The organism is Gorillibacterium sp. CAU 1737 (assembly GCF_039888655.1).
GTDB lineage: Bacteria > Bacillota > Bacilli > Paenibacillales > NBRC-103111 > Gorillibacterium.
Genome location: NZ_JBDQQO010000002.1, coordinates 244,724 through 301,320, shown reverse-complemented (window position 1 = coordinate 301,320; position 56,597 = coordinate 244,724). Strand labels below are relative to the sequence as shown.

Annotated in this window: 61 protein-coding genes, 1 pseudogene and 1 riboswitch (1 of these 63 cut by a window edge); of the genes and pseudogenes, 50 read left to right on the top strand and 12 right to left on the bottom strand. The window is 53.5% G+C overall.

Annotation, left to right across the window (positions count from 1 at the left end):
- The 20 genes from lipA to AAFN83_RS05725 form a co-directional block, all read left to right on the top strand.
- Nucleotides 1–727: the 3' portion of a lipoyl synthase gene (gene lipA / locus AAFN83_RS05820; protein WP_347767821.1), read on the top strand. The gene continues 167 nt to the left of window position 1, outside the view; only the last 727 of its 894 coding nucleotides appear in the window; its start codon lies beyond the left edge, outside the window; it ends in the stop codon at nt 725–727.
- A 229-nt stretch (nt 728–956) separates the two neighbouring features.
- Nucleotides 957–2,456: a spore germination protein gene (locus tag AAFN83_RS05815; protein ID WP_347767820.1), complete on the top strand. Its 1,500-nt coding sequence runs from the start codon at nt 957–959 to the stop codon at nt 2,454–2,456.
- A complete protein-coding gene (locus tag AAFN83_RS05810) occupies nt 2,443–3,603 on the top strand; it encodes a Ger(x)C family spore germination protein (protein WP_347767818.1) in 1,161 nt (386 codons plus the stop codon). The genes AAFN83_RS05815 and AAFN83_RS05810 overlap by 14 nt, the downstream gene beginning before the upstream one ends.
- 6 nt (nt 3,604–3,609) lie before the next feature.
- Nucleotides 3,610–3,819: a hypothetical protein gene (locus AAFN83_RS05805; RefSeq protein ID WP_347767816.1), complete on the top strand. Its 210-nt coding sequence runs from the start codon at nt 3,610–3,612 to the stop codon at nt 3,817–3,819.
- Between the two features lie 15 nt (nt 3,820–3,834).
- Nucleotides 3,835–4,923 (top strand): GerAB/ArcD/ProY family transporter, encoded by a 1,089-nt coding sequence (locus AAFN83_RS05800; RefSeq protein WP_347767814.1) that lies wholly within the window; start codon nt 3,835–3,837, stop codon nt 4,921–4,923.
- Between the two features lie 135 nt (nt 4,924–5,058).
- On the top strand, nt 5,059–5,613 hold the full coding sequence (locus AAFN83_RS05795) for an RNA polymerase sigma factor (RefSeq protein WP_347767813.1): 555 nt from the start codon (nt 5,059–5,061) through the stop codon (nt 5,611–5,613).
- The gene (locus AAFN83_RS05790) at nt 5,606–6,778 is read left to right on the top strand and encodes a hypothetical protein (RefSeq protein WP_347767811.1); all 1,173 of its coding nucleotides are present in this window, start codon (nt 5,606–5,608) and stop codon (nt 6,776–6,778) included. Before AAFN83_RS05795 ends, AAFN83_RS05790 begins: the two co-directional genes overlap by 8 nt.
- 131 nt (nt 6,779–6,909) lie before the next feature.
- Complete coding sequence (locus AAFN83_RS05785; protein ID WP_347767810.1) at nt 6,910–7,356, top strand: Fur family transcriptional regulator; 447 nt, start codon at nt 6,910–6,912, stop codon at nt 7,354–7,356.
- Between the two features lie 6 nt (nt 7,357–7,362).
- Complete coding sequence (locus tag AAFN83_RS05780; RefSeq protein ID WP_347767808.1) at nt 7,363–7,584, top strand: ABC-2 transporter permease; 222 nt, start codon at nt 7,363–7,365, stop codon at nt 7,582–7,584.
- Nucleotides 7,566–7,742 carry a hypothetical protein gene (locus AAFN83_RS05775; RefSeq protein WP_347767807.1) on the top strand — a complete coding sequence of 59 codons (177 nt, stop codon included), beginning with the start codon at nt 7,566–7,568 and terminating at the stop codon, nt 7,740–7,742. The genes AAFN83_RS05780 and AAFN83_RS05775 overlap by 19 nt, the downstream gene beginning before the upstream one ends.
- Complete coding sequence (locus tag AAFN83_RS05770; RefSeq protein ID WP_481810479.1) at nt 7,739–8,572, top strand: undecaprenyl-diphosphate phosphatase; 834 nt, start codon at nt 7,739–7,741, stop codon at nt 8,570–8,572. The genes AAFN83_RS05775 and AAFN83_RS05770 overlap by 4 nt, the downstream gene beginning before the upstream one ends.
- A 409-nt stretch (nt 8,573–8,981) precedes the next feature.
- Entirely contained in the window at nt 8,982–11,021 is a 2,040-nt protein-coding gene (locus AAFN83_RS05765; protein ID WP_347767806.1) for an acyltransferase family protein, read from the top strand.
- Between the two features lie 201 nt (nt 11,022–11,222).
- Nucleotides 11,223–12,095, top strand: coding sequence for a radical SAM/SPASM domain-containing protein (locus AAFN83_RS05760; protein ID WP_481810478.1), 873 nt, complete (start codon nt 11,223–11,225; stop codon nt 12,093–12,095).
- A gap of 253 nt (nt 12,096–12,348) precedes the next feature.
- Nucleotides 12,349–15,381, top strand: a complete 3,033-nt coding sequence (locus tag AAFN83_RS05755; RefSeq protein WP_347767805.1) for an efflux RND transporter permease subunit — start codon at nt 12,349–12,351, stop codon at nt 15,379–15,381.
- A gap of 95 nt (nt 15,382–15,476) precedes the next feature.
- On the top strand, nt 15,477–15,704 hold the full coding sequence (locus AAFN83_RS05750; protein WP_347767803.1) for a hypothetical protein: 228 nt from the start codon (nt 15,477–15,479) through the stop codon (nt 15,702–15,704).
- Between the two features lie 156 nt (nt 15,705–15,860).
- Nucleotides 15,861–16,430: a GNAT family N-acetyltransferase gene (locus AAFN83_RS05745; RefSeq protein ID WP_347767802.1), complete on the top strand. Its 570-nt coding sequence runs from the start codon at nt 15,861–15,863 to the stop codon at nt 16,428–16,430.
- Nucleotides 16,431–16,616: 186 nt separating this feature from the next.
- Nucleotides 16,617–17,897 (top strand): SPL family radical SAM protein, encoded by a 1,281-nt coding sequence (locus AAFN83_RS05740; protein ID WP_347767800.1) that lies wholly within the window; start codon nt 16,617–16,619, stop codon nt 17,895–17,897.
- 35 nt (nt 17,898–17,932) lie between these two features.
- Nucleotides 17,933–19,423 carry a UDP-N-acetylmuramoyl-L-alanyl-D-glutamate--2,6-diaminopimelate ligase gene (locus AAFN83_RS05735; protein ID WP_347767799.1) on the top strand — a complete coding sequence of 497 codons (1,491 nt, stop codon included), beginning with the start codon at nt 17,933–17,935 and terminating at the stop codon, nt 19,421–19,423.
- Nucleotides 19,424–19,449: 26 nt separating this feature from the next.
- Nucleotides 19,450–20,457, top strand: coding sequence for a hypothetical protein (locus tag AAFN83_RS05730; protein WP_347767797.1), 1,008 nt, complete (start codon nt 19,450–19,452; stop codon nt 20,455–20,457).
- Between the two features lie 220 nt (nt 20,458–20,677).
- Nucleotides 20,678–21,103, top strand: a complete 426-nt coding sequence (locus AAFN83_RS05725; protein ID WP_481810477.1) for a YjdF family protein — start codon at nt 20,678–20,680, stop codon at nt 21,101–21,103.
- Nucleotides 21,104–21,192: 89 nt separating this feature from the next.
- Here the strand turns inward: AAFN83_RS05725 and AAFN83_RS05720 are convergent, their stop codons facing one another.
- Complete coding sequence (locus AAFN83_RS05720; RefSeq protein ID WP_347767796.1) at nt 21,193–21,684, bottom strand: SMI1/KNR4 family protein; 492 nt, start codon at nt 21,682–21,684, stop codon at nt 21,193–21,195.
- Nucleotides 21,685–21,775: 91 nt separating this feature from the next.
- Here AAFN83_RS05720 and AAFN83_RS05715 point away from each other — a divergent pair, with 91 nt between their 5' ends.
- A complete protein-coding gene (locus AAFN83_RS05715; protein WP_347768255.1) occupies nt 21,776–22,309 on the top strand; it encodes a GrpB family protein in 534 nt (177 codons plus the stop codon).
- 77 nt (nt 22,310–22,386) lie between these two features.
- On the opposite strand, the gene AAFN83_RS05710 is transcribed toward AAFN83_RS05715, so the two are convergent.
- On the bottom strand, nt 22,387–22,758 hold the full coding sequence (locus AAFN83_RS05710; protein WP_347767794.1) for an ArsR/SmtB family transcription factor: 372 nt from the start codon (nt 22,756–22,758) through the stop codon (nt 22,387–22,389).
- Nucleotides 22,759–22,921: 163 nt separating this feature from the next.
- On the opposite strand from AAFN83_RS05710, the gene AAFN83_RS05705 reads away from it, so the two are divergent.
- Nucleotides 22,922–25,159, top strand: coding sequence for a heavy metal translocating P-type ATPase (locus AAFN83_RS05705; protein WP_347767793.1), 2,238 nt, complete (start codon nt 22,922–22,924; stop codon nt 25,157–25,159).
- Between the two features lie 92 nt (nt 25,160–25,251).
- On the opposite strand, the gene AAFN83_RS05700 is transcribed toward AAFN83_RS05705, so the two are convergent.
- Nucleotides 25,252–25,347: a YjcZ family sporulation protein gene (locus AAFN83_RS05700; RefSeq protein WP_347767792.1), complete on the bottom strand. Its 96-nt coding sequence runs from the start codon at nt 25,345–25,347 to the stop codon at nt 25,252–25,254.
- Nucleotides 25,348–25,561: 214 nt separating this feature from the next.
- Here AAFN83_RS05700 and AAFN83_RS05695 point away from each other — a divergent pair, with 214 nt between their 5' ends.
- Entirely contained in the window at nt 25,562–26,527 is a 966-nt protein-coding gene (locus AAFN83_RS05695) for a phosphotransferase family protein (RefSeq protein ID WP_347767791.1), read from the top strand.
- Nucleotides 26,528–26,651: 124 nt separating this feature from the next.
- Entirely contained in the window at nt 26,652–27,857 is a 1,206-nt protein-coding gene (locus AAFN83_RS05690; protein ID WP_347767789.1) for an AI-2E family transporter, read from the top strand.
- Nucleotides 27,858–28,013: 156 nt separating this feature from the next.
- Here AAFN83_RS05690 and AAFN83_RS05685 read toward each other — a convergent pair whose 3' ends face one another.
- Entirely contained in the window at nt 28,014–29,096 is a 1,083-nt protein-coding gene (locus AAFN83_RS05685; RefSeq protein ID WP_347767788.1) for an AI-2E family transporter, read from the bottom strand.
- Nucleotides 29,097–29,366: 270 nt separating this feature from the next.
- On the opposite strand from AAFN83_RS05685, the gene AAFN83_RS05680 reads away from it, so the two are divergent.
- Nucleotides 29,367–30,596, top strand: coding sequence for an aminopeptidase (locus AAFN83_RS05680; RefSeq protein ID WP_347767787.1), 1,230 nt, complete (start codon nt 29,367–29,369; stop codon nt 30,594–30,596).
- A gap of 243 nt (nt 30,597–30,839) precedes the next feature.
- Here AAFN83_RS05680 and AAFN83_RS05675 read toward each other — a convergent pair whose 3' ends face one another.
- Nucleotides 30,840–31,871, bottom strand: a complete 1,032-nt coding sequence (locus AAFN83_RS05675) for a CobW family GTP-binding protein (RefSeq protein WP_347767786.1) — start codon at nt 31,869–31,871, stop codon at nt 30,840–30,842.
- A gap of 185 nt (nt 31,872–32,056) precedes the next feature.
- Here AAFN83_RS05675 and AAFN83_RS05670 point away from each other — a divergent pair, with 185 nt between their 5' ends.
- The 22 genes from AAFN83_RS05670 (at nt 32,057) to AAFN83_RS05565 (ending at nt 48,156) form a co-directional block, all read left to right on the top strand.
- Nucleotides 32,057–33,088: a permease gene (locus tag AAFN83_RS05670; protein WP_347767784.1), complete on the top strand. Its 1,032-nt coding sequence runs from the start codon at nt 32,057–32,059 to the stop codon at nt 33,086–33,088.
- A gap of 36 nt (nt 33,089–33,124) precedes the next feature.
- Nucleotides 33,125–33,541, top strand: a complete 417-nt coding sequence (locus AAFN83_RS05665; RefSeq protein ID WP_347767783.1) for a DUF1980 domain-containing protein — start codon at nt 33,125–33,127, stop codon at nt 33,539–33,541.
- Between the two features lie 141 nt (nt 33,542–33,682).
- Nucleotides 33,683–34,816 carry a stalk domain-containing protein gene (locus AAFN83_RS05660; RefSeq protein ID WP_347767782.1) on the top strand — a complete coding sequence of 378 codons (1,134 nt, stop codon included), beginning with the start codon at nt 33,683–33,685 and terminating at the stop codon, nt 34,814–34,816.
- A 168-nt stretch (nt 34,817–34,984) separates the two neighbouring features.
- Nucleotides 34,985–36,112 carry a stalk domain-containing protein gene (locus AAFN83_RS05655; protein WP_347767781.1) on the top strand — a complete coding sequence of 376 codons (1,128 nt, stop codon included), beginning with the start codon at nt 34,985–34,987 and terminating at the stop codon, nt 36,110–36,112.
- Between the two features lie 164 nt (nt 36,113–36,276).
- A riboswitch (FMN riboswitch) is annotated at nt 36,277–36,417 on the top strand.
- A 117-nt stretch (nt 36,418–36,534) separates the two neighbouring features.
- The gene (locus AAFN83_RS05650) at nt 36,535–37,533 is read left to right on the top strand and encodes a DMT family transporter (protein ID WP_347767779.1); all 999 of its coding nucleotides are present in this window, start codon (nt 36,535–36,537) and stop codon (nt 37,531–37,533) included.
- A gap of 136 nt (nt 37,534–37,669) precedes the next feature.
- On the top strand, nt 37,670–38,620 hold the full coding sequence (locus tag AAFN83_RS05645; protein WP_347767777.1) for an acetylxylan esterase: 951 nt from the start codon (nt 37,670–37,672) through the stop codon (nt 38,618–38,620).
- 33 nt (nt 38,621–38,653) lie between these two features.
- A complete protein-coding gene (locus tag AAFN83_RS05640; RefSeq protein WP_347767775.1) occupies nt 38,654–39,208 on the top strand; it encodes a GNAT family N-acetyltransferase in 555 nt (184 codons plus the stop codon).
- 45 nt (nt 39,209–39,253) lie between these two features.
- Entirely contained in the window at nt 39,254–39,727 is a 474-nt protein-coding gene (locus AAFN83_RS05635) for a hypothetical protein (protein ID WP_347767774.1), read from the top strand.
- A 192-nt stretch (nt 39,728–39,919) separates the two neighbouring features.
- On the top strand, nt 39,920–40,153 hold the full coding sequence (locus AAFN83_RS05630; RefSeq protein WP_347767773.1) for a spore germination protein: 234 nt from the start codon (nt 39,920–39,922) through the stop codon (nt 40,151–40,153).
- A 320-nt stretch (nt 40,154–40,473) separates the two neighbouring features.
- Complete coding sequence (locus AAFN83_RS05625; RefSeq protein WP_347767771.1) at nt 40,474–40,677, top strand: hypothetical protein; 204 nt, start codon at nt 40,474–40,476, stop codon at nt 40,675–40,677.
- A 189-nt stretch (nt 40,678–40,866) separates the two neighbouring features.
- Nucleotides 40,867–41,559, top strand: coding sequence for a TetR/AcrR family transcriptional regulator (locus AAFN83_RS05620; protein ID WP_347767770.1), 693 nt, complete (start codon nt 40,867–40,869; stop codon nt 41,557–41,559).
- 17 nt (nt 41,560–41,576) lie between these two features.
- A complete protein-coding gene (locus AAFN83_RS05615) occupies nt 41,577–42,281 on the top strand; it encodes an NAD-dependent epimerase/dehydratase family protein (protein ID WP_347767768.1) in 705 nt (234 codons plus the stop codon).
- Between the two features lie 86 nt (nt 42,282–42,367).
- Complete coding sequence (locus tag AAFN83_RS05610; RefSeq protein WP_347767766.1) at nt 42,368–43,093, top strand: NAD-dependent epimerase/dehydratase family protein; 726 nt, start codon at nt 42,368–42,370, stop codon at nt 43,091–43,093.
- Nucleotides 43,094–43,109: 16 nt separating this feature from the next.
- Entirely contained in the window at nt 43,110–43,244 is a 135-nt protein-coding gene (locus tag AAFN83_RS05605; protein WP_347767764.1) for a hypothetical protein, read from the top strand.
- Nucleotides 43,245–43,536: 292 nt separating this feature from the next.
- Nucleotides 43,537–44,058 (top strand): cupin domain-containing protein, encoded by a 522-nt coding sequence (locus AAFN83_RS05600; RefSeq protein WP_347767762.1) that lies wholly within the window; start codon nt 43,537–43,539, stop codon nt 44,056–44,058.
- Nucleotides 44,059–44,060: 2 nt separating this feature from the next.
- The gene (locus AAFN83_RS05595; protein WP_347767760.1) at nt 44,061–44,258 is read left to right on the top strand and encodes a DUF4177 domain-containing protein; all 198 of its coding nucleotides are present in this window, start codon (nt 44,061–44,063) and stop codon (nt 44,256–44,258) included.
- Nucleotides 44,259–44,494: 236 nt separating this feature from the next.
- On the top strand, nt 44,495–44,920 hold the full coding sequence (locus AAFN83_RS05590; RefSeq protein WP_347767758.1) for a DMT family transporter: 426 nt from the start codon (nt 44,495–44,497) through the stop codon (nt 44,918–44,920).
- A 24-nt stretch (nt 44,921–44,944) separates the two neighbouring features.
- Complete coding sequence (locus tag AAFN83_RS05585) at nt 44,945–45,640, top strand: Crp/Fnr family transcriptional regulator (RefSeq protein WP_347767757.1); 696 nt, start codon at nt 44,945–44,947, stop codon at nt 45,638–45,640.
- Nucleotides 45,641–45,685: 45 nt separating this feature from the next.
- The gene (locus AAFN83_RS05580; protein ID WP_347767756.1) at nt 45,686–46,195 is read left to right on the top strand and encodes a DMT family transporter; all 510 of its coding nucleotides are present in this window, start codon (nt 45,686–45,688) and stop codon (nt 46,193–46,195) included.
- Nucleotides 46,196–46,212: 17 nt separating this feature from the next.
- Nucleotides 46,213–47,118: a hypothetical protein gene (locus AAFN83_RS05575; protein WP_347767755.1), complete on the top strand. Its 906-nt coding sequence runs from the start codon at nt 46,213–46,215 to the stop codon at nt 47,116–47,118.
- A 31-nt stretch (nt 47,119–47,149) separates the two neighbouring features.
- Entirely contained in the window at nt 47,150–47,548 is a 399-nt protein-coding gene (locus AAFN83_RS05570) for an NUDIX hydrolase (protein WP_347767753.1), read from the top strand.
- A 155-nt stretch (nt 47,549–47,703) separates the two neighbouring features.
- A complete protein-coding gene (locus tag AAFN83_RS05565; protein ID WP_347767751.1) occupies nt 47,704–48,156 on the top strand; it encodes a MarR family winged helix-turn-helix transcriptional regulator in 453 nt (150 codons plus the stop codon).
- Nucleotides 48,157–48,189: 33 nt separating this feature from the next.
- On the opposite strand, the gene AAFN83_RS05560 is transcribed toward AAFN83_RS05565, so the two are convergent.
- The 4 genes from AAFN83_RS05560 to AAFN83_RS05545 form a co-directional block, all read right to left on the bottom strand.
- On the bottom strand, nt 48,190–48,792 hold the full coding sequence (locus tag AAFN83_RS05560) for an acetylglutamate kinase (protein ID WP_347767750.1): 603 nt from the start codon (nt 48,790–48,792) through the stop codon (nt 48,190–48,192).
- Nucleotides 48,793–48,880: 88 nt separating this feature from the next.
- Nucleotides 48,881–49,162 (bottom strand): transporter, encoded by a 282-nt coding sequence (locus AAFN83_RS05555; RefSeq protein WP_347768254.1) that lies wholly within the window; start codon nt 49,160–49,162, stop codon nt 48,881–48,883.
- Between the two features lie 54 nt (nt 49,163–49,216).
- Nucleotides 49,217–49,519, bottom strand: a complete 303-nt coding sequence (locus AAFN83_RS05550; protein WP_347767749.1) for a hypothetical protein — start codon at nt 49,517–49,519, stop codon at nt 49,217–49,219.
- 158 nt (nt 49,520–49,677) lie between these two features.
- On the bottom strand, nt 49,678–49,833 hold the full coding sequence (locus AAFN83_RS05545) for a hypothetical protein (RefSeq protein ID WP_347767747.1): 156 nt from the start codon (nt 49,831–49,833) through the stop codon (nt 49,678–49,680).
- Nucleotides 49,834–50,027: 194 nt separating this feature from the next.
- On the opposite strand from AAFN83_RS05545, the gene AAFN83_RS05540 reads away from it, so the two are divergent.
- Nucleotides 50,028–52,856, top strand: coding sequence for a glycoside hydrolase family 2 TIM barrel-domain containing protein (locus AAFN83_RS05540; protein ID WP_347767746.1), 2,829 nt, complete (start codon nt 50,028–50,030; stop codon nt 52,854–52,856).
- A gap of 117 nt (nt 52,857–52,973) precedes the next feature.
- Here AAFN83_RS05540 and AAFN83_RS05535 read toward each other — a convergent pair whose 3' ends face one another.
- The 3 genes from AAFN83_RS05535 to AAFN83_RS05525 are packed head-to-tail and all read right to left on the bottom strand — an operon-like array spanning nt 52,974 to nt 55,452.
- The gene (locus AAFN83_RS05535) at nt 52,974–53,993 is read right to left on the bottom strand and encodes an alpha/beta hydrolase family protein (RefSeq protein ID WP_347767745.1); all 1,020 of its coding nucleotides are present in this window, start codon (nt 53,991–53,993) and stop codon (nt 52,974–52,976) included.
- A gap of 8 nt (nt 53,994–54,001) precedes the next feature.
- Entirely contained in the window at nt 54,002–54,664 is a 663-nt protein-coding gene (locus tag AAFN83_RS05530; RefSeq protein WP_347767744.1) for a GNAT family N-acetyltransferase, read from the bottom strand.
- Complete coding sequence (locus AAFN83_RS05525) at nt 54,661–55,452, bottom strand: helix-turn-helix domain-containing protein (RefSeq protein WP_347767742.1); 792 nt, start codon at nt 55,450–55,452, stop codon at nt 54,661–54,663. The genes AAFN83_RS05530 and AAFN83_RS05525 overlap by 4 nt, the downstream gene beginning before the upstream one ends.
- A 514-nt stretch (nt 55,453–55,966) precedes the next feature.
- Here AAFN83_RS05525 and AAFN83_RS22105 point away from each other — a divergent pair.
- Both AAFN83_RS22105 and AAFN83_RS05520 read left to right on the top strand, forming a co-directional pair.
- The gene (locus AAFN83_RS22105; protein WP_481810476.1) at nt 55,967–56,113 is read left to right on the top strand and encodes a hypothetical protein; all 147 of its coding nucleotides are present in this window, start codon (nt 55,967–55,969) and stop codon (nt 56,111–56,113) included.
- Nucleotides 56,092–56,597: pseudogene (locus AAFN83_RS05520) on the top strand (collagen-like protein); the annotation flags it as partial. The gene AAFN83_RS22105 and the pseudogene AAFN83_RS05520, both read left to right, overlap by 22 nt.

Here is a 56,597-nt window from a genome sequence, read left to right as displayed (position 1 = left end):
GATCCTCGGGAGCATCTGCACCCGAGCATGCCGCTTCTGTGCCGTAAACACGGGGCTCCCTACGGAATACGACCTGGAAGAGCCGGAGCGCGTTGCCGATACGGCCGCGCAGATGGGCTTGCGTCACTGCGTCATCACCTCGGTAGCCCGCGACGATCTGGCTGACGGCGGAGCCTCGATCTTCGCCGCCTCGATTCGAGCGGTTCGCAAGCGGCTGCCTCTCTGTTCCGTTGAGGTGCTGATTCCCGACTTTATGGGCAATGAAGCCGCCTTGCAGACCGTCATGGATGCGAAGCCGGACATTCTCAACCACAACATCGAGACGGTCGAGCGGATGTCGGATCGTGTACGCGCCAAGGCGAAGTACCCGCGCTCCCTCGAGCTGCTGAAAAGAGCGAAGGAGATGGCTCCCGAGATCCCGACGAAATCGAGCATCATGCTCGGCGTTGGAGAGGAGTGGGAGGAGATTCTGCAGGCGATGGACGATCTTCGAGCGGTAGGCTGCACGATTCTGACGCTCGGGCAATATTTGCAGCCGTCCGATAAACACCTGCAGGTGCTTCGCTACTACCATCCGGATGAATTCGCCAAGCTGAAGGAGGAAGGACTCGCGAGAGGCTTCCACCATGTCGAATCCGGCCCAATGGTCCGCAGCTCCTACCACGCCCATGAGCAAGTGCAATCCGCTCGAAGCAGTGCTCCGCAATCAGTAGCCGCTTCCGAATAACCTGCTTCCACAATCATCTACCTTTCAATCGTTTAATCGCTCGAATCAAGAGACTTTGATCATCAGGCAATCCGCCTGATTGGTCAAAGTCTCTTTGCTAGTTGAGGCAAACTCGCTGGAAGCTGATAAGGATGATCGCAGGATGTTCGCATGAAAGGAAGGGGATGCGGGAATAATTCCCAATGCAAATGCCATCAAGTGTACCATGATCGAAAGGGGAGATGACGGCATGGAGCCGTTTCAGCTCAGTCCATCGCTGGATGAGAATCTTCGTCTCGTGAAGGAGCGGTTTTCCGGCGACAAAGCGCTTCACCAGCGAATCCTGATCCTGCCTTTCGAACCTCCGGTTCCGGCGGCTCTCCTTTACCTGGACGGGCTCACGAACATTGAACAGATCAACCGATTTGTCGTGGAGCCGCTCCTTCAGGGAGAACTGGCCGAGATTGGGACAGAGAAGAGAATGCAGCAGCTCCTCGGCAAGATCATCGTTCACGGACAAGCGAAGTGCGAAACCCAATCAAGCTCCCTGATCCTATCCTTGCTGTCAGGGGATACGCTCCTCCTAGTGGATGGAGAAACCGACGCGCTCGTGATGGAAGCCGCCAGTCCGCTCACACGCCCCATACAGGAGCCGGATGCGGATCGGCTCGTGCGCGGACCGCGGGAGGGCTTCACAGAGTCGCTCAGCATAAACCTCGCCTTACTCCGCAAGCGAATCAAGCAGCCGGAGCTCAAGTTCCGGTACATGGAGATCGGAGAGAGGACACATACCAAGGTCTGTATATCCTATCTGGAAGATGTCGTATCCGAGAAAATCCTGCAGGAGGTATTTCGAAGGCTGGAAGCGATTGAGATCGACGGCATTTTGGACTCCGGCTATCTTCAAGAGTTAATCAAGGACGCACCCCTTTCCCCGTTCGAGACGATCGGCTACTCGGAACGACCGGATGCGATCGCGGGGAAGCTGCTGGAGGGGCGCATTGCGATATTCGTGGACGGCAGTCCGGCTGTCCTGACCGTTCCTCACCTCTTCGTGGAATATTTCCAAGTGTCCGGCGATTATTACGCCAACTATTTCACGGCCTCCTTCAACCGCTTCCTGCGCTTTTTGGGCGGCTTGCTGTCAATCAGCGTTCCCGCGATCTATGTAGCGCTCGTCACCTATAATCAAGAGATGATTCCTACCCCGCTCTTGCTCAGCATCTCGGCATCGCGGATGGGGATCCCCTTCCCAACCGTGCTGGAAGCGGTGCTGATGATTGTCATCTTCGAGATTCTTCGCGAAGCCGGGAAGCGCATCCCTGCGCCGATTGGGCAAACGGTCAGCATAGTCGGAGCGTTGGTTCTCGGCCAAGCCGCGGTGAACGCTCGCATAGTCAGTGCCCCGATGGTCATCGTCGTCGCCTTAACGGGGATAAGCGGCCTGCTGACGGTTCGTCTGCAAGGGCCGGTCTTTTTGTTTCGTTTTCTCTTTCTCGGCTTGGGCGCGTTCATGGGCCTCTACGGCTACCTGTTCGGTCTCATTGGTCTGCTGCTCCATCTCATGAGCATTCGCTCCTTCGGGGTCATCTACATGGAGCCGCTCCATTCCATTGGCCCTGAATCGATTGGCGATACGATCATTCGTGCACCTTGGTGGGACATGACCGTTCGCATGAAGAGAATCGCCTATCGCAACCGCATTCGGCAGAATCCCGGCAAAGGAGGCTCCCGTCATGGGCCGCATTAGCCGAAGAGGACTTCCGCTTGCGATTGCTCTTGTTCTCCTGACGCTCCTCACCCAGTCGGGGTGCTGGAGCTATCGGGAGATCGACAACCTGATGATCGTAAGCGGCCTCAGCGTCGATGCCGGACCGAAGGATGACGATCTCGAGCTGACCGTTGAGGTCATTGACATCGACAGCGGCCAGGGCAATGTAAACCGTACCAAGACGATCTCTCTAACGGGAAAGTCGATGTTCCAGTTGGTTCGAAACCTGATTGCAGTCACTGGCCGTAAGCTGTATTGGAGTCATGCCAAAGTGATCGTCATCAGCGAGGAGATTGCGAAGCGCGGAGTCGGCCCCTATTTGGAATACATCTGTCGGGATACCGAAACACGAGCAGATATGTATATCGCCATGGCCAAAGGCAGCACGGCCAAGGCGGTTCTGAATGCGAAACCGGTGGGGGATCGAGTCATATCCTTTGAGATCAGCGACATGCTGCGCAATCAGAAACACCTGGGGGTTGTGCCGGTTCTGGAAATATGGGATTTGGTCGATCGCATGGAGCGGCAGGGGAGGACGCCCTTGATCCCGGTAATCGAATTAATTCCTTATGGTGAGGGGCATGCCGTCAAGATGAACGGTTCCGCGATCCTGATCAAAGGGAAATATGAAGGTTATTTGAGCGGGCAGCAAACGTTTTACTGTCGTTTCGTCAAGAACGAAATCGATGGCGGGGTCCTGTTGATCAACGGGAAGCAAAAGCCCGATGCGATCAGTTTGGAAATTCTGGAGAGCAAGACCAAGAGGCAGCTGATCGTCAAAAACAATCGTCCGACCTTTCACATCAAGGTAGAGACCGATGTCTCGCTGATCGAAGTGCTGGACGATGAACCCATCTTCGCGGAAAAGGACCGGACGCGGCTGGAGCAGCGTGCTTCTCAAACCCTGAAGCAACGCATATCCGAGCATATCGAGCTGGTCCAGAACACGTACCGAACGGATTTGTTTGGCTTTGGAACCTATGTTCATGAACACAACCCGGCATTGTGGAGGAACTATCGCGACCGATGGAATACGTATTTTCCGCAGATGGAAATATCCGTGGAAGCGAAGGTGAACATTCGGAATACCGCGAAAACCTTGAAACCGATTGAAGAGAAGGAGTAGGGGACGATGATCATTCTCGTGATTCTGCTCTATGGACTCCTCGCCCTGGAGCCGATCCACTTGTACCGAAGAGGCTGGAAGAGAGATTTCGGAGTGAATGTTGTCCTGTACGGGATTGGACTGATTGTGGTCAGCCTGCTGATCGCTGGAGTGGCCATCCCCAGCCCGACGCTTGGCATTAAGCTGGTGGTCGATTGGGTATTGGGAAGAAGCTGAGGGAGGGACCTCGTAGTGAATCGAATTTCGAATATGCAGGCCGTTTCGGTTTGCGTGCTCTTTCTCATCGGTTCTTCCTTGTTCATGCAAAATCCGGGTAATCAAGGTGCAGATGATTGGCTGTCCGTTCTGGTTGCCTGGATTGCCTACCTGCCGCTCTTGCTCCTCTGCGGTCGGCTTATGAAGCTGTGCCCCGCCCAGGATCTCATCGGCATTCTGCTCAAGGTGATGGGTCCTTGGCTGGGGAGATTCGTGGGAATGCTATATGTATTCTATGCCTTCCTGATCGGCTCGATGGTGCTTCGGAACTTCGGGGATTTTTGCCAGGCCGTGTCCTACACGGACACCCCGCTGCTTGTGCCCATTCTTATGCTCGGTGTTCTTGCCATTTGGGCGGCTTACGCCGGTGTGGAAGTGCTCGCTCGAACATCGGCCGTCTTGTTCGTGGGTGTAATGCTCATGTTTGTGGTGGTTTCGCTGCTCGGGCTTTCAGCCGTTAAGCCTCATAATCTCCTGCCGATCCTCGAACATGGGATGCTGCCGGTGCTGAAGGGCGGGTTCACCAGCTTCTCCCTGCCGTTTGGAGAAACCATACTCCTGATCACGGTATTTTCTTGTATTTCGAACATTCAAAGGGGAAGCCGCCCGCTTCTTCTTGGAGTTGGAATTGCGGGCTTCTTGAGCGTGTATACCTCGCTTCGCAACACATCCATTCTGGGGTCGGATATTGCCTCAAGTCTGTATTTCCCCTCCTACGTCGCCATCAGCCGCATTCATGTGGGGGAATTCATCCAGCGGATCGAAGGGTCTTCCGCTACGGTGTTTCTTTGCGCTTTGTTCATCAAGGTGGCGGTTTGCCTCTTGTTAGTCAGCAAGGGGACGGCCCAAATCTTCAACCTGAAGAGCTATCGTTCTCTTGTCCTGCAGCTCGGGCTCCTCATGATCTATCTCTCCACATTCGTTTTCTCCAGCCTGATGCAGATGATAGAGGCGGCCGGAAAGTATTACCCTTATTTTGCCTTTCCCTTTGTGGCGATCCTGCCCCTCGTGACGTGGATAGTGGCGGAGTTCCGGTTCGGACGAGGAAAAAGGAAGAAAGCGTAATGGAATGGGCGAGGCCTGCTTGCTCGAACTGGAAAATGAAAACAATCGAGCCTTTTCGCATGAAATATGATACAACTGATAGATGAGCAAACTTTTTTGTACCCTGCATCGTCTTTACCTGTGGGGGGTTAGGGGATGAGCATCCAGGTGGAATGGGATTACCTGAAATCCATAACAGACAGCGACGACCGCAAGACGATTCTCGCCGATCTGATGAATTCATACGGCAATGATGTCTGGAATTATGCGTACAGCCTTACACGCAAGCGCGACCTGGCGGACGATATTACCCAGGATGTCTTCATGAAAGCCTACAAGAACCTTTTTTCCTTGCGGAAGGAAGGCTCCTTGAAGTCTTGGCTTTTGACGATTACGCGCAACACCGCTTACGATTATCGCCGATCGGCCTTCTTCCGCAAGGTGGTGCTGTTTGACACCATCGAGGAGACCGCGGCGGCAAGCTCAGCGGAGGACGCGGTTATGGGTAACCAAGCCGTGTCTGACATTTGGGAGCTTGTTTTGAAGCTTCCGGTTAAATACAGGGAGGTTCTGATTCTGTACGGCCATCATCAATTATCCATGAAGGAAATCGCCTGTATGCTTTCGATTACGGAAGGGGCCGTGAAGTCCAGATTGTTCCACGCCCGTTCCAAAATCATCAAGATGAAGGAGGACCAGTCTCATGAATAACGAACACGATGATTGGTTCAAAGGACTTGAACAGGATCCGTTTCCTGCGCGAGGGTTTCAACCGGAGCTAAAACGCCGAATCATGAGAGAGCTCGACAAAAAACCGATCAAGCCGAAGCCGCATTTCCGTTTCGGGGTCATGGCCGGGGTGTGCTCCCTCGTCATCTGCTTATTGATTATCCTGAAAGTGGAGCTGTTTCCCGCCGAAAATCCAATTGCGAATGAGCTGGCTACGTCGGCCAGCCTTCCCGTGGCCGAGCTGATGGCCAAGAAGGACGTTCAGTCCGTCTTGCTGGTTGGACTCCGACAGGACGGCACCGATGAGCAGGACCGATACCGCAGCCTCATGTTTGCCAATCAGGACGGACGGGTTCGCGCGGTTGCCACCGGAAGCGGGGTTTTGATTCCGTACGGCCAAGTATTCTGGAAGCTGGATCAATCCGAGGACCCGCAAACCGAAGGCAAGACGCTTCATATCGAGCAAATGGGGACCAAAACCACGAAAACCGTGGTTGATCCGAAAACGGAGAAGTCTACCGAGGGAGTCACCGCTGACGCTCAGCCGGAGGCAGTGCGGAGCGAGAAGCTGCTCTATGCCGGCAACAAATACTTGTCGCTGGAGGTTCAAGATCAACGTTCGAATTCCAAGCTCTGGAATGTCGACCTGAAGGACTACGCGACTGGCATTCAGCCCACTGATTCCTCGCTCAACCTGGATGAGTTTACGGACGGGCGATATTTTGCCGACATGTGGACCGTCGTTCGGCAGAACGGGAATTGGGCGCCGGCTTACCAAAGCTCGCTGGATCTGCAGAGCTCAACCGGCAAGACGACCCGAACGCCGTATGGCATTACGCTCACGATCGGCAACCCTCCGCTGTCGGATTCGCTCGTGAATCATGACACGCTGGATCGCCCGTGGGGAGAAATTTTGAAGATTGAACCTGCTGCGACTGATTCCGTTACGTCACCGGACCACGACCTGTTGGCTATCTTCACGGATTCCGCCATCAAGCTGTATGAATACACTGCGAAGCCGGGGGATGAGCCGCTGCTAACCGTTTCCCGCAACAAGGGAGAGCAGCTGGTGCTGGTTCAGTGGGCATTGGAAAAATACGCCTCCAAATGGATTCAAGCCGGGCAGTTGGCCTTGAATGAGGAGTAAGGCGTAAGGTGACGGCTGGATTCTTCTGCACGGCTCCTATCGGTAGCCTAGAGTGGCCTGTCGCTTGCGCTTGACATGCTGCAAGCGTGTGGGTCACAATGGGCATAGCATAATGAAAGAAGGGAGCGCGTATGGTTCAGAAGCAGCAGGAGCAAGACATGATTCGCGCCATGACGCATCACGGACTGCGAATCACGGACCAACGCCGTACGCTGGCGAAGATTTTTACGGAGACAGAAGGCTACCTTTCTCCGAAGGATGTCTACGAGCAGATGAGAATCCCCTATCCGGGGGTCAGCTTCGATACCGTATACCGCAATCTCCGGATGCTGAGCGAGCTTGGCGTACTGGAACAGATTTATTTTCAAGACGGGGGACTGAAATTCAAGTCCACTTGCCTGCATCATCATCACCATCACCTCATCTGCGTCAACTGTGAGAAGACGCTCACGTTTGACTACTGCCCGATGGATGGGATGTTGAATTTGCCGGGAAACTTCAAGATTATCAATCATCGCTTTGAGATTTACGGCTTGTGTGAGGAATGCCGCCTCGAAGGGGCATCCTCGGAGTCCTAACTCATTTTGACTTCGGGCCTGACGCATTCCGTTGGGCCCTTTTTTTGTGATGGAGTCCGCTTCTATTACTCCAAACCGGGGGAAGTCATCCGGCTGGAGCAATTCTACTCCAGCTTCTCGCTCTACACCTTGCTCTTGTTTGGGCTGATCGTATACTCTGTCATAGCGGCATATCTATTCAGCCGAGAGCATACGGAAGCGACGCTGCGTTGTCCAATGAGCCGCTAGGCGCTCTGTTCCCTTGGACGACTACATATTTGCTGGCTAGCGGCAAGCTGGACCAAACCGGTTATTCAAGCGCGCTGTCCATCAGCCTCATTGCGGCGGTGGGGCTCATTGGATTCCTCGCAAGCTTACTCTACTTTCAAAAGGAAGATGTGAAATGATCGCTATCGATTTGTTGGATTTGCTGAAAGCCATATTTCTAGGCATTGTGGAAGGCGTCACGGAATGGCTGCCCATCAGCAGCACCGGGCATATGATTTTGGTGGACGAGTTTCTGCCGCTGAACATGAGCGCGGCCTACAAGGAAATGTTCTTTGTCGTCATTCAGCTGGGGGCGATCCTGGCCGTTATCGTCAACTATTGGAATCAGCTGATCCCCTTCACGGTAAAAGGCGGGTTGTCCTGGAAGAAGGATACCCTCTCGATGTGGTACAAAATCGTGTTCGCCTGCATTCCGGCCGGAATCTATGCGGTTACGCTGGATGAAAAAGTGAACACGATGTTTTACAGCTACCAGATGGTGTCGGTCATGCTGATTCTGGTCGGGATCGTCTTCCTTGTCATCGAAGGAATAAACAAAGGGAAGACGCCAACGATCACGAAGATCTCGGAGCTGACCTATCGAACGGCGTTTATTATCGGGATCTTCCAATTGATTGCCGGTGTCTTTCCGGGAACGTCCCGTTCGGGCGCAACCATTATCGGAGCTTTGCTCATTGGCGTATCCCGGGTAACCGCCGCCGAGTTTACGTTCTTCCTGGCGATCCCGACCATGTTGGGCGCGAGTCTGCTGAAACTGGTGAAATTCGGATTCGACTTTACCAGTGATGAATTGATAACCCTGGTCGTGGGCATGGCTGTCGCATTCGTCGTTTCGCTTGCCGCGATCCGCTTCCTGATGAGCTATGTGAAGAAGCACGATTTCAAATTCTTCGGCTGGTATCGGATCGTTTTGGGTGTTCTCGTCCTGCTCATCTTCGCTCTTCGCTAACCGAATAAGTAGGCATATCTGAACCGTAATAGACCGCAGACCCTGAGATCGGCAACGATCCCATGGCTGCGGTTTTTTTGCGGGTGAAATGAAACTTTGCAGGACAGAGCGACGTCAATTATAATGAATCGGCTGGATCGTTTGGTCGTATGCAAAAAAAGAGAAAGGAGGACCTTGCGATGAAGGGAATCACCTGATCCACACACTCAAAACTCCATCCCCCCCAATGACTGGAAACTCGTTTTTATCTACTTTGTTTTTGTCGAATTATGTCGAATATAATCCATCCCTTTGAAAAAGAGAGAATAGAAGGAGATCGTCCGTTCATCATGAGCACCCCAAGAGCGTGTTATCCCATCGGATTTCCAGTCCGCAGCAAGCATCACCCGATTATCGGGGGTGAACCCGCATGAAAAAAGCAGCAGCTCCTTCTCTCCGATACATGAGTGGGCTTGATGGCCTGCGTGCGATTGCGGTTATGTTGGTTATTCTTTATCACTTGAACACCGGATGGGCCCCAGGCGGTCTGCTTGGCGTTGGGATCTTCTTCGTCCTGTCCGGCTATTTGATCACGGACATTCTCATCTCCGGGTGGAAGAAGACGGGTTCTCTCGATCTCGCCACCTTTTGGATTCGCCGCTTCCGGAGGCTTCTCCCGGGCATGCTGACGGTGCTGCTCGCCGTACTGGTATGGTGCAAGCTGGCCAATCTCTCTCTTCCGACGTTGCAAGGCGATGCGCTCGCGTCCTTGTTTTATGTCAACAATTGGTGGCTCATCTTTCATAAAGTCTCCTATTTTGACAGCTTCGGCATGCCTTCTCCGCTCGGGCATTTCTGGTCCCTCGCGGTGGAAGAGCAGTTTTACTTACTCTGGCCGCTGGTTCTTCTCGCCGCTCTCAAGCTATTTCCGAAGCGGGGAAGGCTGCTCGGCCTGACGCTCACCGGAGCGGTGCTGTCCGCGCTCCTGATGAAGCTGTTGTTCGTTCCGGGCACAGACCCGAGCCGGGTCTACTACGGAACCGATACCCGCGCCTTCGGCATGCTGATCGGGGCTTCGCTCGCCATGATCTGGCCGAGCGCACGCCTGTCAGCCGAAGCAATCAAGCCGCTTGGCCGGCTCGCTCTCGATGGCATCGGGGCACTCTCGCTTGCCGCTATCCTGTACCTGGCCTGGAACACCGACCAGTACAGCGAATCGCTTTATCCCGGCGGCTTGCTCCTCTTGTCCCTATTGTCCGCCGTGTTGATCGCCGTTCTGGCTCATCCGGCAAGCTTGCTTGGCCGTGTGATCGGTTCTTCGCCGCTCCGATGGTTGGGCAAACGCTCGTACGGCATTTATCTATGGCATTATCCCGTTATTGTTCTTACTTCTCCTGTTGTCAACACGGAAGGGCCTTCCGTTCTGCGAGCTGTCGTGCAGACGGCGGTAACCCTGCTGCTCGCAGCCCTGTCCTACGCATATATCGAAGATCCCATTCGGCAAGGAGGCTTTGGCCGTATCGTTCGCTGCCTGACCCAGGCAGCCAGCCGAAAGGTAGTGCTCAAACGCACGGCGTATCTCTCCCTTGGCTTTATTTTGCTCTTCGGCGGCGTTCATCAGCTGTTCCCGAATGCAATGGCAAGCGGCAGCTCCCCGTTAAGTCCGGGGCAGGAAACTTCTGCCGGAACAGGCAACGGGAATGGAACGGGGAACCTTCCTTCGCCGTCGGTTGTCCCCAGTGTAACGGAATCGGCATCGCCTTCGCCTTCCGCGACCCCTGTTACCAGTAGCCGTCCATCGGCAACGCCTAAACATTCGGCGGCAGGAAGCGGTAAGGGGGAGGGGGGAGGCGCTTCGACCTCCGCCCCGGTCAAACCGACGCCGACGCCCACTCCTTCCGAGCCGTCGCCTACACCGACAGCGGACTCCACGGCGACGGTACCGCCTTCGGTCTCGCCTTCTCCGACTGTTGCGCCAACGCCTGGGCACACGAAGAAGCCGGATTCGAAGACGGAAGTCGTTGCGATCGGGGACTCGGTCTTGCTCGATGCTGAGCCTTACCTGATGGAGCTCATCTCAGGATTAACCGTCGACGGTAAAGTAGGCCGGCAGATGTGGGATGCCCAGGAGATCGTGAACGGACGGATCGAGTCCGGCTCGATCGGCAACCGGGTGATCTTAAACCTTGGCACGAACGGGGCCTTCACCAAGAAGCAGCTCGGGAATCTGCTGGAATCGCTGAAGGGGCTGGATCAAGTGATCCTGGTTAACGTTCGCGTCCCTCGCCCCTGGGAATCAAACGTCAACGAAATGCTTGCCAACGTGGCTCGCGGCTATGACAATGCAACGGTTATCGACTGGCATAGCGCCAGTGCGGGGCATGACGAGTATTTCGCCAAGGACGGCGTTCATTTGAACATCGCCGGATCGAAAGCCTACGCGAAGCTGGTCGCCTCGCACATGCAATAACACAGAACCGGTTCAAGCGCCTTTGGCTTGAGCCGGTTTTTTTGTGAGCATCGACAAAAAGTGAGTTCGCAAAATACGCTCGAAGCAGGGGAAGGAGATGAAAAAGGCGCGCGAATCCGGTAAGCTGGTTACAGACAAATGGAATCCTGCCCAAGAGGATACGTTCGCCCTCTTTGAATTGATAAAGGAGAGTACCTTTCTGTGAAGAAGCCCATGCATAAGGTCTACCTCGAAATCACCAGCATCTGCAACCTGTCTTGCTCCTTCTGTCCGCCGACTGAGCGGAAGGCGGAGTTTATCCAGCCGGAGGAATTCCGCCGCCGACTGCGGGAAGTGAAGCCTTATACCTCATTGGTCGCCCTTCATGTGAAGGGAGAACCCCTGATGCACCCCAAGCTGGACCTGCTTCTGGATGCCTGTGAGGAAGAGGGACTTCAAGCGGTCATCACGACGAACGGAACCCTGCTTCCGACAAAAGGCTACAAGCTGCTAGGAAAGCCGGCGCTCAGGCAAGTCAATCTGTCTCTTCACAGCTTTGAAGAAGGAGATCAAGAAGAGCTTGATCGGTACTTAATGCCATTAATAGAATTTGCGCGAGAGGCTGCTTCCTCAGGTGTATTTGTCTCGTTTCGGCTGTGGAATGGACAAGAGACCGACGAGCAGCCTTCCGCCTGGGCTCATAACGAACGGCTGCTCGCTCGACTGGCGCAGCAGTTTCCCGACAGCGGAGATCTCTCTCGTCCCCTGCCGCCCGGAAGCGGCATTCGCCTCGCGGATCGCCTCTATCTAAACCGGGACCTTCAATTCGACTGGCCGAGCATGTCCGCACCCGAGGATGATGGTCACGGCTTTTGCCATGGGCTCCGCACTCAAGCTGCCATTTTGGCAAACGGAACCGTGGTCCCCTGCTGCCTGGATGGAGAAGGGGTAATTGGGCTTGGAGACGTGAAGGAACGGCCCTTCGGCGAAATCCTGGAGACGGAGAGAGCACTGCGCCTGAAAGAAGGCTTCTCTCGTCGGGTGGCGGTGGAGGAGCTGTGCCGCAAATGCGGATACCGCAAAAAGTTCGGTTAAAAAGTAGAACGAAAGCTTCCCGCAATGCACTCTTCGAAATTCAAACGTTCCACTTATAGGGTTGACATCCAGAAGAGAGCTTAGGTCTAGGGTTAGGCTGGACCTAAGTCTTGGAAAGAACCTCATCGCGAGATGGAAGACGCTGGCAGCCTTTCCCTATATTCTGATCAAGGAAGTTACATAGAAGGCCGTGGCCTTCATGAGCGTGTTAGCAAACACGCTCCAGATCAGAAGATGGAGAGGAGCCGTACTTATGAACCGCATCACCCGCTGGTCATTTCGCAACAAATCGGCAATCGGGCTTCTGATTGTCATGGTCCTGACGATCGGATTCGCCAGCTACTTCAAGCTCCCGATGGAGCTGCTGCCTTCTGCGGATGACAGCATGCTGACGGTCACCGTCATTGGGCCCGGCTATGACGCCAAGTCCATGGAGCAGGAGGTTACCATTCCGCTGGAACAGGCGTTAAGCGGCGTGAAGGGGAAGACCAACCTGTTCTCCACATCCGGAGACGGCTATTCCAAGCTGGACGTCTACTTTGAATCCGGCACCTCGCTCAAGGCTGCCAAGCAGGAGGCACGAGAAGCGTTCGACCTCATCCAACTCCCTGCCCAGGTATCGAAGCCTTACATCATGCAGTACAACACGAGCATGATCCCGGTTTCCCAGCTGTCCATCGCATTTGCGGACGGAGTCTCCGCCAAGGAGCAGGAGCAGCTGCAGAAGGACATCGTAAACGAGCTCATGAAAGTGAAAGGCGCGGCCAATGTTACGGTGGACGGCAAGAATGCACCGGTAGTCTCGGTGAAGGCCGATCTCGCCAAGATGGCGCAGTATAACGTGTCCTTCCCGAGTCTGTATACCCTGCTTCAAGGGAAAAACAGCTCGACTTTGGCAGGAGAACGAACCCTCGATGGCCAAAGCGGCAATCTGCTGGTTACCTCTTCTCTCGACGGCCTGGAGGCGTTGAAGGCCATTCCGGTTGCTCCTGGGGTTCCGTTGGAGAAGATCGCCTCGGTGGATACCAAAAAGGTGAGTGAAAGCATCTCTCGCCTGAACGGTCAGGATGCCCTTTTTGCTGCTGTGACGAAGGAATCGAACGCGAACGCGGTTTCCCTCAGCAAGGCGATTCACAAGACGGTCGAACGCCTGAACGAGGAGCACGAAGGGAAGTTCAAGATCGAGGTCTTCTTCGACACATCAGACTTCGTCGTTGATTCCGTCAACAGCATGATGCGGGAAGTCTTGGTCGGCGCGTTGTTCGCCACGATCATCATCCTGCTCTTCCTGCGGAACATTCGCATTACGCTCATCACCATCATTTCCATCCCGTTGTCCTTGGCCCTGACGCTATACTTGCTCAGCCTATCCGGTGTAACGCTCAACATCATCACCTTAGGTGGTGTTGCGGTAGCCGTAGGGCGCTTGGTGGATGACAGTATCGTCGTCATCGAGAACATCTACCGGCGTCTGCAAAAGGAATCCTTCTCCGTAAAGATGATTATCGAGGCAACCGGAGAGGTGGCGACCGCCATCACGGCCTCCACAATCACGACGGTTGCGGTGTTCCTGCCCATGAGCCTGCTGAAGGGGGCTTTGCAGCAAATGCTCCTGCCGTTTGCTTTAACGGTTACGTACTCGCTGCTTGCCTCGCTATTGGTGGCTTTGACGGTTGTGCCTCTGCTCAGCTCCAAGCTCATGAAGAGAACCAAGCACAAGGAGCATCGCGAGCCGAAACGCTTCATTCGGTTCCTTGAATGGAACCTGGGGCACAAAATCATTCCGCTTACTCTCGTGATCCTCTTGTTCTTCGGCTCCATTGCCGCTTACATCATGCTTCCGAAGGGAGCCATGAGCTCCCAGGATTCCTCGTTCATGAGTGTGACGCTCCAATATCCGAGTGATACCCCGCATGACAAGGTTGTGGAGGAAGGCATCCGACTGGAAGGCTTTCTGGACGCCCAGCCCGAGATCAAGTACGTTCTGATGCAAAATGGCAACAGCGCGGAAAGTGCCCGCTGGGGCAGTGTATCCTCCCCAACGCTGGTCACCCTTTCTCTCGTCTTGAATGACGGAAAGGATGCCGAAGCGCTGGAAGCGAGAATTAACGGGATTAAGGATCAATACAAAGACGCCGTTCTGACCGCCGGCATCATGAATCTGATGGGAGGCGGATCGACCTCCATCTATGTCGATATCGTCGGAGATGATTCGGCTAAACTCGCTACCCTTGCAAAGGAAGCTGTTCAGAAGATCAAACCGATCTCCGGTGTGACGAAGGTCGAAAGCAACGAAGAAAACACGAAGCCCGTATTCCGGGTGGAAGTGGATCCTACGCTGGCAAATGGCCAGGACATTGCCCAGCAGCTGCAAGGCATGCTCAATCCGATTCCGATCGGAACCTTGACGCTTGATAATCGGCTTTCAACCGTTCAGCTGGAGCCGCTTGCCGATCCCGGAAACCTGGAGGAGCTGAAGAAACTCACCCTTGCTGCGGCGACCGGTCCGGTTCCGCTCTCCTCCGTGGCCTCCGTGAAGGCGGTCGAGGAGCCGAGTATCCTCTACCACAAGGATACAAAGCCTTATGTTCGCATCACCGTTGATGCAGACCCGAAGAAGCTGTCCAAGGTAGGAGAGGACGTTCAGGAGGCGATGGGTAAGCTCACGGTTCCCAAGGACTTGAGCCTCTTGGTAGGCGGTGCTTCGGCTGACCAAAGCTCGGATATGTCGAGCCTGCTCCAGGTGCTTCTCGTGTCCATCGGACTCGTCTATCTCATCATGGTGCTCACCTTCAAAACACTGCGCGGGCCGCTTGCCATCGTCATGTCCTTGCCGCTCGCCGCGATCGGGGCCGTGATCGGCCTCCTCGTTACCCGGATCACTCCCGACTATACGGCGCTGTTCGGCGCGCTTATGCTCGTGGGCATCGTCGTGACCAACGCAATCGTCTTGATCGACCGCGTGCGGCATAACGAGGCGACGATGACGATCCGCGAATCCTTGCTCGAAGCAGCAGCCACTCGCATGCGCCCGATCCTCATGACCGCACTGGCTACTATTTGCGCAATGTTTCCTCTCCTGTTCGGAGAGGCGGAAATGGGGAGCATCGTATCCAAGAGCTTGGCTATCGTAGTGGTAGGCGGCTTGACCGCTGCTACATTCCTAACGCTGATCATCGTTCCGATCGTGTACGAACTGCTGTACTTCCGCAAGTCGGCTCGCGAGCGAAAAGCCAAACGAGAAGCGGTCTTACATCCGCAAGCGACACAGAATGTATCGCAGTAAAGCGTTTGGGTTGCCGCTTCTGCGGGTAAAGGGTGGGTAAAGCACCGTCAATCAGGCGGAATTACCCGGTACCCGTTACCCGAGGAGGGGCATCCATGTCCACAACAAACCGAGATAAAGCTTCTCAAGAAGAGCTCCGCGAGAAAATCCACCAACGCGCTGAGGAAACGAAGCAGAAGCTTCGCGATCTGTCGCAGAAGATGAACGGAATCCTTGGCAAGCTTAGTGAAATGCCGGAGAATTATGGGATTCCGGTGGATCGACGAAGCGATTCTAGTCGGGATAGCCAGAAGCGGGAAGACCGTTCGGATCCATTCCAATGAGTTAGAAGCTCGTTCAGATTCGTTCCATCGAAATGCACGAGAGAGGGTGTGCCGCTGTTGATGCGGCGGCACCCTCTTTTTCTTGCTCAGGAGTGAAAGGGCGCTCCGAGGCATAAGCATGAGACAGAGCTAATTTTGCGACGGGGGATGATGGATATGGTCCTGAAGCTGCAAGGGGAGCGTGTATCGCTCATGACGGTTCGGCCGGAGGATGCCGCCAGAATCTCGCATTGGTTAAACGATCTGGAGATTACCGTGCCTCTTGGAGGAGAGGCGTACACGCCGATTTTTCCTGAGCGCATGCGTCGAGAGATCGAGACAGATGGACAAAACCATTCGTTCCTGATTGTGGTAAACGAGACCATCCAGCCGATCGGCCGCTGTCATTTGTATTCCCTGGATTTCATCAACAACAGCGGGAGATTGGGCATCTTTATCGGAGAAAGGGATCAATGGGGGAAGGGCTACGGAACAGAAGCCGTCAACCTGCTGCTAGAGTATGCGTTTCACCTATTGAATTTGAATAGCATCATGCTGGGGGTATTCGAATTCAACGAACGGGCCCTTCACTGCTACCGGAAGGCGGGCTTTCGAGAAATCGGTCGACTCCGGGAAGCACGCCTGGTCGGCGGGCGTTATTATGATGCCGTTCTCCTGGATCTGCTGGCATCCGAGTTCCATTCAACGCGTATTCCTGAAATCCTCGGTCAGCAGAATCGGGAATAAGCAAGCATAGTCTTTTCCGATCTCGAGCGTATCACCAACAACCTGAACACGGGCCATTTTCGCCGGGGATGGTTTTTCCGCGGCCTTCAGAGGTTCCAGGATTTATGCAGGGATGCCTTGTCTCTTTGTCGAAATATTTGGGAAATCCAAAACAAGATCAGCCCTAGACGAAGGAAGTGGCACTGCTTGTTGATTCAGAATGTTCAAGCGAAGTCGTTGGTGCGGCAAAGCTATCCTTCCTTGTTCGGTTGGATGGAATACACCCTAAATCCCTATCAAGGCTGCTGGCATGACTGCAAGTATTGCGACGGCAAGTCGGAGCGGTATCACATGCATGAAGCCTTCGGTGAGACGATCAAGGTCAAGGCCAATGCTGTTCAACTGCTGGAGAAGTTTTTCAAAGCTAACGATTTCTATCCTGTGCGCGACGACGTTCCCGTTCAGTTGGATTGGTTCGGGGATCGGGAGAGAAAGAAACCCGCAACCTTCACGTTGTTTATTGGCGGAGGCGTGTGCGACGTCTACCAGCCTGCAGAGAGAAAAGCACGCTTGATGAGGCAGCTCCTCCAGGCTGCTTATGATTATGGCATTCCTGTCATCACGCTCACCAAAAGCTCGAGAGTGCTTGAGGATATGGACCTTCTCTGCAAAATCAATCAGGAGACTTATGCGGCGGTCCACTTTACTGTTACGCTGGAAGATGACCTTTTGCAAAAGCGGTTCGAGCCCCGCGCCAGTTCTTCGACTGAACGGTTTCGTGCCATGGCCGCGCTGAGAAATGCCGGGATTCCCTCGGGGATGTACTTGACGCCCATGCTCCCCTTTCTCTCGGATAGCGAGGAGAATCTCAGAGGGCTGTATCGCAAAGCGGTGGAGAGCCGAGCGGAATTTGTCTACACCTCCGGACTCACCCTGACCCCCGGACGGAACAAGGCGGAGTTTTTGCAGACGATCAGCGAGCATTTCCCGGACCTTCTTCCCAAGTATAAAGAGCTATACGGAAATGACGATCTATACGGCAAGCCGGATTATGCAGCCATCAAACGGCTCCTGCCGGTACGTCCGGAAGCGCGAGCGTTTTCTGTGGGGTATGAGAATCAAATGCCTTATGCGGCACCCCGGTATGTTCCAGAAGGCCGGATTTCATCCAACCTCAAGCTTTCAGAGCTCCTGTTGAAGGCTGCCTACGTGAAGGGAACCCTGTTAGGGCAGTGGAAAACAACAGCTCCCTTTTACAAGGCTTCCCGTTTTCTGGAACAATGCCCACAGGACATCTATTCTTACACTCGTGAGGAATTGGTTCGGCTTCCTTTGGCCCCCGAGATCCATCCTTATTTGATCGATTTCTTTACTGGCGATGCCCCTGGGACGATGAGTCGGCTGGAACGGGAAGCCTATGACCGTTTGACCGCCAGCAAACCCGTGGAACCGAGGGCGGAAGGTGGCTCATGCTTCCCTGTGCTATAATGGGCATAACCACCTTTTGGAAGAGGGAATTCTCATTGAAGCTGAGTGAAATGGCTGACCTGTTGATGGTAAAAGAAACAAGCGGAGATCTGAATGTCGAGATTCACGGCATCAGTATGAATTCGAAAAAGGTTGCCAAGGGCGACCTCTTTGTTTGTATACCGGGCATTCCCGGGTTTCAGGAAGATCGCCATGCCTATGCCCAAGATGCGGCCCAGGCCGGGGCGGCAGCTCTTCTGGTTGAGCGTGAAGTGGATGTGCAAGTGCCAACGATCCAGGTGCCGGATGCGCGGTATGCGATGGCGGTAATCGCTGCCCACCTCCACGGTTATCCGAGTGAACGACTGAAGTTGATCGGTGTCACAGGAACCAACGGCAAAACCACCACCTGCCACATGCTGGAATCCATTCTCGCGGAAGCGGGCTTCCGCACAGGCATGATGGGCAATTTGGGTACGAAGATCGGCTCGGTTTGGCTGGAATCGGACATCAATACGCAGGAGCCACCTTCCCTGCAAGCCAATCTGAAGCGAATGGCTGATGCTTCGGTTGATTATTGCGTGATGGAAGCTTCCTCTCAAGGGCTGGCGTTTGGCCGCGTGCTGGGGTGTCGGTTTCGTACAGCGATCTTCACGAACTTGACGCAGGATCACCTGGACTACCATCAGACCATGGAAAGGTACCGAGAGGCAAAGGGACTTTTGTTTGCGCGCCTGGGCAATGCGTTTTCTGCCGATCCCGCCGAACGCGCCTACGCGATCCTGAATGCGGACGACCCCGCATCCGAGGAGTTCAAGAGGATCACGGCGGCACAAGTCGTTACCTATGGCAGGCAGAAGGAAGCCGATGTGAAGGCGAGGGACATTCAGCTGTCCTCGCGGGGAACGACGTTTGCGGTTGACTCGTTCAACGGCTCCTTTGCGGTAACCCTGAACCAGATCGGAGCCTTCAACGTCGACAACGCGCTTGCCGCCATTGCAGCGGCTCTTGTCAACGGCGTGCCGGTTGAGTCGATTCAGGCCGGTTTGCTCAAGATGGAGAGCGTACGCGGGCGAATGGAGGTTGTCTTCGAGGGGCAACCGTTTCTCGTGCTGGTGGATTTTGCGCACACTCCCGATGGCTTGGAGAAGGCGCTGTCCACCATTGGAGACTTGGCGGAAGGCCGCATCATAACCGTGTTTGGCTGCGGCGGCAACCGAGACAAGACGAAGCGTCCGATCATGGGTGCGATTGCAGCCGAACGAAGCGACCTCGTCATCGCGACCTCTGACAACCCTCGCTTTGAAGACCCTGCGCTTATTTTGCGGGATATCGAAGAGGGGTTTCTTCAGAAGGGCTACCACTCCTACGAGCTTCTTCCGGATCGAGAAGAAGCCATTCAGCGGGCTATTGCCCTCGCGCAACCGGGTGACGTGGTCATTTTCGCAGGCAAAGGTCATGAGACGTATCAGGTGGTTGGAGACCAGACGCTCCCGTTCCACGAGGTTGAAATCGTCCGAAAGGCGTTATTGGCTGCTCGAACGTAAGGGTTACAGGAAACGGAGTGGGCTCAATGGGACAAAGAGCGAATCTAATCATCCTCCAAAACGCATCTTATGAGCTGTATTACAGCCATTGGTGTGCGAACACGCTGCCAACTGATCTATTTTGGGGGGAGCAGCATGCTACCTCTTTTATTGAGATGCAGACTAGGGTTGATGAATCGGGATGGTTGGATACGATTTGGGCAGAGGGCGGGGCAATTCTCGATTTAGACAAAAAGAAGTTACTTTTCTATGGCGGGGAGGATATTCTGTGTGACATCCCGCTGAGGAACCTCTACCTGAAACTAATGAGGGAAGTTTGGCCTGGCTGGGAGATCGAATGGGCGTATGAAGGCATTCTGGATTTGGCGAACTACGTTGGCTACCCGAAAGAAAACGTACTCACGATAACCGATGACGATCGAAATGATGCGAGGCTTCTTCCTCCAGAAGAGAAGGATTGGGTCGATACCATAGCAAGTGTAAAGTTCTCACCGGACGAGCTGCTCCTCTTTCCGTTATGCGGGGGAATCGATGTTTATGTAACGCACGGACCAGAGTTGATTGACAAAATAGACAAATCCAATGGATATAAAACCTTAGCATTAGACGAATGGACCAACACGTATCCCACCGGGGGCTTCCATATCGACGTATTGTCGAGAAGGGTGGAGGTTTGGCATGCGAATGACTGCCCCAACCTGATCGATAAGCTTCAATCGCAATGGTCGGGTTGGCAAGTTATCGAGCTTTACGGCCATTATGAAGCACAAGGGGAAAGAACCCATGGACGGCTTTTCTTTCAGGAGAGAAGCCAGCATCAATTATTGGAGGAACTAAGGGGGATTCTAGTAAGGGAACCATCATCAAATCCATTGGATGCTTTATCTACCTTTGTCAAAAAAGAAGCAGATGCGGGAAGGAAAGCCGAAATAAATCCATACGCTTTGAGATATGACAGGTACGAGTTGCCCAAGAACAAGAAGGAAGAAATACTCAGCAATGCGATCGCAAAGGGAATTAACCCCATAGAGTGAGTTACCCAGTGAAAACGAAATGATAAGCCATGGAGATGAGAGTAGCAGGTGCATCGGTGCAGGAGATCAAGTCACGAAGGATTGACTCCGTCCCCCAACAACGTATAATGAAGACGCGAAGATAAAAACACAGCTCCGGTTGGTAGTCCGGACGCGGCGCAAGCCGTCAGTAACCTGCCTCCTTGGTTGTCCGTTCTTTGCGGATCAAACAAAGGGAGGAATGGTTATGGACATCGTGAGAACAAAACTGACCGTCTTTTTTGAGGAGCCGTTCTGGGTGGCTGTCTGCGAGCGTGAATACAGCGGAACCTGCGAGGTCTGCAAGATTACGTTTGGAGCAGAGCCCAAGGACTACGAAATTTATGATTTTTTCCTTAAGAACTTCAGTCAGTTGAAGTTTAGTCCACCCATTGCGGCAACAGGCCTGTTAGAAAGGCGAATCAATCCCAAACGGATGCAGCGGGAAATCAGCAAACAGGTGCAGGTTATCGGTATCGGCACAAAGGCACAACAAGCACTGAAGCTTCAGCAGGAGCAGACCAAGCTGGAGCGTAAAGTTCGGTCACGTGAGCGGAGCGAGGCGGAAAAAGAGCATCAATTTCAACTGCGGCAGAAAAAGCGCAAGGAAAAGCATCGAGGGCATTAGGAAGTGACCTCATAGAGTGAGAATTTCAAAACACCTTCAAAAAATGGCGTCCATGTCATAAGATGTGGAGGACAATCTTGGAGGTGTTTTTACTTAAATTCCTCAAAGTAACGATCGTTCCCATCCAGCCACTGCTCAAACCAGGCTAAAAAGCTGCACCGAGGTGCACACGGTTGCATTCCGACATCCGTAAAGAACCACATTTGGCCCTTTTCTTCCCCCGCAATGATGATATTCCAGCTCTGGCTATCTCCGAGATTGATGAGCTCCAGATTCCCGCACGGGACTTGATCCAGGAGCTCCGGGGTCTCATCGTCTTCCCAGATCCAATGGCGGGTGAAGGGAAAAGATTCTTTCGCTTTGCTTTCGTTAAAGACCAACTGATGAAGCCCTTTGAGAGGGAAGCCGTCGATCATGGTGCAGCCGTTCCCGATTTTCGTATAGAATAGAACGAGTTCTTCTGGTAGACTCCATTCAAAACGTTGCTCGTACCTTCTGATTTCATCAATCGATATGGGATCATTCAAGGGAGTATTCTCTCGTTGAAGCTTGGATTTGATCCGTTGGATGGTTTCGTTCATTCAGAAAGTTCCTCTCCATAATCTATTATTGAGCAATTATCATATCAAATTCTTCTTTGTCACAATCTATTTGGAGAGTCAGGTGGTACCTATGCTGGGAATACCAAAGGGAACTGTGAACCTGGTTCCTTATTCGGCAGAATGGTCTTCACTTTTTCAACTTGAAAAAGAGAGGATCATCGCAAACACTTCCGTTCCTTTTGTCGATATTCAGCATGTGGGTAGCACCTCGATCATAGGGATCCCTACAAAGCCTGTAATCGATCTAGTGGCGGCCGTTGGAGATTTTGTCGAGGGGTATGATTTTATTCGAGATGCAGAAGCCATCGGGTACTACTTTAAAGGTTCATTGGGAAAGAGCAATCGATTTTTCTTTTGGAGAGAAATTGACAATAAAAATACTCACAATTTACACATCGTAAAATATGGAGATGAAAACTGGCTGAACCTAACTTTATTCCGGGATTATTGCAATCAAAATCTAGAGTGTCGCGAGCAATATTCAAAGATGAAAGTTGAACTGGCTCAGGAACATGCGAACAATAGAAATCTGTACACGGAGAAAAAATCACAATTCATACGCGAAGTGATTCGACTTGCGAAACAAGAAACAAGAGGAGATTGACCTCGCAAGAAGCCCATCCTGTTGACGGGTTTCTTCTTGCGGGGGCCATTTCCATTTTCCAAAAGCTAATGACCCTTCTAGGCGTGACCAATATGCTGCAGGGTTTGCAGGAAGATCTGTTCGATATGGGTGTCATCGAGGGAATAATAAACCGTCTTGCCCTGCTTGCGGCGTTTGACGATCCGCATGTTGCGCAAGCCGCGCAGCTGATGGGAGACGGCAGACTGTCCCATCTCGAGGACCACGGTGAGATCGTGAACGCACAGCTCTTTTTGCAAGAGGGCGGCGATGATGCGAATCCGGGTCGGATCGCTGAAGGCTTTGAACCAATCGGCCATCTCGGTGGCCGCGCCAATCCCGATCATCTCCTGCTTCACGCGAGACAAATCCGCATCGCTTCCCAGGCATTGAGCGTCGCACTCTTCCTGCTTGTCCATTGAATTGGGCATAAGAACCTCCAACATTCCATATAGTGACGTTCCCTCTATTATACCGATTGTCTGGCTAAATCGTAAATCCTCTCATTAGCGGCCATGCATTGACAACGAAATGACCAGATGCATATACTATATATGAACAGATGCTCATATGTAGTGAGTGGAGGGAGCAGACATGACACAAGCTAATCAACAAACTCGACGCGAGCTCATCCTTGAAGGGCTCGATTGCGCGAATTGCGCCAATAAGATCGAGCGCGGCGTTCAGAAAATTGATGGTATCACCAGCTGCTCCGTGAATTTTGCAAACTTGACGATGGTTATGGAATTTCCGGCTGATCAGGAAGAGAACTTGCTCAGCCAAGTCACGAATGTGGTTCGCAAACTGGAGCCCGGGGTGAAGGTGATCGACAAACGACCCACCAAGCAGCAACCGCATGGCGACGAGCATTCCCATGAACATGGTCACAGCCATGAACATGGGCGCGACCACGGACATGAACACGGGCAAGAGCATAGCCACGAACATGGACATGACCACGGTCACGACCATGGGAGCGGGGGCGTATGGAATAAGACCCTCATCGCTCGCTTGATCGGTGGAGCGGCGTTGACTGGAGCCGCTTGGGCCATGCCGGAAGGCATCCCCAGCACGTTGGTTTTTGCCGCTGCTTACCTGCTGATCGGATGGGATGTGGTCTTTCAAGCGCTTCGCAACATTAGCCGCGGGCAGGTCTTCGATGAATTTTTCCTGATGTCCATCGCCACCATCGGCGCTTTTCTCATCGGGGAATACCCCGAGGCAGTAGGGGTCATGCTGTTTTACCAAGTGGGCGAGCTCCTGCAGAGCGTGGCCGTGAACCGCTCTCGCCGTTCCATCCAGTCGCTGCTTGCCATCCGACCGGATTATGCGAACCTCGTGACGGCCGGGGGAGAGAAGAAGGTTTCACCGGAAGAGATTCAAACCGGCGACCTGATTCTCATCAAGCCGGGTGAGCGCGTACCGCTCGACGGCATCGTCCGGGAGGGACGATCGTTCCTGGATACCTCTGCTTTAACGGGTGAATCGGTACCGCGGGAAGTGGAGGCAGGCGGTGCTGTCTTGAGCGGCTCAATCAATGGCAACGGGCTATTGAAGGTCGAAGTGACCAAGGTGTTTGCGGAGTCAACCGCGACCAAGATTTTGGAATTGGTTCAAAATGCAAGTGCGAACAAGGCGAAGACCGAGCAATTCATGACCCGATTCGCTCGATATTATACCCCTTTTGTCGTGATTACCGCCCTTCTTCTCGCGGTTATTCCTCCGCTCGTTGTGAGCGGGGCCGAATTCTCGGATTGGGTCTATCGGGCATTAATCTTCCTCGTCATCTCGTGTCCGTGCGCTCTTGTCGTCTCGGTCCCGCTCGGCTTCTTTGGAGGGATCGGAGCGGCTTCCAAGGAAGGCATTCTTGTCAAAGGAAGCAACTACTTGGAGGCTTTGAACAATGCCGCTTACGTGGTGTTTGACAAGACGGGGACGTTGACGAAAGGCGTCTTTCAGGTCGAGAAGATCGCACCCGCCAGTTTTTATTCGGAGGAGGAGCTGCTGACCTATGCAGCCTATGCTGAGGCGTATTCCAGTCACCCGATCGCCATCTCCATCCGCGAACGATTCGGCAAGGAAATTCGCACTGAAGAATTGGCAAATTACGATGAAATCTCGGGACACGGTGTTCAAGTAACCGTGAGCGGCAAGCGAGTTCTGGCCGGGAATGCCAAGCTGATGGATCGGGAAGGGATTGTTCGACAAGAAGTCGATTCGATTGGTACGGTTGTTCATCTCGCCATAGAGGGAGCCTATGCCGGGTACCTCTCGATTGCGGATCAGGTCAAGGACGACTCGGCTGAGGCCATTCGCGAGCTGAAGAGAATGGGCATCCGCAAAACCGTCATGCTGACCGGCGACTCGCGCCGAGTCGGAGAGGCCGTTGCAGCGAAGCTGGGCTTGGACGAAGTCCGTACGGAGCTGCTACCTGCTGACAAGGTGAAGGAGATCGAGCGCATCGAAGCCGAAAAAGCGCCGCACGAAAAGATTTTGTTTGTCGGCGATGGCATCAACGACACGCCGGTGCTCGCCAGAGCGGATGTTGGCATTGCGATGGGCGGTCTGGGTTCGGACGCCGCGATTGAAGCCGCAGATATTGTCATCATGACCGACCAGCCCTCGAAGCTCCCCAAGGCCATTGCCCTGGCACGCCGTACGAGAAGGATCGTAATGCAGAACATCCTCTTTGCCCTAGGCGTGAAGGCCATCTTCCTGACGCTCGGAGCGTTCGGCATCGCGACGATGTGGGAAGCTGTCTTTTCCGATGTAGGCGTCACCCTTCTGGCCGTCCTCAACAGCATGAGGGTTCTTCGAACTCGGAACCTGTAAGCTTGGCTAGGAGAAAGCTTTGAACAAGAATAAAAATGAAGAAAGCGATCCCGATAAGGGATCGCCTTCTCCATTTATTGGAGTGGGTATAATCAATAGAAGGACTTCAAGATGATGACCAGAAGAACGAACAGTACCAGAATAAAAGCGAAGGAAGAACCGTAGCCAGCGCCTGCAACAACTCCCATCGTTACTCACCCCTTCCCATGAAGCTTCAGCATTATATGGCTGGGAACCGCGGGTGGTATGGACACTATCCCATTTTTGAAGAAAATTGTTGGGGTTGACCCGAATATTTTCATTTTGACCGCAAGGAGGGCCGCCTCTATACTTTAGAAGACAATTCGTTCAGTACGGCGCGAGGCAGAGCCTGACGCGCCTTGTCTTCGAGGAGGCATGAAGGTGGAAAGCTTACAAAAAATCAAATTAAGCCCGGAGCAGATCGATCGCATCCTTCGGGAAACCCTGCAGGAAAAAGCACGGTCGATTCAAGAGCTGGCGGACGGATGGGCCAATACCGGCTATCGGGTTGAGCTGGAGAGCGGACGCACGCTGATGCTGAAAGCCGCTCCGGCCAAAGGGCAAACGGTGATGCGAAGCGAGAGGGATACCATGAGGGTAGAGGTGGAGGTAACCCGGCTTCTTACGCAGAAGCAGCCAGAAGTGCCGGTCCCGCACATTTACGTCTATGACCCCTCGTGCAGCCTTGTTCCATGTGAATACTTCATTAAGGAATACCTGGACGCTGAGCCTTACAACAAGGTCAAGGATACCTTGTCCACGGACGAGCAGGAGCAGATTGAAGAGGAGCTTGGACGCTACAATCGGATGATCAACAGCGTTACGGGGGAGCAGTTCGGGTACTTTTTAACGGAATACGGGGCCGCTTCTACCTGGAGGGACGGCTTCCACCTGTTGATGCACGATCTCTTGCAGGATGGCAAGGATGCGGGCATTGAGCTGCCCTTGCCCTACTCTGTCGTCGAACATGAAATCGAGGTACGGCTGGACGCCTTCGAGGAGGTCAAGGTTCCCCAGCTCATTCATTGGGACCTTTGGGAAGGGAACCTGTTCGTAAAGGACAATCATGTCGTCGGTATCATCGATTTTGAACGCTCGCTCTGGGGGGATCCGCTCTTTGAGAACTTCTTCGGTAAATTCCATCAGCCGGGAGCGTTCCGCAGAGGATACGGCAAGCTTCACCTCACCGAAACCGAGCAGATCCGGCGGGAACTCTACGATCTTCATCTGGACCTCGTGCAATACATAGAATGCACCTACCGCGGCTATCAGAACAAAGGGCATATCGAGTGGGCCCGTGCTAACCTTGCGAATACCTTCGAGCTTTTGATCGGGAAGAGTCGATAGAGCGCTCGATCCAGTCGCAGCTTGCTTTCGCGCAGGTTTCTGAAACCTCATTCCTTGCCCAGACGTATGGAAGCCTGATAAACCAAGACAAAGCGGGCCTACGCATGAAGGAGAAGAGAGAGAAATGCGCATACGCAACGGATTAAAATCGATTTTGCAAGCGAACCTGCTGGTACGGAGCCTTCTCGTGCTGCTGCTCGTCGGGCTGGTAATCTGGGTTTATTCCAAAATCAGCTTTGTGTTCCACCCCTTGAACGTCTTGTTCAAGACATTAGCGCTGCCAGTCATTCTCACGGGCATTGCCTATTATCTGTTGAATCCGATCGTGGATTTTTTGGAGCGGAAGCGAATCAAGCGGGTCTATAGTATTCTTGGGCTTTATTTGATCATCGCGGGGCTGCTTGTCATTCTCTTCGTGAACGTCATTCCGTTCGTGGCGGGTCAGATCAACGGCTTGATCGAAAACATTCCGCGGTACAGCGAGCAAGTTCAGGAGAAGCTGAATGAGGAGCTGAAGAATGGTTATCTGAACCAGATCAATGCGTGGACGGGAACCGATCCGATCAAGCTGACCCAGGGATGGTCCGGAAAGATCACGGACTTCCTCCAGAATACGGTATCCGGGTTGGGTTCATTTATTAATGTCCTTAAAGATATTGTTCTCGCCTTGGCAACCTTGCCCTTCATCCTGTTCTATCTCTTGAGAGACGGAAAAAAATTGCCAGAGCACATCGTCAACTTCGCCCCGATCAAAATGCGCAGCCACTCGCTTCGCATCATGTCGCAGATGAACAATCAGATTAGCTCCTACATCCGCGGCCAGATCATCGTCAGCTTCTGCATCGGGGCATTGCTCTACGTGGGCTATCTGATCATTGGCCTCAAGTATTCGCTGACCCTGGCGCTCATCGCCGCCTGCACGAGCATTGTGCCCTACTTGGGACCGGCCATTGCGATCACCCCTGCCTTGATCGTGTCCATGGTGACTTCCCCGGTCATGCTGGTCAAAATGATCGTGGTCTGGACCGTCGTCCAACTGGTGGAAGGCAAATTCATCTCTCCGCAAATCATGGGCAAGAGCCTGCACATTCACCCGATCACCATCATCTTCGTGATCTTGACCGCCGGCAATCTGTTTGGGTTCGTCGGAATCGTGCTAGCCGTGCCCGGCTATGCAGTATTGAAAGTAATCGCCACCAACGCCTTCTCCTGGTTCCGGGATCATTCGGGGTGGTACACCCCAAATCCCGAAGCAGCTGGAGTGCTCGCCGCAGATGGGGCAGACGTAGAAGTTGTACCCGTGCAACCGGAGGACACGACCAAGTCCTAAGCGAAGCAGGCGGATGGTACTTTGGCTCCGACTGACGACAAAGCTCCGGCATGTTGCCAACTCAACCAAAAAGCGGTTCTTCTCGTCCACTGGGAACGAGAAGAACCGCTTTGTCTGTTTTAAGTAGTAAGTCTCACTCCTTCGAGGGAAGCCGCTTCACTCGACGAACTCTTCCACTTTCTCCTGCAGGAAGAGGCGGTATAGCAGCACCACGACGATCTTCACAACCAGATAGATCGGCAGAGCTGCCAGGATGCCGACGATGCCGAGCAGATCGCCCCCGACGAGGACGAGCACAACGGTTGTCAGCGGATGGACGTCAAGGCGCTTGCCATAGATGTGAGGAGCGAGCAGGTTTCCTTCGATTTGCTGGGCGACGAGGATGACCACCAGTACCCAGATGGCCGTCGTAGGGGAATCAATAAAGCCTACGATCAAGCAAGGGACCGCTCCAAGGAATTGCCCGATGTACGGGATCAGGTTGAAGAAGAGTGAGACAACCGCGAGCAGCAGTGAGTAAGGGAGCCCGATAATCAGGAATCCGATGTACATCATGAGGGCCAGCAGCGACGTAATGATGACGCGGCCTACAATATATCCGCTGAGGGCGGAGTCCATGTCCACCAGCGCCTTCTTCACATCTCTGCGATAGGAGCGAGGGGTTACCTTGAGCACCGACTTCGGCAGCTTCTTGCTCTCCTTCAGCATGTAATAGAGGATGAAAGGGACCGTCGACAGGACGAACAGAAGGTTTGTAAACGCCGACAAAGAGTTGGACAAATAGTTGGTTACATAGGTGACGCCCGAGTCTAAGTACTTGGTCAGATTTTGCGTCCAGTCGCTTCCGCTGGAATCGATGTAATTGAACAGCCGGCTTTCTTGAAGCTCGTTCAATTGGGTTTGGAAGCCGTGAATCATCTGAGGCAGGTTGTTCATCAGGTTTTGAACTTGCGTTCGAAGCAGCGGCCAGACGAGGAGAATCATGACCGTCAGGAAGCCGGTGATCACGAAATAGAGAAGCAGGATCGCGGCGGAACGGTTCAGGTTGCGTCCGGTCATGTAGTTGACGATCGGGCGGAAGGTGTAATAAAAAAAGCCCGCCAGCATGAAGGGGAGCGCGAGAATCTTGACGATGGACACGAGCGGATTCAGCAGGAAGCTCACCTTGGTGATCAGAAAGATGATCAGCAGCACCGCGATGATCTTGAGTGAGTTGCGGAAAAATCGACTTTGCAGCATAGCAGCACTCCTTCTTCATGGAACGAATCTATCTCTCTTCAGCATGATTACCCGATTCTACCGGGTGTATAACTATTCACCGCAGCGATGGAAAAATCCTGCTGCCCGGCTGTCGAAGTTTGCGTCTACAACTCCCTGATTTCGTCGAAAATGAGGAGAGGGGAGAGCGTGTCCCGTATCGGTGTCTGTGAAAAGAGGAGATCGAAATGACCTTGTCGAAGCTAAAAGAGAGAGAACGTAACTGCATTATTTATAGTGGAGGGAAAAACCATGAATTTTGATCAATGCTTGGACCGTTATGCAGAATTGACGGTCAAGGTCGCACTGAACGTTCAACCCGGAGAAACCGTCTGGATTAATACTTCGCTCAGTCAGCCTGAATTTGTCCGGCTCGTCGTCAAGAAGGCTTATGAGGCAGGAGCCAAAACCGTCCATGTGGAGTGGACCGACGATGAAGTGACGAGACTTCGTTACAAGCTGGCGCCGCAAGAATCGTTTGGGGAGTACCCGCAGTGGCGGGCGGACGCGGTCACCGAGGTTGCAGCCGGAGGCGGAGCCTACCTGCTGATCGAATCGCGCGACCCCGATCTCCTGGCGGGCACTGACCCGGCTCGAGGGGCGTCGTTCCAGCGCGCCGCGGGAGCTGCTCTCGCGAAATGGCGCGAATATACATACACCGACCGTGCCACATGGTCGATTATCGCCGCTCCATCGGTAGCATGGGCGGAGAAGGTATTCCCGGAGCTCAAGGGAGACGAAGCTGTCCGTGCCCTATGGGAAGCGATCTTCCGCGCAACGCGCTGCGACCAGCCCGATCCGGTAGGCGCATGGAAGACACATAACGAAACGCTTCAGAAGCGTGTGGATCAGTTGAATGCCAAGCAGTTCAAGAAGCTTCACTACAGTGCCCCCGGTACGAAGCTGACCGTAGCCTTGCCGGAGAAGCATGTCTGGAGCGGCGGCAACTCTGCCAACGCGAAAGGAAATGCCTTCAACGCCAACGTGCCGACGGAAGAAGTATTCGTCTCTCCGCATCGGGAAGGAACGGAGGGCTACGTCTCAAGCACGAAGCCGCTTAGCTACAGCGGGAACCTGATCGAGAACTTTACGATCACCTTCGAGAAGGGGCGCATCGTCGATTTCAAGGCGGAGAAGGGCTACGACACCCTGAAAGAGCTCATCGAGATGGATGAAGGCTCCCACTACCTGGGCGAAGCGGCTCTCGTTCCTCATGATTCGCCGATTTCGAATTCGAACCTGATCTTCCTGAATACGCTCTTCGACGAAAATGCATCCAACCATCTTGCCATTGGCCGAGCCTTTTCGAGTGCCATTGAAGGTGGGGAAAACATGTCGCAAGAAGAGCTCGCACAGCATGGCCTGAACAACAGCTTGACCCACGTCGACTTCATGATCGGCTCCGCTGAGATGGACATCGATGGCGAACTCGCCGACGGAACGCTCGAGCCTGTGTTCCGCGCAGGCAATTGGGCGCTGTAAGAAGCGAAGGATACAAGCGAAAAGCGAAAGAGGGACAGTCCGTAATGGACGGTCCCTCTTTTTTTGGCGCTCCCAGCGCCCTCAGTGGCCCGATGCTGCCTGCGAACCTGGCGCTTACGGCAACCTGATGCCGCCTGCGAACCTGCCGCCCCTAGCGAATCGCAAGCCCCGGCGACCTGATGCTGCCTGCGAACCGCAAGCCCCAGCGACTCCAGCGCCCCAAGTGACCCTGCGCCTCCCGGCTTACCCGGTTGCGATGAGCCGTTCCCACTCCTCGCGAACGTCGGCTTCCTCCAGATCCAGCGTGATGAGTACCAGGGGAGAGGGGGTTCCGTCCGCAACTTGGCTCCACTCCGCACGGCCTCCGGCATACTGAAGGAGCCGGATTCCTTCACGAGGATGGGGGAGGTAGCCTTTTGCCCGAAGGAGCCCGGTCCCCCATCGCTTTAGAAAGCCGATCAATGCAGTCGGCGATAAAGCTACCCTCTCCGGCCATTCCAAGGTGAAGGTAACGAGACGAGAGTGGGTGGTTGCACGCGGCAAGTCCCTCACGGATGCTTCTGAACCATATTCTTGCGCCAACTCGAGTACGGAGGTACCCGCTGCCTTCACACGTACAAGCGGCCGCCCTCGGCCTACCGGGAGGCTCTTCTCATACCCAGCCGGAGCGAGGCCTTCAAAGAAGGGCGACAGCTCGATGGCACAACGCGTTGCTGGAAGGAGAGGGGCTTTCTCGTTCAACTTGCGAATGGCCTTCTCCAGCTTGGGCATCCGTGCTGAAGAAACCAGATCGGTCTTGTTCAGTACGAGAACATCCGCAACTGCAACCTGGCTGCGCAGGGTGTCAACCAGCTCTCGGTCCGAGGCGAAGACGCTGTTGTAATCCAGCAGGTGCTCGGCATCGAGCACAGTGACGATCTGCTTGATGCGGACTCGACCCAGCAGGGAGGAGTCGGTGAGCGCTTCCGCTACCTCCTCGGGATTGGCGACGCCGGTCAGCTCCAACAAGAGAAGATCCGGTTTATCCGCAAGCAAGGTGCCGATGGATCCAGCGAGCTCGCTCTTGCGTGTGCAGCATACACAGCCGTCCAACAATTTGGCAATGGAAGAATCAAATGATTCCTGCACGATTCTTCCGTCGATATCCTGTCGACCGAGTTCATTCATCAGAATGCCCACCCGAAGGTTGCGTTCCTGTGCTTCTTGAATGAGACGGAGCAGGAGCGTCGTTTTGCCGCTGCCCAGAAACCCACTGAGGATGAGAACGGGGACCATCCGAATATCGCCTCCTTATCGATTCGGTGAAAGGGGAGGAAGGGAAGCCTGTATCTCCCTTTTGATATGGATATTCGCCCTCTCCCAGGAAATATGATCGCCATCATAACCTGTCCAAGCAGGGAATAGGCTAGTTAGGAGGAACGAATGCCGTTCCAATCCCATTCCTGCGAGGAGGGGCTGCCTTGGGAACCTGGAATTTCCGTCGATCCGTTCCGCTCTCCCTGTTCATTCTAGCGAGCTTGGCGATTTTCATGCTGGGCCGGAACCATCTGGAGCATGCGGCAGGCTTGATCCTGCCAATGCTGATGCGAATGAAGCCGCTTTTTCTCGGCATCGTGCTGGAGGCGCTGCCTTTTCTGCTCATTGGGGTTATGGTCTCCGCCATCGTTCAAGTCTTTGTCAGCGAGGATACGCTGCGCCGACTCCTGCCTAAGAATCCGGTCGCGGCGATAGCGGCCGCCTGTGTGTTGTGCATCCTCTTTCCACTGTGTGAATGCGGTATCGTGCCCATTGTCCGCCGGTTGCTGGCGAAAGGAATGCCGCTCTACATCGGTCTTGTCTTCCTTCTCGTGGGGCCGATTGTCAATCCGGTTGTCTTTGCAGCGACAAGCACAGCCTTTCACCTCGATCCCGGAATCGCCTGGACCCGAATGGGGCTCGGACTGTTTGCCGGATGCGGGATTGCTGCGGTGGTGCTCGTTATGGGAATCGGCTCCCCCTTGAAATTCAGTCGGGCTCAACTGCAAGGAGTCTCGCCACGGGAATCCGAACGCGCTTCAGACCCCACTCCGAGAATGGGGCAAAAGCTCTCCCAAGCCGTTACGCATGCCGGCCACGAGACCTTCGAAATGGGCTTCTACCTGTTGTTGGGCTGCTTTGTGGCGGCCTTGCTGCAGGCGAGTATCCCCGCGGCTGCGTTCGCCGGCATCGGAGATCGCTTGCTCCCGTCCAGCCTCTTGATGATGGGCCTTGCCTATGTCCTCTCGCTCTGTTCGACCTCCGATGCCTTTGTGGCGGCTTCCTTCGCCGGTCTTCTCCCCAAGGGCTCTCTGCTCGGCTTTCTCGTCTTGGGCCCGATGCTCGATTTCAAGGGGACGCTCATGCTTTTATCGGTATTCCGCGGCCGCTTTGTTCTTTTGCTGTCGGGCCTCGTGGTGCTGTTTGTACTGGCGGGAGTGTTGCTTGTCGAGCATGGAGCGGCAATCTTTCGCTAAAGGAGGGGAAGAGAAGTGGGCTTAAGAGGGGAAGGAATGACGGTGCAATTCAAGCCATACCGAAAAAAGCGGATTTCCCATATCATCAAAGGAATTCTCTCTTTGCTTTATGCCGGGTCGATCGTTCATCTGGTTCGGTACGGTCATCTCTCGCTGTATGTAGAATCGAGGCTCTTGATTCCGGTTAAGCTCGCCGCCATCGGGTTGATTCTGATTGCAGGGGCACAGTTGTGGATCGCCCTCACGATCCATCGACCCGCTGCCTTGATCTGTGAGTGTTGTGCAGACGATGCAGGGCAAGCGGGGGAGGGACAAAGCCGTTTTTTGTTATATGGGCTGCTGCTTCTGCCGCTCCTGTTCGGTTATGTTCTTCCGGATTCACCCGGTGCAGGTGATGTCCATGACCACGAGAGGCACGCCATTCCTTTTTCTACCCATGAGGACAAAGATTAAGGTTGTCAATGGCATTGGGATGGGACGAAGACCTCGAATGAGCGCAACTATCTTCCATTATTTGGCGTCTATCTCCATAGAATGGTTCACTCAACTCGTCGCATCCGACAGCCAACCCCTGGTGATAAAGGAGTGTAAGACTTGATCCGTCTCATGAAGAAGATCTCATTTCCTTTCCACAAGGCTTCAACCGCTCGACGGCTGGTTCTCTCGTTATCGGTGATCGTTCTCACAGGAGGAGCAGCGGGCGAAAGCCTCACCCCTGCATACGCATCGTCTCCCCCCACGCTAGTAAGCAGCACGGCAGCTTCCGCAATTACGCCAAAGACGCTTACCCTCAAGATCGACGGTCAGAGCTTCACGCTTCCTGGAGGGATCTCAAAAGACAAGACCACCTATGTGGCGTTAAGGCCAATCAGTGAGAGGCTGCAGCTCAAACTAGGCTGGAGCCAGAAGGAGCAGGGCTGGACCCTCCTTGGCCGGAACACAAGCTTTACGGTCCGAACAGCTCTACCAAGTACATTGCGGCACCATTATACCGTCAATGGTCAAAGCATTTGGGGACCGACGCCCTCCCTCGTAAAAGGAAGCTTGTATGTTCCCTTGCGCTTTTTGCTGGAGAGCTTCTCCTATGAACTGAACGCCTTGACAAGCGGGGTCTTCACGGCAAATAAACTGCCGATGAACGAACTGACTGTAAAGACGAAGAGTTTTCACGAGTTGACCCGAACGAGTGAGCTCGATGTTCAGTATCCGCAGATTGACGGATTCAGGGACAGAACCGTTCAAGACAAATTAAACCAATACTTGGAAGCGCGAGTGAAGGAGCTGGCTGCGCAAGGGCGGAAGGAACTCGCTACCTACCAAGGTCAATACGCGGATGAGAATCTCTACTTCATTCAGTACTTCATCAAGCATAATCAGAAGGATAGGCTCAGCATCATCCTGGAGAGCAATCTTTTTCAGGGTGCGGGCTATGCCTTTCCCACCCGATTTCCCGTTACGTTCGATCTGAAGACGGGGGAAGTCCTAACACTCCAACAGGTTGCCGGGAACCATCCGAGCTACAAGGCGATCATCAACAAGGAGATTAAGGAGCTCTTCTCCAAAAAGTACGGTCCGCTCAGCAAGCCGTTCGAATCCATATCGGACGATCCCTTGTTCTATCTTCACAACAATATGCTCGTCGTATTCTTCCCTGTGCTTGATTACACAACCAGATTCTTTGACTATTTCCCCGAATTCCGATTCCCGCTGAGTACGTTTCAACAATAGAAAGCAAAGGGTAAAGACGAGTGAAACCGAATGCCGGTCTTTCTCGTCTTTTCTAGGTAAGGATGTTCGATCGGAACTGCGGCTCAGATGCATGATATTCCCGCACTTCGGACATACCGAAACCGACAGATTCTCTGCTGCTCATAATGGAGAAAAGGAGTCTTATTCATGAAATCCAATCCGAAGCAAGGTCCAACCCCACCCCGTAAATCCGCTTCGGCTCTCCGCTGGCTGTCTGTACCGCTCGCGGTGACGCTGCTCGCTGGAGGGGCCTCCGTGATGCTGCCCAGCTCTAGCTCCGCTGCTGCGGCAAATGCTGATGTTATTCGGCTTGCCAGCGAAGCGCAGAGGGTAATCCCGAAGACACTCAAGCTCAAGATTGACGGGCAGCTCGTAACCGTCCCCGGGGCGGTCTCCAAGGACGGCGGAACCACGTATGTGGCGCTGAGGCCGATCAGCGACGCCCTTCATCTCAAGCTCAGCTGGAATCAAAAGGAGAAGGCATCTACGGTAAGCGGGCGCAACGTAACCCTCACAACGAAGACGGGCGAGCCGCGGCCCTATACGATTAACGACCAACAGATTTACGGGACGGATCCGGTTATCTTGAATGGAACGACCTACGTGCCGCTTCGGTTCTTCCTTGAAACCTTCCAATATTACGTGCAAGCAAACCCGGACGGTACCATCTCGGTACATGGAATCCCGTATAACCAACTAGTCGTCATGACCAAGGAAATCAAAGAGACGACAAGCAAAGCCGATATCGACATCCAATATCCGCGGATCGGGCAAATGCCGGATGAAGCGGTCCAAGACAAGATCAGCATCTTCCTGGAAAATGAGGTCAAAAAGCTGGCTGCCGAGGCGAGGAAACAATTGGCGGAATCGGAGCCGGGGTTCTCGGGTAAAAACAGCTATACGCTCAATTACTTCATCACGAACAATCAGAATGGCAAACTCAGCCTCTACTTAAGCGATTACCTCTATTTGGGAGGGGCTCATGGATCCCCTGCGCGTCATGCGTATACCTTCGACTTGAAGACGGGGGATGTGCTGACGCTTAAGCAAGCCGCTCTGAACAATCCGAACTACAAGACGATCATCAACAAAGAGGTTAAAAAGCTCTTGCCGGAACGCTATGGATATTTGCTGGCTCCGTTCGAATCCATTGCCGACGACCAACCGTTTTATCTGCAAAATGACGCCATCGTCGTGTACTTTGAGCCCTATGAGTACACCCCGTACGCAGCGGGTTTCCCGGAATTCACGTTCCCGCTCAGTAAATTTCGGTAATGGACGAAGCGGCTTTGCTCAAAAGGAGAACCCCGGACCGGGGTTCTCCTTTTGTCATGGGATGCGGTTCATGCGACGAGATCATGTGAAAGTCGTAACATTCATCACTCTGTCACTTGATTTTCGTAAGTGGGTGAGGTATGCTCTAATCATCAACTAAACGAAAAGATCTTCGGGGCAGGGTGCAAGTCCCTACCGGCGGTAACGTCTTCCGTAAGACGAAGCCCGCGACTCCCGTGCAAGAGGGGACTGATCTGGTGCGATTCCAGGGCCGACGGTGATAGTCCGGATGGTAGAAGATCGGCAAGCCGCTTTGCGATAGCTTTCTTTTCGCATGCTTGTTTGACCGAGCCCCTAGTCTGCCTATGTGCAGGGTAGGGGCTTTTTTACCGCAATGTCCTGAACGTCAGAAGGAGCCGCTTATGAGTCAGATGAACAATGTCCATGTCTCGCCGTCGCCCCTGGTCCGTCTTCCGCGGGTCCGCAAGGAGTTCTGGTTTGTGGTGATTGGGGCTGCGCTGTGGGGAATCGACCCGCTGTTCCGCAACCTGCTCTTGACCCACATGACCTCGACCCAGCTTGTCTTTCTGGAGCACATCCTGCTCGTCCTGATCGCAGGTCCTGTGCTGTGGAAGAACCGATCCGATCTGAAGGGAATCGGCCTTCGCCAGCTTGGCGCAATCCTGTTCGTATCCTGGGGCGGGTCCGCAATCGCCACCGTGCTGTTTACCAAAGGCGTCGCTTACGGGGACTTGAATGCCGTCCTGCTTCTGCAAAAGCTTCAGCCGCTAATGGCCATCCTGCTCGCTCGCCTCGTGCTGAAGGAAGCCTTGCCCAAGTCGTTTGGCTTCTTCGTCGTCATCGCATTAGCCGGAACGTACCTGTTGACCTTCGGGTGGTCGCTTCCGATCGGAGACCACACCCAGCTCATCAAGCCGGGCAACCTGTTCGCCATCGGGGCCGCGTTGCTGTGGGGCGGGTCCACGGTCATGGGAAGTTACCTGCTGCGTTCCATGAAATACGAAACGGTCACCTCGCTTCGGTTCACGATGGCGTTACCGCTCCTGTTCGTCATGGTGCTCATCAACCGTGAGGCGTGGACGCTTCCGACGGATGCAGGCTCGATCGCCGGAGTGTCGATCAACCTGCTCCTGCAAGCCCTCTTGCCGGGCCTGCTCAGCATGCTGCTCTATTACAAGGGTTTGAGCGCCATCAAGGCGTCGTATGCAACGCTTGCCGAATTGAGCTTTCCGATGGCGGGGATTCTCGTCAACTGGCTCGGGTACCACATGGGCTGGCTGACCCAGCCGCAGCTGGTGACCTCGTCTCAAATCATTGGCTTCCTGCTCATCTGGGTTGTGCTCTTCCTCATTTCGCGGCAGAAGCAGAGCGTGAGCGATGGGGCGCTGGCCCAAGCGTAAAATAAACCGCACAGCTTTATTCTGTACCGGCTCCCACATGGGGGCCGGTATTTTCATGTGGAGTAGCCAAATGGATTCCATTGTATTAAGCTGAAAGCAACTTGCATCATGACCTACCTTAGGAGGCTTTGTATTCATGAACGCCATTGCCAAACGAATTCAAGACCTGGAAGCTCTGGAGTCCGGTCGTACGGCTCGACCGGACTTCGACCTGTTCTGGGATCGCCTAATGCTCGAGGAGAAAGCCATTCCGGTTCGCGGGGAACGGACGAGAGCGGAGTCGCCTCTTCTCGGGACCATCTCCTACGATGTTGTTTATACCGGCTTTGCAGACACGCCTATTCACGGCTGGCTGCTCCTTCCGGAGAACGCACCGCGCAAGCCGCTTCCTTGCATCGTACTCTACCATGGCTACACCGGCTCCCGCGAGCTGCCCGAGCACCACGCCGTCTGGCTCATGATGGGCTACGCTGTCTTTGCCGTGGATGTTCGCGGTCAAGGGGGAATCACCGGCAATACGCTCGCTCAGCACGGCGGCTCATCCAAAGGCTGGGTGACTCAGAATATCCTCGATAAGGACAACTTTTACTACAAGGCGATCACAGTGGACGCCTTGCGGGCTGTCCGCTTCGTGAAGGAGCAGCCGGAGATTGATCCGCAGCGGATTATCGCCATGGGCACCAGCCAAGGCGGAGGCTTGACGCTGATGGTCAGCTCGCTGCTTCGCGAAGAGGTTCGCATCGCGGTAGCTTCGCTCCCCAATATGTGTCAGCTTGATTCGGCTATCATCAACTCGGTCGGCTCGATCTCCGAAGTGGCCGACTACCTCACGCGCCATCCCGAAGATTTAGATGCCGCTCTCGACACGCTCAGCTATTTCGACGCAGTCAATCTGGCCGATCGGATCCAAGCTCCGCTCTTGTGTACGGTCAGCCTGAAGGACCCGGTCTGCACGCCGGATTCTATCTATGCGGCGTATAACCGCATCACCAGCTCGAAGGAAATGATTGTCTATCCGTTCAACGGCCATTGGACAGGCCCCGACCACATGCGCAAGGTGCACGCGTTCATTCAGCAGCATTTGTAGGCATAAACAAGGATCACTCAGGAGGCGAACAAGATGTTGAATGCAGTTCAGATCGTACATACCGACGTGCTTGGCCCCATTAAGCCTTTCCGTGCGGAGGTTGCGGATACGGATTCCTTAAGCCAATTGATGCTCGATACGGCTCGTTGGCTGAACAGCCGTGGATCTTCGCAATGGGAAGGGCTATTATCCGGTCAGGATTCCCATAACATGACGGAAGCTGTGAAGCGGGGAGACGTCTTTGCCTTCCGGGAGGAAGGGAAGAGCGAGTGGGCCGGGATGATGATTCTCCAGTGGAACCCGAGCGCCTGGGACCACCGCTTGTGGGGTAACGAGGATGGTCTTTTAGAAGAGGCGGTCTATATTCATCGGGTTGTGGTGAACCGCGCCTATGCCGGGACTGGGTTAGGCTCCGCCATGCTGAAATGGGCCGAAACCGGAGCAAGTTACCCGGGCAAGAAGTGGCTTCGGCTGGATTGCATAGCGAGCAACGAAGCGCTGAATCGGTTTTATCCAGCCTGCGGATACCGATTCGTCCGAGAAGCGGACGGCTTCCATCTGTATGACCTGCCTTTGTCGGCTTCATGATTTTGCTTCCGCGCGGGTGCATGTAAAGAGTAGGGAGGGAATGGGATGCCGCAGCTCACGTTTGGCGGGAAGTACGTGTACGGCTGGATACAAGGGGAAGCGAACGGCAAGGTACGGCTGCCCTCAGAAGCGCTGTCAGATTACGGAATTATACCGGGGGAACGAGTGCTTCTCATGTCAGGAAGCAAGACATCTCGAGGTTTCAGCGTGCTCTCCGTTCCGCGAATGAGGCTGCACGACTCTCCCTTGCTGGAAGCGGTACAACCCGCTTTTGAGTCGGAGGGTACGCTCCTGCAAGACACCTGGATTCAGCACAAAGGACGAATTTTTGCAACCGCGGAGTTGGATCAGGACGGGGAGCTGCACCTCACGGACCGTGCGCTGCAGGCTTTCGGAATCCCGGAGCACAAGCGCCTTCTGAGCATCCGCTCCAGCAACATCGCTTTTGTGAACATCGTGCAAGGACCTATTGTAGATCGGGCGCTTACCCACCCTGAAGTAGAGGTGTTCGGAGGCTAACCGGAGTGGAAGGCTTGACGGTGACGGCTGGGCTTCTATCCGCATAGAATGCCAAGAGAACCCGCGAGGCGTGCTTGACCGTGGGCTTTGGTCTAGTCTAGGGAGGAACGAGGAAGCGAATGTCGCCTGTCCCTGCCTAGATCGACTGAGGTTGTACGATCACACTCAATCAGGCGAGAGGGGGAGACGGACGTGCCTTCGATTGTTATCGGCGGAATCAAGATCAACAGCGTCGGATCCGGCTCCAACGTTCAGATCGGCGACACCTGCCTCATCAATTTGTCGAGCAGCAGTAAAATCTTTTCCGGGGCCAACTCGTTTTCACCGGGAGATAGCTACCTGAGCAATCAATCGGTGGCAAACGGAAGCATGAACGCCATTGATCCCGATATTGTAGACACTCCGAATGTGAATACCCCGCTATAGCCTTGCCCATGACCAAGAATAGAATCGATTGAATAGAGGAAACACCAGGCCTTCCTGAGGGAGGCTTGGTGTTTTTCTTGTTGGATGCATGTAGCTTTCCCTAAAAACCCGTAAACTCAGAACATAGTGTCCGGGAATCGAAGGGTTTCGTTCAGGATAAAATACGGACGAGGCGGTCTTGCTCAACTATGTTGACAATTGACTAAGAGTCACTTATAATTGACTCAGAGTCAAAAGAGTAGGATGAGCTAATATGAGTAAGAAAGTTGCACTGATCACGGGAGCATGCAGTGGAGGGGCTCTCAGGGCTCTCTGATTGCTTGCGCTTGGAGTTAGAGCCATTTGGAATTGATGTTATCGTGATTGAACCCGGTGGGATTAGAACAGATTGGGGAATTATTGCAGCAGAAAATCTGAAGAAGGTTTCTGTAAATGGCCCCTATGCTCAGGCAGCAAACAAGGCTGCAGATGGAATGATTCGAAATTTTAATTGCACGAACTATTGGCAAAGCAGTGACCGCTAGAAGGCCAAAAACACGTTATCTGGTCGGTTTTATGGCGAAACCCATGGTGTTTATGAAAAATCTTTTTGGAGATCGTGCGTACGATAAAATTATCAAGATGTTTGGTTAACCATTAAAAATGCGCCTTAGATGATAATGGACTCCAGATCGACGAGCCCGCATAATAGGTCGAATGGAGTGATGAGCATAGTGGCAAAGCGTGCAATGACATCAGAAGCTAAGGCCGCTAAATCAAAATCCATTTTGGATAAGTCCACAGAAATGTTCATGGTTCTGGACTACGATAAAATCAAGATGTCTGACATTGCCAAGAATTTGGGCATTTCAAATGGAATTCTATTCGTGTACTTTCGAACAAAAGAAGAGCTGTTCTTTCGTATCTTGTGTCGAGAGTACGAGAAGAGGCTTACTCATTTGATAGAGATGGCGAAGACAACACCCGTGCGGGACTATGAAGATTTCAAGAATCTTGTCATGAATGAGCTTATGGAGTTGATCGACCAAAATCCTTTATACATCAAACTCGAATCGATGCGTACAGCAGTTTTTGAGAAAAATGTGGATGCGGAAACCATGCTTCACCAAAAAATAAATCTATATAAACGCATGTCAGAGTTGGTGGGCATTATATGCAAATCATCCATCATATCGCCAGAGGATGTAATGGAGATTCTGCAAACAGAGGCTTCGATTATAACCGGTTGCAAATTGTCAGCTACTTTGCCCGAGGCTGTTATCCATATCATTGAGCAAAATGATCTCAACGGGCTTAAGCGAAACTTTGAAGAAGATGTTCGAAAAACGATGATTTGGTATTTGGATGGATATCCCATTAATCATATGGTTAATCGGACGGCAGGACAGAGACCGCAGTTTGATTAGAGTAAACGGAGGTCGCGATGACAAAAAGAAAAGAGGCAGATACGGCTGTTGTAGCGGGTGCTACAGGAATGATGGGAAAGCAGCTAATGCATCAATTACTAAACGATCCGGTGTATCAAAATGTGATTGCGCTCGTTCGTCGAAGTACGGGAATCTCCCACCCGAAGCTGATTGAAAGACAAGTCTCTTTTGATCGACTGGAAAACGAAATCGATGCTCATGTGCTTAAGGATGCTGATGTTTATTGCACCTTAGGCACAACCATGCAACAAGCCGGTTCGAAAGAAGCGTTTTGCAAAGTCGATCATGAGTATCCGTTAGCACTGGCAAAGCTTGCTAAGCAACACGGCTCAGCTAGTTATGTAATTGTAACAGCCATGTGGGCGTCTGAGAAATCCAGGATGTTTTATACACGTGTAAAGGGACATCTGGAGAGGGATTTGCTGGCGCTAGGCTTACCGCGCCTTGTCATTTTGCGTCCTTCGTTATTGCTAGGGGAACGGGAAGATGAATCCATTGGAGATCGAGCTACCAATATGATTTTTCGAATCATTGATCCCTTCTTAATTGGCAAGCTGGCTCGAATGAAGGCTATTCCTTGCAAGGATGTGGCCCAAGCGATGATTCTGCTAGCCCATGAACAAGGCGAAGAGGTTGAAATACTGGAATCAGAGGTCATCTCGCGTAAAGTAAAAATGAACAGCAGTGCAAGCTCGACATAGTGATTCCCTTTGAGTGTGATCAGGTCCGTTTCGGCGAAACCGCATTTATTGCAAATGATTCGGGGTTTGAGAGAGGAAGTGGACGCATGTCCAAAAAACAATCTACGACGGCTGTCGTTGCGGGAGCTACCGGACTTGTTGGGCAACAGCTTGTGAGGCAGTTGCTTGAGCATCCTGCGTACCGTCAAGTCATTGTCTTGGTACGAAGGGATATGGGACTGTCGCACCCCAAGCTTGTCCAAAAGCTCATATCCTTTGATCGGCTTGGGGAAGAAGTTGGCTCAGAAATACTAAAACAAGCAGATGTGTTTTGTACATTGGGAACCACGATCAAGCAAGCGGGCAGTCAGGAAGCATTCCGGAAAGTTGATTACACATACCCATTAGAATTGGGGAGAGCAGCCCGAAAGTACGGCGCAGCAAAAATGATTGTCGTAACGGCCATGGCGTCGTCTGACAAATCAAAGTTGTTCTACAATCGCGTAAAAGGTGAGTTGGAACGTGAATTAATTCGATTGAGTCTCCCTCGCTTGGTAATTCTGAGACCTTCCTTCATGTTGGGAAATCGCGATAAGAAACGGTTAGGCGAGAAGATGGGGATTATCATGTTCCAGTTTCTTCGACCTTTCATGGTCGGCCCTTTCTCTCAGTATAAAGCTGTTCACAGTAAGAGCGTTGCTTGGGTTATGGTTGATGCCTCGCTCCGAACAGGACCAAAGCTAGAGGTAATTGAATCGAACGATATTGCTCAGCGAGCAGCGAGGCATCATTCTAAATCCGGTAGCGGAAGAAGCTCAGCAGTCCACCAGTAAGCTTATGGAGAGCCAGGTGTGGAAGGGACTGCCTGCCGTTCAAGCCGGCCATGTCTATTCGCTTGATATTGAGAAGTCCAATTCGGACGCTTTCACAAGAAAGGCCATGCTGGAGGAGCTGCCGAAGCTGCTCACAGGCGACAAAAAGTAACGTTATAAAGAGAAGAACATCCTCTCATTGCCTCACGGGGCAGGAGGATGTTCTTTTGCTATACCGGGGACGCAAAATCCTGCAGACAGCAGAGATTGCTGGCGGGGAAGAATCGTGATAGACTTCTCATAAAGTCGCGTCATTCACTAGTTTCTTCCATTCACGTATGAGAAACGAATCACAAAGTGTGCAATTAAGAAATTTACCCTTGTTCGCCCATGAGTCTACATAAACAATATTATGTTAACAAATTTTCATGTAACCATTTTGGGTGACCGAAAGGAGCATGGTCATGGGGAGTCGATTTTCGCTTCATGAGCTGCCGCTGTCAGAAAGAGGTTCCTCCATACCCGAATTCGCTTGGCTCACCAGTGAACGTCTTGCATCGCTTGCAGGTGCCGAGCAGCTCGTCTTTGATCTGCGTTCGCTGGACCCGGACAAGTTCTCGTTCCCGTATCATTTCCATCACAATGCGGAGGAGTTGTTTGTTATTCTGGAAGGAATGGCCCTGCTTCGCACTCCGAAGGGGATCGAAGAGGTTCAGGCGGGAGACTTGCTTTTCTTCGAGATCGGGCCGACAGGCGCGCATCAGTTGTACAATCATACCGATGCTCCTTGTCGTTATCTGGACATTCGGACGAAGCGAGAGTTGGATGTGGTGGAATATCCGGATTCCAACAAGCTCAACGTGTTGATGGACGTACAGAGGGTGTTTGACAAGAACCAACAAGTTGACTATCTCAAAGGGGAAGCGGATGTGCGCGAGAAGTGGAAAGCGATTGGACACCTTTACCCTGCCAAGGAGGAAGAATAAACATGGAATGGGAATACAAAACGATCAAGACCGAGACGAGCGGCATGCTGGGAGGAATTCTCGACATCGAGGAATTCGACTTGAAATTGAATGCCCTCGGAAGAGAGGGCTGGGAGCTTGTGTCCGTATTTGACACGAATCAAAGCCAAGGGGCTACCCGCTTTGTGATTGCCGTTCTGAAGCGGCCGCGAAGATTCTAGGAACCGATGATCAAACGACAGAGAGGATAACAGCGACCGCCTTCCTTGCCTTTGGGATTCCCGAATGGCGAGGAGGGCGGTATTTGCTTTCTTGAAGCTGTTGAGCTGCAACTGCTCTTCATTGCTCGTTGTGAGCGCAAGCATTCCTGTGCGAAAATAGGATTTGAGGACATATGTCCTTTCTTCCGAACCTCTTCTGCAAGTAAAGTAGGGAAAGGAAATGGAGGGAATCGGAAATGAAAGGAATCATCTATGCCTTGCTCGGGGGAGCCTTCATCACCCTTCAAGGCGTTGCCAACACCACCATTGGGAAAGATATCGGAACCTGGCAGGGAGCGACCCTGACCCAATTTACCGGATTCATTGCCGCCTTGCTCATATACCTGACCGTCCGAGATGGGAACAAGGAAGGCATTCGGCAGGTCAAACCGCTTTATCGCATTGGAGGAGCCTTCGGTGCCGTCATCATCTTCAGCGAGGTCACGGCGATCCAGCAGATCGGGGTCACCTTTGCGATTGCCGTTCTGCTGATTGCTCAGCTCACCTTGATCTTCCTGATCGACAAGAACGGCTGGTTCGGCGTCATCAAACGGCAGATGAAGCTTCCGCAATTCGTCGGGATCGGCCTGATGATCGGCGGGATCGTCGTTCTCAACCTGTAAGCCCATTAACGGGGAGGAATCTCCATGAAAGAAATCACCAATCCGGCAGCAGTGGAGCAGGCCATTATAGAAGGCGGTCTTTCGGCGCTGTTTCCCGAAGCCCTTCGTTCAAAGCTGGTTCTCTGTCGGTTTGACGTTCGAGAGAACATCTGCAATCAGGGGGAAACCCCGACCCAGCTCTACATCCTGATCAAGGGCAAAATGAAGTGCTACACCACTTCGGAGCAAGGGAATACGCTTATCCTGTCCTTTTTGACTCCACCGGAGGTCATTGGCGATATCGAGTTCATTCAGGGCATTCCCATCATGAATACGGTAGAAGCTGTCACTCCTCTGGAGATGATCCGGGTTTCCTACCAGGCTATGCACCAATTCGGAATGAACCATCCCCCGCTCCTGCAATTCCTGCTGAAGATTATTGGGGAGAAGTTCCAACGGAAGTCCAGCTCCCTCAGCTTCAATCTGCTGCATACGGCGGAGGCAAGGCTAGCCTGGTACCTGTTGTCGAACGGGTTTGACGAAGTGGATGGGGAAGAGGCAGGGATGCAAGTCTCCTCGCTTAAAGATACGGCCAATCTGATCGGAACGAGCTACCGGCATGTGAATCGGGTACTGCGACGTTTTATCGAAGACGGATTGGTGAAGCGGGAGAAAGGAATGCTGACGATTTTGGATAAGGAACGGCTGCGCTTCATTGCCAATGAAGATTCGGCCGACTAACGTTCCGAGTCTGCTCATCACACTCAACGAAGGAGAGGAGATGCCATGTTGATCGGAATCGCACTCGCTCTGCTCGCCGGCTCGCTGGTAAGTCTGCAGAACGTATTCAACAGCAAAATGAATGAAAGAACCGGCTCCTGGTCGACGACGACTATTGTGCTCGCGATGGGCTTTCTTGCGTCCTTCGTGCTGGGGGCGATCATGGAGGGTGCAAGCTTCTTCACCCTGCAGCCCATTAAGCCCTGGTATGCTTTCAGCGGTCTGCTTGGGGTAGGGGTCGTGATCTGCCTCGTCAACGCTTTGCGCCTGACCAGTCCAACCTTCGCCGTTTCGCTCGTGATGACCTCCCAGCTGGCAACGGCGCTTCTCTTCGATTCGTTCGGAGGCCTTGGCTTGGAAAAGGTCCCATTTGCCTTCAACAAGCTCATTGGGGTGCTCATCATCATCGCCGGCGTTATGGTCTTCCAGTTTGGTGGGAAAATGAAACCTTTACATGCCCTGCTCCGTAGAAGTATCATTATTAACGAATCCGATTGTGATTCAAAGGCATCCTAAAAGGCAGGGATCATGCAGTGGACATCAAATCCGCATACGAACGAGTGAATGCGAATGAACAAACTCCGCAGGAGGAGCTGGACCGAGCGTTTGAGCTCGTCCTGAAGCGCGAGAGAACGGCGCGGGCCGGCAGCAATGCTGAAGCGTTGGCTGAAGTGGAGAAGGACATTGAGGCGTACCGCACCATTTTGGACTATCGGTCCAAACAAGCGGTTAACGCGGTAGAAGAAGAACGATTGAAGAAATTCGGCAAGCTGTCCGGCACGGTCAGCCGAACGGAGGACTTCTTCCGACTGAACCGAACACGGCTGATGATCGGCATCATCAGTGTAGCCGTACTCGTCATTGTGGGAGCCTTCACCTGGAACGTCGTCGATGAGCGAAGGAAGGAAGCGGCGCTTCCGCCGGTTGATCTGAGCATCATGTTCCTCGGAGCCTTCCAGGCGGACGATCAGGCTCAGGAGAGCAAGGTGGTCGAAGAGGCCATTTTGAAGCAGTTCCCGGAATGGAAGCGGGTCAAAGTTCGCGTTCTTTACTTGCCGACCAGCTCCTCGGGCGGGATGGATCAAGCCTATATGACCAAAGCCATGGCAGAGCTGATGTCGGAATACCCGGATGTTCTCTTATTGGACAAGAGCAGCATCAAATGGATGGCAGGGCAAGATTCATTGGCTGACCTCAGCCATTCCCACTTTACGAAGGCTTATGAAGCGGCCAAGGGGAATCAACGTGTTGTAAATGCCATTAACAATCAAACACAGGAAGACCTCCCCTACGGCATTGATTTTACGAAAACGACGTTCGCCAAATCTCTGTCGATGCAGTACCTGGAGATGGTAGCAGCGGTTAACCCCAATGTAGAAGATCAAGAGAAGCTTGCGAAGATGGAAGCCTTCTTGAGCAAGGCTGCAGAAGCGGAGTAATGAGCAACGAGATCAGAAGGAGACAACGAAAATGGCCTCAATCATCGACAAGGTGGCATGGATTCTGAGGAAGGAAGACAAGATTCTGTGCGCTCGCTCGAACGGCAAGGATCTCTTTTATCTTCCGGGAGGCAAACGAGAGCCGGGGGAAACCGATGAAGAAACCCTCGCCCGGGAAATCCTGGAAGAGATATCGGTTCACATTCTTCCGGAAACCATCATCCCGATGGGTGCCTTCGAAGCGGAGGCTCATGGGAAAGCTCATGGAACCCCAGTCCGTATGACCTGCTATGAGGCGGATTATACGGGTGAGCTGAAGCCGGATGCGGAGATTGCGGAATTGGCCTGGTTGGGCTATCAAGACCGCGAACGGGTGTCCGCTGTCTGTCAGCTGGTTTTTGATGCTTTGCACGAGCGTGGACAATTGTAAATCCATAAGATGAAACGCCCGGCCTTCTCATGGAGAGAGCCGGGCGTTTTTATGCGGAAGTCACGGAAGGGGCGATCACCTTGACTTTCTCCATTTAATTGTTTACGATTTAATGAAACGAATCCGTGCGAGTGGATCGAAGGAGGCTCCAACCCATGAACGAACAACTTAGCCCGAACGCCAGCGAACGCATGAAGCTGGACAACCAGATCTGCTTCGCCTTTTATGTATGCTCGAAGGAAATCATTAAGAAGTACCGGCCGCTGCTTACTCCGCTCGGCCTTACGTATACCGGTTACATCACGATGCTGGCGCTCTGGGAAGAGGACAATATCCCGGTCAAGACGCTCGGGGATAAGCTCTACCTGGATTCCGGCACGTTGACGCCGCTGCTGAAGAAGCTGGAATCGCAAGGCTTCCTCAAGCGTTCGCGCAGTGACATTGACGAGCGGCAGGTGATCGTTTCGCTGACGGAGGAAGGCCGCGAGCTTCAGGAGAAGGCGGCGGCCATTCCGGGCCATTTGATCGATTCCTTCGAGATGGATACCGAGCAAGCGCTGCGAATGATTGATACGCTTCGCTTCATGATGGACAAAGCTCCATGCTAAGGCAAGAAGCGTAAACTTATCCTTGTGCAGAGGCTATAAATGAAAGACCGTCGGGAACTGCAGCACGATTCCCCGTGTCATTTCATCCGCCATGCCAAGCGCCTGTTGTTCGATCGAATCGCTGAGCCTTACATTTTCCACGTAGTTTGCAGCCAGGCGAGAAGAGACCTCCTGGGTTAACAGCTGGAGATGCTGATCCATCATCTTTACCCAGTCTGCTTTCGACCAATAGGGATTGATGCGAGCCAGAAAGTCGGCGATCTCTTCGGCATTGGCATACCAGCGCTTGTTTGCATCCGCCGCCTTCTCCTTCTGTCCGTCACGCAAGGCGGTCACGAGCTCGGCTGCAATCGTCAGATGACTGGTGAGCAAGCGATCGAAGGTAGCGGCCGCTTCCGCTCCATACAGCGGTTTGAGCACGGCAGCAAAATCCTTTGGATTGCGGAGCAGGCGAGCCAGCGTTGCTTGCTGGTCCGGATACTTCCCGACCAGGCTGTTTACCGCAAGGCGAGTCCAAAAGATATGCTGGGACCAGAGTGCACGAAGCTTTTGATTCAATTGGACCATGGCAGGGGACCAGCCGCTGGGAGGAAGCTGCCGGTAGGTCATCGGATAACCGTTGTAATACGAGTACATGGCAGAGAAAGCTCCTTTCGCGAAACAAGATCAGCCTCTCCGCTCGATGATGCATGGCGCATTCGAGCAGGGAGGCTTTTTCGTATGATTAGACGCAAGTAAACGTAACAATTTGATTCAAGGACAGGCCGGTGAAGACCCAGCTTCTACCCGTCCAGCGGAAGCCCGAGACGGAGGTACGGCCAACAAAGGTCGGAAAGAACCAGAAGTTCGATCCATTCCTCAGCCAGATGTAGGTATAGCGGAATCGGCATCGCCAGATCGCACCTGGATCAACGGCGAAAGAGGTGGCCATCGGCTGCTGAGGAACGTAAGAGGGAGGCGGAGAGGTCGGTCCTTGTTGAAGGCCCTGCGGGCCTTGGGGCGGCATGAATGCCACAGAAATCACTCCTTATCTTAAAAAGCTTGAAATCAAGGAATAAAATCAGATCAAGAGCGTAATGACCAGCAGTTCAAAAAGCACCAACGCGAGGATTGCGTCGCTGTACGGGTTATAGCGATTGCTTGTGTCGCTTCCCGGCTGTTTCAAGTAGAGAACGCCTTTCTCCGACCCCATTAAAATCCCTTCAAAAACATCGCCGTCCATGGTTTCGACTCGGACCATTTGATTCTGATGCTGCTTGCACATATGGTGCATGTGCTCACGCATGGTTTTCATCCCGTTCATGGTTTCGGGGTTCATTTGATACAAGGTGTGCTCGGTGTTCCCCGTCATTTGCATGCTCATCCGTTCCGCCCTCCGGTTTATCCAATGTGGCAGTGCCTACCTCACCATATGCAGATGCCCATCTAAGGTGCATAGGAGACTTTGGGATCGCCTCGAAAAAAAGAGGAGTGATTCTAGACCCTTGCGAGTCTGGAATCACTCCTCTTCCTGAGAGAACGCTAGCCGCTTGCCTGATATTCATCCTCCAGGGTCTTCCGGGCCACATACACCACGAGGTGTGGATGAACCAGCGCAACACTGCTTTGAACGGAGAAGGCTGCCATGTACTTGATACGCCTAAGCAGCTTCTTCCCGATTTGGGATACCGCCTTCATCTTGAATCGCTCCTTTTCGGTTAAGATTATGGTTTTCACACACATACCAACTGATGATACCGTGCGATGAAGCTCGAGGATAGGGATACTTTTCCTTTCAGTCAAACCTTCCGGTCGTTTCCGGCAGGATTTTCGACACCGGTTCCGAAACTATAAAGTGGCGAAAGTTCACCTTACGAAGAGGACGTGATGGGTTGGATAAAGCAATATCGTTAGCTGGAACATGGAAGCTGAGGCTGAGTCCGCAGGAAGAGACTGTAAGCGCTCTCCCAATTGAGTTTGATGATTCGATGGAGCTGCCGGGGACTACTTCCCATGCCCGCAAGGGGAAAAAGAATGAAACGATCGAGATCGGTACGTTCACGGATGAGTACCTGTTCGAAGGATCCGCTTGGTTTGCGAAAGAAATCGAAATGGCGGATGAATGGGCGGACCGCCCGATTGCCCTGTACCTGGAACGCACCCGGGTCACAACGCTCTATGTGGATGGGCAGGAGATCGGAACGGAAAACAGCCTGAACACGCCGCATCTCTACAACCTGACCGGTGTGCTGACCCCAGGCAAACACGAGCTGGTCATTCGAGTAGACAATGTCAACTACCCGACCCGCGGTGGTCACCTGACATCCAAGGACACCCAAACCAACTGGAACGGAATCACAGGCCGGATTGAGCTTCAGGTCTATGGAAGCGCTTATTTGGAGGATGTTCAGCTCTATCCCGATGTAGCGGACCGGTCGGTCCGCGTGAAAGCGAAACTGAACGGAGACGGATCGGCGGACCGCCTCGTCGTTTCTGCCCGAAGTGAAAGAGAGGGCGTTCTGCATACGACGGAAGCAGCGGTTCATCCGCTGACAGGCAATGTGCAAACGGAGCTGGAACTGGTCTATCCCCTGGGAGACGATGCCTTGTTATGGGGCGAATATGAGCCGAACCTGTACGAATTGAAGCTGGAGCTGGTCGATTCCAACGGAGCTTTGATCGACACGAGTCGTCATACCTTCGGCTTAAGGGAGTTCCTGGCGGTTGGCGACAAATTCCACATCAACGGAGTGGAGACATTCCTGCGCGGGAAGCATGACGGCCTTGTCTTTCCCTTGACGGGCTATGCCCCGACGACGGTAGAGGAATGGGAGAACGTCCTCGGCATTGCCAAGGAATACGGAATGAATCACTATCGATTCCATACCTGCTGCCCGCCTGAGGCAGCCTTTACGGCAGCAGATCGGCTCGGCATCTATATGGAGCCGGAGCTTCCCTTCTGGGGAACGATGACTGATGAAACGTATGAGCAGCATAATGCAGCGGAACAGGAATACCTCATCCAAGAAGGGTTCGCCATGATGAGAACCTTCGGGAATCACCCGTCCTTCGTCATGATGTCCCTCGGCAATGAGCTGTGGGGCAGCAAGACGCGAATTGACGAGGTCTTAAAGGCATACAAGGAAGTCGACGATCGTCACCTGTACACCCAGGGCTCGAACAACTTCCAATTCGTTCCCGACGTGCTGGAGCATGAGGACTTCTTCTGCGGGGTGCGGTTCTCCCGAGATCGGCTCATTCGGGGTTCCTATGCCATGTGCGATGCTCCGCTGGGTCACATTCAAACGGATCGTCCCGGCACACGCAAGGACTATGACGAGGCCATTCAACCGATGGTGGTGGAAGCCGCCCAAGCCGAAGGAACAGGCGAAGAGGCGACCATTCAAATCCAATACGGCACCGAAGCGCGGACGGTAAAAGCAGCGGACCGTTCAGGGGAGCTTATTCCCCGTGTTCCGGTCGTCTCTCATGAAATCGGTCAATATGCAACCTTCCCGAATTTTGCTGAGATCGAGAAGTACACCGGTTCGATTAAAGCGAAGAACTTCGAGGTGTTCCGTCAGCGTCTTGTTGACAAAGGGCTCGACCATTTGGCGGAAAAGTATTTCCACGCTTCCGGCCAATTGGCGGTCGCCTGTTACCAGGAGGAGATGGAGGCGGCATTCCGCTCCCGCAACCTGGCGGGCTTCCAGATTCTCGATCTACAAGATTTCCCCGGTCAGGGGACGGCACTCGTCGGGCTTCTCGATGCTTTCATGGATTCAAAGGGCTTGATCACGCCGGAAGAGTGGAGGCAATACTGCTCAGACGCCGTACTTCTTGCGCGTTTCGACAAGTATATCTATGAAGCAGGAGAGCCATTTGCCGCCGATGTGGAGCTGAGCTACTATCGTCCTCAATCCCTGAAGAATGCAACAGTGAAGTGGGAGCTCACGAGCGGCCAAGCGACTTGGGCGGCCGGTGAGCTGCCTATTCCAGAAGGAACAACGAGCCCGCGTTTCACACTCGGCTCGTTCGATACGTTCCTTCCGACGGTCGCTTCCATGACGAAGGGCTGTCTGAGCTTGCAGATCGTCGGAACGGATATTCGCAAGGCTTATGATTTGTGGGTTATCCCGCAGCAGGAGACTCTGCTTGATCCAGCCCAACTGGTCTTCCAGAGCTTAAGCCAAGAGGTGGAGGAACGGCTCGCCAATGGGGAGAGCGTGCTGCTATTCCCGGAGCCGGAGCAAGTGAAGCAAGGCATTGAAGGTACGTATTGCACCGACTTCTGGAATTACCCCATGTTCCGCTCGATCTCGGAGAGCATGAACCGTCCTGTCCCTGTTGGGACGATGGGCCTCTTGATCAACAAGGAGCATCCGGCACTCGTTGATTTCCCGAGTGAAGTGCATTCCACCTATCCATGGTGGAGCATCGTTCAGCATTCCCGTTCGCTCATCCTCGATGAGCTGCCGAAGGGACTCTTCCCGATCGTGCAGACGATCGACAACTTCGAGCGTAACCACAAGCTTGGGCTGCTTGTGGAGTGCAAGGTAGGTGCTGGACGCCTGCTGATCTGCCCGATCGATGTGAAGAAGGTTGCCGAAACCTTGGAAGGCAGCCAATTCCTTCGCAGCTTGATTCACTATGTACAGTCCGAGCAATTCAATCCGGATGTCGAGGTTTCCCTTGACGAGCTTCGCGCTCTCCTTCATTAAACGAAGGTTTCGAACGGATCAGCACGATAAAAGCGGCTCCTCTTGATCGCGTGCTTGCAAACTGAAACATGGTTTGCATACGTGATCAGGAGAGCCGCTTTTTTTCTTAGAGAAGAGTCAATTGTGATGCCCTTCCTTATCAAGATGATCGAGGAAGTTGTCGATGGTGTCCATGTAAGCCTCGGTGGTGATGCTTCTTGGAGCGAATAAGCTGATGAACGTAGCCCGCAGGTCCGAGTCAGCCGTTGCTGTGCGAAGCATGGAATGCTCGGTGTCCGGGAAGACATTCACGGTCAAAAGGGAAGAGGGGATTGCCTGCTCATAGACGGCTTCCGTCTCTCTGAAATCGACGTGAATGTCCTGATCACCGAGCAACAGGAGAACGGGGCTGTTGAAGTTGGCCAGATCGGATGTGGCATCTGCTTTGTAGTTTCGCTTAACGAAATCCCATCGCTCGGAAGTCATGGAATGCTCTCCTTGGACCAGCCTTCGATAGTCCTCATAAGAGGCATTCGCTTCGAGCAGTGGAAGGATTTCTTTCTCTTGAGCGACTTGCTTTTCGATCTCTACCTGCGACTTTCCGTCCTTGGCCATTTGGCGGCGAGTGTTGTATTCTCCTTGTCTGAGCCATTGGATCGCAGGCGAGACGAGAATGCTAAACGCAAGAGGTTCCTCACCCGCCAGTTTGGGAAGGACCCAGCCGGCTTGGCTCGCCCCCCAGACCCCGATCCGGCTCCTGTCTATCTCCGGTTGTTCCTTGGCCCATGCGATGGCTTGCTTTGCTTCGAGGACCCGATCGTCGATGCTTTGATCCAGCCAATTGCCCTCAGAACCATTGATTCCGCGCTTGTTTAGGGAGAGAGAGGCGTAGCCCTTTGCAGCCAGACGCTCCCAGAGCGGCTTGTAGCCGTCATCATGTGTGGCATTGATCGGACCATCTCCGTGCACGAAGAGAACAAGGCCAATCTTCTCCGTGAAGGATTTGGGCAGAACGAGCGTACCGGTAAGCTTGCCATGAGGGGAAGGGATCTCGATAGAACGTTCAATCATGCGATAGGTATGTTGCTTGTCGATATAGAGAGCGGCTCCAACCGTCAAGATAACGAGGGCTAGAGCGGCGGCAATCCATTTTTTCATAAGCTCTCTCATTTCGTTTGGGTTGCGGCGGCAACGTTCGACTCATACAAGGGAGCTCGCATGTGGACCCAGGCGGCTTCTCCAACCCACAAGCGGCGAAGGGAGCTGTTTGCCTGTTTGTCCAAACGAAACCCGTGGCGTTCATAAAGACGCATGGCCCCTTGATTATGTCCCGCGACATGCAGCGTAAGGGAGAGCTGTTTGGGGTCATGCATGGCACATTCAAAAGCCCAGTTGAGCAGAAAAGTCCCGATGCCTTTTCCTTGATGGAGGGGGTGGACGGTCAGATCGGCAATGTAGCACTCATGCCGACTGGGACGATGAGACAGGATTCGCAAGGTCAGGATGAGTTTCATGAGCGGCCAGAGTCGAATCTCTTCGTTCGAGAGGCAAGCAGGCTTGGTGGAGGAAGAGTGGGAAGGGAGAGCTTCCGTTCTGCGCTTGATGGCCATCGTACCCACTACTGTCCCTTCGAGGAGAGCGACAACGCGTGTTTCTCCGCGTTCCTCTGGATACAACTCTAGCATCCGGTTCAGGTAAAGGATCAGCTCCTGTTCAGACAGACCGCTGGCGGGCAGCAGCTTGTCCCGGAAACCCAAGGCAAGCAGCTCGCTTACTTGGCGGTGATGGCTCTTGTCCATGGGGACCACCTCGATCAGGGTGTGGGTCATGTGGGAGAAGCCTCCTTCCTGTGCTCATCCGATAGTACGTGCATTCGAATCTCATAGTGCAGCTTGTCCTTGTGAAAAAGGGAGAGGTACGTTTTTTCAATCAGAACGGTAGGTTTTTGGAGAGAGATGTCGTGTTCGGCCGCATAGGTCTCGTATTCGGTAAGAAAATGCTCAAGATCATCCTCTGTCGCAAGGAAGTGGTAGGACAGATAAGTACCCACTGGAAGGGTGAAGTCAGCCTGTGCTTCTTCAGTTTCTACCGCTATCCAGGCCCTGTCGTCGGTCATCTGCATATAATGGAGATCCGAATCGAAGGTAATATCCTGTCCATCCGCATAGCGAAGCAAAGTGCGAGCATCGAATGGAGTTCCGGTATCGACCTCTGCCAGTATCCGCAAAGGAACGGCCTTCTGTTCCTTTAAATCAAAATGGGGCTTCTCAACCCCCATTTCTTGCTCCTCCGCGAGGACCTTTTCGGTGAAGAGCTCCAGGTCCCGCAGCCGGGCGATCTCGCGGCGGGTTTCCATGAGGGAGGCTTGCAGGAGCCTTCGGTAATCCTTGGGACCATATTGGGAGAGGCAGTCTCGAATGGACGAGACGGACAGCCCCAGCTTTCTCAAGAGCAGAATGTGAGACAAACGATAGATTTGCTCGATCCCGTACATTCGATACTGGTTATCGTCTATATAGGCAGGCAGAAGAATGCCCTTTTCCTCAAAATAGCGAATCTGGTGAACGGACACCTTCATAAGCCGTGCCAGCTCGCTGATGGTGATCTCTTTTTTCATGGTGGCTGCCCCCTGTCTTCGTTCGGTTAATCTTACCATACACCTTAGGTCAGACCTAAGGTCAAGTGGTCGGAAAAGGGGCGAACGATCACACCCCTCCTGACATATTCCATATAGGAACGATGGACGATCGTTAGATGAGCATGGGAGAAGGGAGAGCGAGACAGTTTGGGAATCTATTCAACTGGCCCCATCGGCAATAACCCGGGAGGGAATGGAATCCGCCCAACCAGCCGTGTTACGGTTCTCTTTGACAATCATGATTCCAACGAAAACCTGATTGTAGAAATCCAAGGGTACAATCTGACTAGTGTTCGTACTCTTTATGTAAATGAACTATTTGTCGTGGCTTCCGGACAGGTGGTGGAAAGGGACTACTATGCAAATTTAGACTCATTCGAGTATGTCTTCCTGGTCACCAACGAACCTGCAACCGGCCCTCACATATCCGTGTGGGGCAAAGCGGCGAACGGGACTCTGGTAACCGCTCACCGTGTTTTGGCGAGTGAATTGCTTGGCAATCAGAGCAATTCAGGAGGAGCAACAGGCCCGCCTGGAGCTACTGGAGCTACTGGCGCAACGGGTTCTGCTGGGCCTGCAGGACCTGCCGGAGCCACAGGCCCTGAAGGACCTGCCGGTTTGGCTGGACCCGCTGGAGTGACGGGCGCTACTGGAGCAACGGGTGCAACTGGCGGTGCAACCGGCGTGACTGGAGCGACTGGAGAGACCGGTGTAACAGGTGCGACCGGTGCGACCGGAGCCTCTGGTGAAACGGGTCCGACTGGAGCCACGGGAGCTCCCGGCGAAACAGGTGCAACTGGTGCAACGGGATCCCCAGGCGAAACCGGCGCGACCGGTGTAACGGGAGCCTCTGGTGAAACCGGCCCAACTGGTGCGACAGGTTTTCCTGGCGAAACCGGCCCAACGGGCGCAACAGGAGCCCCTGGTGAAACCGGCCCGACTGGCGCCACGGGAGCTCCCGGCGAAGTCGGCCCGACCGGCGCGACAGGAGCCCCCGGCGAAACCGGCGCGACCGGTGTAACGGGAGCCCCCGGTGAAACCGGTCCGACCGGGGTAACCGGAGCCCCCGGTGAAACCGGCCCAACTGGCGCGACAGGTGCCTCTGGCGAAACCGGCCCGACCGG

Bases quoted from the DNA above. Each gene is read 5' to 3' on its own strand.
- AAFN83_RS05815 (WP_347767820.1), top strand. From the start codon at position 957: ATGGAGCCGTTTCAGCTCAGTCCATCGCTGGATGAGAATCTTCGTCTC.
- AAFN83_RS05810 (WP_347767818.1), top strand. From the start codon at position 2,443: ATGGGCCGCATTAGCCGAAGAGGACTTCCGCTTGCGATTGCTCTTGTT.
- AAFN83_RS05805 (WP_347767816.1), top strand. From the start codon at position 3,610: ATGATCATTCTCGTGATTCTGCTCTATGGACTCCTCGCCCTGGAGCCG.
- AAFN83_RS05795 (WP_347767813.1), top strand. From the start codon at position 5,059: ATGAGCATCCAGGTGGAATGGGATTACCTGAAATCCATAACAGACAGC.
- AAFN83_RS05790 (WP_347767811.1), top strand. From the start codon at position 5,606: ATGAATAACGAACACGATGATTGGTTCAAAGGACTTGAACAGGATCCG.
- AAFN83_RS05785 (WP_347767810.1), top strand. From the start codon at position 6,910: ATGGTTCAGAAGCAGCAGGAGCAAGACATGATTCGCGCCATGACGCAT.
- AAFN83_RS05770 (WP_481810479.1), top strand. From the start codon at position 7,739: ATGATCGCTATCGATTTGTTGGATTTGCTGAAAGCCATATTTCTAGGC.
- AAFN83_RS05765 (WP_347767806.1), top strand. From the start codon at position 8,982: ATGAAAAAAGCAGCAGCTCCTTCTCTCCGATACATGAGTGGGCTTGAT.
- AAFN83_RS05755 (WP_347767805.1), top strand. From the start codon at position 12,349: ATGAACCGCATCACCCGCTGGTCATTTCGCAACAAATCGGCAATCGGG.
- AAFN83_RS05750 (WP_347767803.1), top strand. From the start codon at position 15,477: ATGTCCACAACAAACCGAGATAAAGCTTCTCAAGAAGAGCTCCGCGAG.
- AAFN83_RS05745 (WP_347767802.1), top strand. From the start codon at position 15,861: ATGGTCCTGAAGCTGCAAGGGGAGCGTGTATCGCTCATGACGGTTCGG.
- AAFN83_RS05730 (WP_347767797.1), top strand. From the start codon at position 19,450: ATGGGACAAAGAGCGAATCTAATCATCCTCCAAAACGCATCTTATGAG.
- AAFN83_RS05725 (WP_481810477.1), top strand. From the start codon at position 20,678: ATGGTTATGGACATCGTGAGAACAAAACTGACCGTCTTTTTTGAGGAG.
- AAFN83_RS05720 (WP_347767796.1), bottom strand. From the start codon at position 21,684: ATGAACGAAACCATCCAACGGATCAAATCCAAGCTTCAACGAGAGAAT.
- AAFN83_RS05715 (WP_347768255.1), top strand. From the start codon at position 21,776: ATGCTGGGAATACCAAAGGGAACTGTGAACCTGGTTCCTTATTCGGCA.
- AAFN83_RS05710 (WP_347767794.1), bottom strand. From the start codon at position 22,758: ATGCCCAATTCAATGGACAAGCAGGAAGAGTGCGACGCTCAATGCCTG.
- AAFN83_RS05705 (WP_347767793.1), top strand. From the start codon at position 22,922: ATGACACAAGCTAATCAACAAACTCGACGCGAGCTCATCCTTGAAGGG.
- AAFN83_RS05700 (WP_347767792.1), bottom strand. From the start codon at position 25,347: ATGGGAGTTGTTGCAGGCGCTGGCTACGGTTCTTCCTTCGCTTTTATT.
- AAFN83_RS05690 (WP_347767789.1), top strand. From the start codon at position 26,652: ATGCGCATACGCAACGGATTAAAATCGATTTTGCAAGCGAACCTGCTG.
- AAFN83_RS05685 (WP_347767788.1), bottom strand. From the start codon at position 29,096: ATGCTGCAAAGTCGATTTTTCCGCAACTCACTCAAGATCATCGCGGTG.
- AAFN83_RS05680 (WP_347767787.1), top strand. From the start codon at position 29,367: ATGAATTTTGATCAATGCTTGGACCGTTATGCAGAATTGACGGTCAAG.
- AAFN83_RS05675 (WP_347767786.1), bottom strand. From the start codon at position 31,871: ATGGTCCCCGTTCTCATCCTCAGTGGGTTTCTGGGCAGCGGCAAAACG.
- AAFN83_RS05665 (WP_347767783.1), top strand. From the start codon at position 33,125: ATGACGGTGCAATTCAAGCCATACCGAAAAAAGCGGATTTCCCATATC.
- AAFN83_RS05655 (WP_347767781.1), top strand. From the start codon at position 34,985: ATGAAATCCAATCCGAAGCAAGGTCCAACCCCACCCCGTAAATCCGCT.
- AAFN83_RS05650 (WP_347767779.1), top strand. From the start codon at position 36,535: ATGAGTCAGATGAACAATGTCCATGTCTCGCCGTCGCCCCTGGTCCGT.
- AAFN83_RS05645 (WP_347767777.1), top strand. From the start codon at position 37,670: ATGAACGCCATTGCCAAACGAATTCAAGACCTGGAAGCTCTGGAGTCC.
- AAFN83_RS05640 (WP_347767775.1), top strand. From the start codon at position 38,654: ATGTTGAATGCAGTTCAGATCGTACATACCGACGTGCTTGGCCCCATT.
- AAFN83_RS05635 (WP_347767774.1), top strand. From the start codon at position 39,254: ATGCCGCAGCTCACGTTTGGCGGGAAGTACGTGTACGGCTGGATACAA.
- AAFN83_RS05615 (WP_347767768.1), top strand. From the start codon at position 41,577: ATGACAAAAAGAAAAGAGGCAGATACGGCTGTTGTAGCGGGTGCTACA.
- AAFN83_RS05610 (WP_347767766.1), top strand. From the start codon at position 42,368: ATGTCCAAAAAACAATCTACGACGGCTGTCGTTGCGGGAGCTACCGGA.
- AAFN83_RS05600 (WP_347767762.1), top strand. From the start codon at position 43,537: ATGGGGAGTCGATTTTCGCTTCATGAGCTGCCGCTGTCAGAAAGAGGT.
- AAFN83_RS05595 (WP_347767760.1), top strand. From the start codon at position 44,061: ATGGAATGGGAATACAAAACGATCAAGACCGAGACGAGCGGCATGCTG.
- AAFN83_RS05590 (WP_347767758.1), top strand. From the start codon at position 44,495: ATGAAAGGAATCATCTATGCCTTGCTCGGGGGAGCCTTCATCACCCTT.
- AAFN83_RS05585 (WP_347767757.1), top strand. From the start codon at position 44,945: ATGAAAGAAATCACCAATCCGGCAGCAGTGGAGCAGGCCATTATAGAA.
- AAFN83_RS05580 (WP_347767756.1), top strand. From the start codon at position 45,686: ATGTTGATCGGAATCGCACTCGCTCTGCTCGCCGGCTCGCTGGTAAGT.
- AAFN83_RS05570 (WP_347767753.1), top strand. From the start codon at position 47,150: ATGGCCTCAATCATCGACAAGGTGGCATGGATTCTGAGGAAGGAAGAC.
- AAFN83_RS05565 (WP_347767751.1), top strand. From the start codon at position 47,704: ATGAACGAACAACTTAGCCCGAACGCCAGCGAACGCATGAAGCTGGAC.
- AAFN83_RS05560 (WP_347767750.1), bottom strand. From the start codon at position 48,792: ATGTACTCGTATTACAACGGTTATCCGATGACCTACCGGCAGCTTCCT.
- AAFN83_RS05555 (WP_347768254.1), bottom strand. From the start codon at position 49,162: ATGCCGCCCCAAGGCCCGCAGGGCCTTCAACAAGGACCGACCTCTCCG.
- AAFN83_RS05550 (WP_347767749.1), bottom strand. From the start codon at position 49,519: ATGAGCATGCAAATGACGGGGAACACCGAGCACACCTTGTATCAAATG.
- AAFN83_RS05545 (WP_347767747.1), bottom strand. From the start codon at position 49,833: ATGAAGGCGGTATCCCAAATCGGGAAGAAGCTGCTTAGGCGTATCAAG.
- AAFN83_RS05535 (WP_347767745.1), bottom strand. From the start codon at position 53,993: ATGAAAAAATGGATTGCCGCCGCTCTAGCCCTCGTTATCTTGACGGTT.
- AAFN83_RS05530 (WP_347767744.1), bottom strand. From the start codon at position 54,664: ATGACCCACACCCTGATCGAGGTGGTCCCCATGGACAAGAGCCATCAC.
- AAFN83_RS05525 (WP_347767742.1), bottom strand. From the start codon at position 55,452: ATGAAAAAAGAGATCACCATCAGCGAGCTGGCACGGCTTATGAAGGTG.